This is a genomic window from Alkaliphilus flagellatus (genome assembly GCF_018919215.1).
GTDB classification, from domain to species: Bacteria; Bacillota; Clostridia; order Peptostreptococcales; family Natronincolaceae; genus Alkaliphilus_B; species Alkaliphilus_B flagellatus.
Genome location: NZ_JAHLQK010000002.1, coordinates 519,045 through 576,715 on the forward strand (window position 1 = coordinate 519,045; position 57,671 = coordinate 576,715).

Consider the following 57,671-nt stretch of genomic DNA (forward strand, 5'->3'; position numbering starts at 1 on the left):
ATGCAGTTCTAGGATTACATGTAACTCCAGAGATACCAGCAGGAGAAATTGGAATAAAATATGGTCAAATGAATGCCTCATCAGATTCTATTAAGATTATTCTTCATGGGAAAAGTAGTCATGGAGCCTACCCCCAAGATGGGGTCGATACTATAATGATGGCTGGTCAAGTACTTACATCTCTACAAACTATTGTGAGTAGAAATGTGGACCCTAGAAGCTCTGCCGTAGTAACCATAGGTACTATTAATGGAGGAACACAAGGTAATATAATAGCTGACAAGGTAGAGCTAGTTGGTACAGTAAGAACCTTAGATTCTGATACTAGGTCTCTAGTAATAAGTAGGATAGAGGAAATTGTAACCAAGGTCGCTGAAGCTATGGGCGGCAGTGCACAATTTATTCGAGAAGAAGGTTACACAGCACTAATTAATACAGATAAAATTGTAGATATTGTAAAGGCAAATGCAGAAAAAGTTCTAGGATTAGATAAGGTGCATGTGCTTAAACAAGCAAGTTTAGGTGTGGAAGATTTCGCATACTTTGCTAAAGAATCTCCCTCAGCTTTCTATAGGCTGGGGTGTAGGAACTATAAAAAAGGAATTATACATGATGCCCATTATTGTCTCTTCGATATAGATGAAGACTGTCTAGTGATAGGTGCGGCGTTACAGGTACAAAATGTCTTATCGCTTTTGGAGGAAGAGCAATGGAGTTATTAAAGAAAAAAATTTTGAAATTTATAGAAAAAATAGAGGGTAAAGTAGCAGTTTATATTAAGGATATGAACACTGGAGAAAGCATATGTATTCAAGAGAAAGAAAGGTTTCATGCAGCTAGTATGATTAAAATACCAATACTTTTAGAGGCATTAAGACAGGTAGAAGAGGGTGCCTTAAAGTTAACTAATAAGTTTCAAGTAGATGATACGGATAAGGTAGGAGGGTGCGGGGTATTGTCTATATTACACCAAGGCATTGAATTAACCCTAGACGATCTTCTACATCTTATGATTGATATTAGTGATAATACAGCAACTAATATGCTCATTGATATTTTAGGAAAAGATAAGGTAAATGATACTTTAACAAAACTAGGAGTAGAAAACACTTATCTAGCCCGGAAGTTAATGATAACTATGCCTAGTATCTATAGCTATACTACTGCTGAAGACATGGGAATACTATTTGAAAAGCTAGTTAAATTTGAAGGGTTAGGCAAGTCTTCTATTGATAAAGCAATAGAGATTTTATTGGCTCAGCAGTTGAACGATAGACTTTCACAAAAATTAGATTGCTGTGGGAGCTGCGGTTATAGAGTTGGATATGAAAATATATGTTCAGAATGTGGTGCTGCTATGAGTGATGTAGATGCAGTACCGGTAAAATTTGCACATAAAACTGGGGAGATTATTGGAGTTGTACATGATGGAGGTATTTTATATATAGGAGATACTACTGTTGTAATAGTAGTACTCACAAAAGATCTAAAAAGAAATTCAGATGGATATGATCTTTTATCTAATATTGGATTAGAAGTTTATCAATATTACACACAATCAAAGTAGGAAGGGGGTGTCTAGATAGATGCCTCCTTTAGTTGTTAGCTTATAAATCATTATTATGTATAATAAGCAATTGTTATTATCAGTATAAGCTAATACTATATTATAATCAGTTGGAAAGATAGGATACGTATTTGATTTTTATACATGCGAATGTTAAAATATTATCAATCAATATGTAAATTTGTCTAGGCCGAGTTAAGTAAATTTACGCGGATTTATAACCATATGAAAAGATTCTTGATTTCATTATGAAGGAGTAGAGTAAATGAAGAAAAAACTAACCTTAAAAATTTCGGGAATGCATTGTCAAAACTGTAGTGAAAGAATCAAAAATGTTGTTAGTGGCATGTCAACTGAAGAACTAGAAGTTTCATACGAAAAAGAACAATTAGTATGTCTAACAGATGATGCAGATGAAATAATAGCAGCTATCAACAAAATGGGCTATGCTGCCGAAGTAGTAGAGGCTGGTAAGAATGGTAGCAAAAGGTATAAGGGTGTATTGGTTGCTTTGTTAATCCTTCTTGGCTTCTATGTAATTATAAGAAATACCGTTGGTTTTAATAATATTCCACAGCTTCAAGAACGGGTTAGTTATCCAATACTATTTATAATGGGTGTAATAACCTCACTGCATTGTCTTTCTATGTGTGGAGGTATTGTACTTTCTCAAAGTATGGCTTTTAAGGATCCTATCAAATCTACTTTTTTATATAATATTGGAAGAGTCGTTGCCTACACAACTGTAGGAGGAATTGTAGGGGGTATAGGATCTGTAGTTAGTTTTTCACCTATGTTAAGAGGCTATATTACTATTTTTGCTGGTGGTTTTATGATTCTTATGGGCTTAAGTATGTTGCAACCATTTTCATTTCTTAGAAGATATGTTAAGCTTCCTAGCATTTGTAATACATCAAAATTTCGTCAAAATAGTAATACACCACTATTTATTGGATTAGCTACTGGACTTATGCCATGTGGGCCATTACAAACAATGCAGCTATATGCTCTTGGAACAGGAAGTGTGCTAAAGGGAGCATTAGCGATGTTTGTTTTCAGTATAGGAACAGTTCCATTAATGCTTGGCTTAGGCACTATCAGTGGTTATATAAGCAATGGGCTTAACAGGAGATTATTGAAGCTAAGTGCAGTGTTGGTCATGGTTTTGGGTCTTATAATTATTAATAGAGGATTGGCATTACAAGGGAAAAGAACATTAGCTAGCATTATTGTCCCAAAGCAAACTGTATCTGAGGTTATGCTTCCTGAAATAATTAACGAATTTCAGGTAATAACAACATATGCCAATAATAATGGTTATGAACCGAACTTTTTTATACTTGAGAAAGGCAAACCTGTAAACTGGGTTGTTAGAGGAGATTCTATAAATGGATGTAACAATGAAATTGTTATTCCTGAATTAAACATTAAGCAAGGAATTAAGGAAGGTTATAATGTTATTAAATTTACCCCAGAATCGGAGGGAGAAATAGCATTTAGTTGCTGGATGGGTATGCTAGATGGCAGTTTTATAATTGTAGATGATATTAACAATATTCCTAATAATATTAATGCTGTACCACCAACACCTGTTAAGTGTTGTACAGACTGATTCACATATTTGTAAAAAATGCGATCCGTTGGATCGCATTTTTTATATTTGGGCTTAAAACTTACTGTTATTTATTCTTTTCAATAACAAGATTATCATCATAGCTAACCCAATCACTATAGCCACCTACATACAGCTTTGGATTCAGTCCAACTTCCTCCATAAACAGAATATTAACTGTTCCAGTTATACCCGAACCACAATGTACAATTACTTCTTCAAATTTTTTCAGAGGTTCAAAATAATTTATTAAATCTTCTATACACATTATTTTTCCATCAGATACTAAATTCATCCAAGGATAGTTTAATGCATTAGGAATGTGTCCTGCTACCCTATCAATTGGTTCAACCTCACCAGAATATCTTTCTGATGCTCGTGAGTCAATTATAGCTGTACTATTAGAATCAATAGCTGCTTTTACATATCTCATATCTACTTGCATAGAATGATCTACATTTAAACTTAAAGAATTAGATGGCTCAGGCTTTACTACTTCGCTGGTTACTTCAAGATTGTTATCAAGCCACTTCTTCATACCGCCTTCTAGAATAAATACATCACTTTTTCCGATATATTTTAAAAGCCACCATAGTCTTCCAGCTATTGCTAGGTCACCATTATCATATATTACTATTATAGAATCATCATTTACACCTAACATTTTCATATCTTCTATGAATTTTTCCATATTTGGAAGTGGGTGCCTACCGCCATGGATACCTAATTCACCTGTCATAGTTTCTTCAAGATTAACAAATTGAGCTCCTCTAATATGACTTTTTTTATATTCCCTAAAACCAAGATCAGGCTCATTTAGATCTCCTCGAACATCTAATATAATCAAACCTTCTTTTGATAAATTGTCTATTAACCATTGTTGAGATACAATATTTTTCATGTTTGCCTCCATAATATTTATTGTTTTTTTAAGCTAAATAGCTATTATGATTAGATTATACCCTCTTACTGTATTGTCTAACTTCAAAAAATTAAAGAAGAAATATTTACTTTGTTCCATTAAAATATATTACATAATTTTCACAAAATTTCGTGTTGAAATGTGATAATATTATAGTTGAAAAATTTAAGGGAGTGATCTATTTGGTAAAAATAAATGCTGCTCGTTTAGTTAAGTCTGAGGACTTAAATCATCATGGAACATTGTTTGCAGGTAGAATGGCAGAATGGTTTGTTGAAAATTGCTTTATTTGTGGTGCTAAAGAAACAGAAAAACCGGAAAACATAGTATGTATAAAGATTCATGGACTATCCTTTAATTCTCCTGTTAGAAAGGGAGATATTATAAATATGGAAAGCTATATTGCTAAGGCGGGAAGAACAAGTTTTACGGTCTATGGAAAAGTAACTAAAAATAATTCAGGTGAGTTAATATCTGATGGTTTTATAACTTTTGTGTTTATAGATAATAATGGTAAGTCCATCCCTCATAATATAGTACTTGATGAAAATGTAGATATGGAAGAGATAAAAGTAAGAGAGAGAGCTTTAAAGCTGTAATTAAATAAATTAGTCTAACTAAGAATCAATTGGATATTTAAGTTTTAAAAATAAAATGAGAAAAAACTAAGTAAAGGTTCTTTCTCATTTTATTTTTAGGAATAGTATTTATATAAATAACTGCATATCAGATTCTAATGCATCACTTAAATAAGTCTTTGCATCAATTACTTCTAATTCTGGGATTAGTTCTTCCTCCTTAAAGCCCATAATATCCATTGATAACTTACAACCACAGAAACGAACTCCTTTCTTTCTAGCTCCATTTAAGAAGTCTATTAAACGAGGTGCTTCATTATCATTTATCATGTCTAACATCATCTCTTTCCCTATACCACTAAAATTCATTTTAGATAGAGGTAATTGTTCGGCTCCTTTAGGTGTCATCGCACTAAACATTTTTTCATACATTGTTTTATTATCCATTGTAACTTTTTCAGGTTCTCTCAATAAACATAGTCCCCAAAATGCAAAGAACATAGTTACCTCTACATCCATTTCCTTTGCAGAGTTGGCTAATATTAATGCAGCCATTGCTTTGTCATATTCTCCACTAAACATAAGTATATTTATCTTTTTATTTTCCAAGCGTATGCCTCCTTCAAATAATCCATAGCAGTAGTTATTTTGTTTTAGTATCTTTAACTCTTATTCTAATCAAAGTTCAGGATTTTATTTATAAGGCATAGAAAAATATAAAATTTCTTAATATATACTTTTGTATAATATGTTTTAACAGAGGTTTTATTAGTTTAAAAAGCTTGAATAGAGATCTTTTTTATATCTTTCAAAATAAAATTTTCTGTTTAAGGAAATGTGGTAAAGAGCTTTTACCAAGGTGTTTATCTCTTCTATGGTGTTATAGATCCCGAAGCTAATTCTTACCATTCCAGGAATGGGTAGGTTACTATTTCCTATATATTTTTTCGTGTCCTCTGGGGATATGTTTAGTAATCTTTGTATATAAGGCTGTGCGCAGAAACATCCATTTCTTACTGCAATACCAAACTCATGGGAAAGAATATTTGCAACTATTGAATGGTGTAGCCCTTTAATATTAAATGGAATAATACTCACACTTTCTCCTCTCTTTATTGGATTATGATATAACTCAACATAAGGTATGTTTTGGAGACTGTCTATTGCATGATCTGTTAACATTCTCTCATAATTTTCTATATTATGCATACCTAGTTCATTTAAAAGTTTAATAGCCCCTGTTATAGCTAAAACCCCCATAATATTAGGTGTTCCAGCCTCTTCTCTTTCCGGTGGGTCAAGCCATTCTATATGGTCATGTGTAACTATTTTTACGGTTCCTCCTCCAGGATAATCAGGAGGACTTTTCATAAAAGTTGCTTTAGGTCCAATTAAAACACCTGTACCAAAGGGGGCATACATCTTATGACCAGAGAAAACAAGATAATCTATGTGCTCTGGGCTATCAAAAGATTTCATATCTACGGGGGCATGAGGTACTAGTTGAGCACCGTCTACTAATATTTTAGATCCATGACTATGGGCTAATTCTGCAATTTTATGAATAGGGTTAATATATCCAGTTACATTGGAAGCACCAGTAACGGTAACTAACCTTACTTTGCCATCATATTTTACTAGTTTAGATTTTAGATCTTCCATAGATAGCTGTCCATATTTATCTATAGATATGTAGTCCATTTTATATTTCCCTCTCCAGGGCAAATCATTTGAATGATGTTCCATACAAGTAGATAGAACTACTCCGTCTTTATATAGAGGAAGTAATTTATTAGATAGTTTATTGATAGCTTCTGTTGCGTTTTTTACAAATATTATTGAATGATGGTCTATATTTGCTCCTACAAACTCAGCTATTACATTTCGTGCATCATCGTAGAGTTTGGAAGAAACTTGAGACTTATATCCTGCACCACGATGTATAGAAGAATACCATGGAGAAAATTTAACAATCTCGTTCATTACATGGTTAAAAGGTGGTGTAGTTGCAGCATTATCAAAATTTATAGCAGTTGTATATGTTTGATCAGTCAGAGGTATATTTGTATCTACACCTACAACCAAATCTCTAAAGTGATAAAAAGAATTTATATATTCCATTTAACATCACCGCCTAAAAAATATTTACTGTTTTATTTTATGCTAGAGATGAGAATAAGTGATTGAAGAAAAGAAAATTAAAAACCCTCTGCTATTGTACTAACACATAGCGAGGGCAGTGTAATTTTGATGGACTATTAAGATAAAAATAGTGGAGGCACTTTACAAGACTTTACTTCTATTTCTTTCCATACATCTCCCTTAACATATGGTTCAATCTTTAACCATTCATCAAGTTCTTCTCTCGTTGGAAAATCTACAATTAGAATAGAACCAATCATCTTTTCATTATCATCTAATATGGCAGCAGCATATAAAAACTTTTTTTCTTTTTTCATATAATCCATAAGTTTAATGTGTTCGTCACGAGCTGCAAGACGTCTTTCTAGTGCTGCTTCATCTGTTCCATCATAACCGGTAACTATAAATTGCAAAAAACCTCACATCCTTTTTTCTGTAGTTTAAGTACTAATTCAGCATATTATTAGCTGTATCAATTATATTCTATATTAATCTATTCTTTCCTTTTATTTTTAAGATATAAATTAATCTGTTGTGCTAGTTAAATCTTAAATATATCAAAAATACTATGATGATTTTCTCACTATTAAAAATTGAGTAGCTTAAAGTAAGTAATTTCAATATGAAAAATTAACTAGCACAACAAGTTAAATTATACCTAATTTATTTGATATATTTTATCGAAAGTCAAATCGAATGTAAATATGGACTTTTAATTTTTATAGGAGTATAATATAGTTGTCATGACAACTAAGGTGGTGATATAGATGGAATTTAATTTAGATGATTCATTGGGTTTTATTCTAAATAGGTTAAATGCAAAACTTAAAAATGAATTGTTTCAACGGTTAAAGGAATATGACGTTACACCAGAGCAATGGTCTATACTTAACTGTTTATGGGTAGAAGAAGGTGTTACTCCTAAAGAGTTGGCAGATATCATCTTTAAAGATAAGCCAAACACTAATCGTATTCTTGAAAAATTGCAAATGAAAGAATTGATTGTTAGAAATCCTCATCCAGTAGATAAAAGAGCCTTTCAAATCTTTTTGACTGAACGTGGCTGGGCATTAAAGGATAAATTAATTCCTATAGTTACGCAATTGTTGGAGGAAGCAACGATAGGAATAGAAAAAAGTAAACTCCTAGATATGAAAAAGCTATTAAATCAAATATATTATAATCTTAAGTAATTTTTTTATCATCTTAGTTGTCATGACAACTAAGATGATAAATCTGCATATATAACATTATATTTAAAAGAGAGTGAGGAAAATAATGTGGAAAGTTCTTTAGTTAAAAGTTTAGGTTTGAATTATGAACCAGTAGCTGTTTTGCTTAGCAATGAAAAGCCAGAAGGAGCACTTCAGGGGAAAGAAGGGCAGAGAAGTTGCACAATTCCATTATTTATTGCAGCTGCAAAAGGAAAAACATCAGTTTTTGAGCGTAAAACTGTAGTATGTCCTGGTGGTAAAGCAGGATTAGGGTTTGGACAATTTCCTAATTACCCAGGTGGAATTGAATACTTTTTGACAGTTGGTAAAGAAGGTAAATTTGGGGGGGAAGGATATATGAGAAATCCAGAACTAGGAGATGACTTTGTTAAGTGTCTACCAATAACTGATATTCCATATCAGTATGTCATCTTTAAACCGTTATCACAAATTGATATTGCTAAAGAAAATCCTGAAATAATTATATTTTACGTTAATCCTAATCAGTTATCAGCTCTTACGGTACTTGCAAATTATTATAGACCTGGATATGAAAATGTGATGATACCATTTTCATCAGGATGTCAGTCTCTTTTTCTTCTTCCTTATGCTGAATCTAAGAAGGAAAACTCGAGAGCAGTAGTGGGATTGATTGATATTACAGTACGTCCTATGATCGAAGCTGATATGATATCATTTTCTGTTCCTTACAAGATGTTTCTGGACATGGAGGAAAGTGTAGAGGGAAGTTTCTTGGAGAAACACTTATGGCACAGAGTAATGGCGAGAATGAAAAAGGTAAACAAAATATAATTAATCTGTTGTGCTAGTTAAATCTTAAATATATCAAAAATACTATGATGATTTTCTCACTATTAAAAATTGAGTAGCTTAAAGTAAGTAATTTCAATATGAAAAATTAACTGGCACAACAAGTTAAATTAGTAAATCTTTAGTTTTTTATTCCTCAGTTCTTGGTTTTATAGGATCACATTTTGGGCTTTCTATCTCTGTAACTTGAGCTAATTTTGTTACAGCGTAGCATTCTTCACGGGCCATATGGTCTAACATTAAAGCAGATAGAGTACCTAAGACCTTATGATCTAATTCTAATGCTTCTAGTTCTCGTAAGAATTTTTTAAATACAAGGAGCTCTTCTTCTACTTGATGATTAAATCTTGTAAAGGCTGGAAATTTATCGGTACCTGTTCTCATATATCCTGCCATTTCTACGGCCTTAATATAAAGCTGTTCAAATCGTGTAGTAAACTTTTGACTTTTTTTGCTCAGTTCCTTTTCAACCATATCAAGATCTCCAGCCACTCCTGCAGAATGTCCTGCGGCATCTAATAGCCATATCATATGATAATCAATAGGTCTTGTAATGGGCACCTGCTTCATTGTAAGAAAACATAGAATTCTTATATACTCTTCAACTTCGTTAACCATATGATTAATAAATGTTGGAGGTAAACTAATTTTTATATTTTCTAGTAAATGTCTTTTAATAATATGTAACTTAAAAATACGAATTTCTTGAGCATATTGATAAGCCTGATCTGTAAGATGGCTTAAGGCAGAGCCTTGTGGCAATTTTCTCGCTTCCTCTAATAGTTGGTCAAATATACAAATGAAGTATTGTGCTCTCTGAATTTCCTGTAATTCTTGGGGAGATAATGCATCAAAAATAAACCGTGCATGGTCACCTAAAACCTGTAACCAAAATTGATGCTCAAATAATGCAATATTTTCATAATGTATAACAGATTCCTTATCCAAATCTTAAACCTCCTTCATTTTATACTCTTTTAATATATGAATTCTAAATACTCATTAGAATGGGAAATAAATTACTATGACAACAAATTACTCAATTACCTTAAAGTAATAAGAGTTGGGTGAGTAAGAGATTATTCAGAGGCTTGGACTATAAAAAATACCCTTATAGTGTATACACCATAAGGGTTGATTTTAGATTACAACGATATTTATATATAGTTTTTATTTTACTTCAACAATCCATCCTTCTGGAGCTTCAACATCACCAAATTGAATACCACAAAGAGTTTCGTATAATTTTTTAGTAACAGGGCCTACTTCAGTTTCGCTATGGAATACGTGAAGATTTCCTTTATACTCTATTCCACCAATTGGAGTAATAACTGCAGCTGTACCACATGCTCCAGCTTCTTTAAATTCATCAAGTTTGTCAACCAATACATCTCTTTCTTCTACTTCTAAACCTAAATATTCCTTAGCTACGTGCATTAGAGAGTATTTAGTAATACTAGGTAATATAGATGGTGATTTTGGTGTTACAAACTTATTATCTTTAGTTATACCGAAAAAGTTAGCTGCACCTACCTCTTCGATTTTTGTATGGGTTGCAGGATCTAGGTAAATACAATCTGCAAAGCCTTTATCAACTGCCATTTTATGAGGCATAAGACTACCTGCATAGTTACCACCTACTTTAGCGGCACCTGTGCCGTATGGAGCAGCCCTATCATAATCTGATATAGTAAAGTTTACTGGAGCCATACCACCTTTAAAATAAGGGCCTACTGGTGAGCAGAAAATACAGAATATGAACTCTGGAGCTGGTCTTACACCTAGGTTATCTCCAACACCTATAACGAATGGACGTAGATATAGAGTCGCACCAGTTCCATAAGGTGGAACATAGGCTTCATTAGCCTTAACTAGTTGAATACAAGCATCAATGAATTTTTCCTCAGGTATTTCTGGCATTAGAATACGTCTACAACTTTCGTTCATTCTTTTAGAGTTACGATCAGGTCTAAAAAGTTGAATTTTACCATCTTTTGTTCTGTAAGCTTTCATTCCTTCAAAACATTGTTGGCCGTAGTGAAGAGCTGTAGAAGCTTCACTAATAGTTAATGTGTTGTCTTCTACTAGTTTACCTTCATCCCATTTACCATCTGACCATTTGGATACATATCTTAAATCAGTTTTTATGTATGCAAATCCTAGTTTACTCCAATCGATATCCATAATTTTACTCATTAGTGTTCCTCCCTATAATAAATTAATCTAGACTTTCTAATTATATTATAAAAGGTTTATTAGTAATTTACAAATTAAATTTATATTATCTACAAAAGGTTTATTAGTAATTCACAAATTTGATTCATATTATCTACTTTTATAAAATGATATATATGATGATTCATTTATACTTAAACCAATAGTAATTAATAATGATATAAACACACTTTCAAGAAAAATTCTGGAATGATATACTATAGTTAGAACAAAATAAACAAATTATGGGAAAATGTGATGTGAAAGGGGATAGATTTTAGATGTTGTGGTGGAGAGAAAATTTAGCAACAGGTATAAAGAGGATAGATGATCAGCATAAGGGTATTTTTGAAAAGACCGAAAAAGTTCTTTCTTTAGATTCATCATCAGATAAAAAAGCTGTTAACGATACTTTTATTTTCCTAATGAATTATTGTGTTAATCATTTTAGCGAAGAGGAACAAGCTATGTTAGAGTATGGATATAAAGGCTTCAAACATCATAGAGAGCAGCATAATTATTTTATTGAGGAACTTTATAAAATTCATACAGATGTTAAAACCAATGGTATAAACGAAGATGCATTGGACTCATTGAAGGTATTGGTAATAGATTGGTTAGCAAATCATATTAGCGAGGAAGATAAAAAATTCGCTGATTCTATAAATTAGTTTTAAAATAGCTTATTTAAAACCAAGGGATATATAACAATTGCCCTTGGTTTTAATAAACACTAGATAAGTTTAACAATATCAAACATACTACTAAGCACAGGCCAATTTTGTGGTGCTGATAACCCTAAAGCCCAGTAGCTGACACCTCTTAGATTGTATTCATTAACTAAGTTGTATTTAGCTTGGAAGCTTCTAGCATCGTCATACCAAACAACGTGTTGGCGTCCTGATGTATCAACATAGTTGAAAAATGGGGCTTGAAACAGGGTATCATATTGTATAGTGGCACCGTACCGTGCAGCCAATTGTAATGCCTCTCTGTAATCCACTAGATTAGCTCTGTCACCTGATACAAATGGTAGGGTCCAGTCAAAGCCATAAAAAGGAATTCCCATCAATATTTTTTCTCTTGGAATAACCGTAACTGCATAGTCTAAAACCTTTCTTATTTCATTAACAGGTGCTACTGCCATAGGTGGACAAGCTACACATCCCCAATCATAGGTCATAATTATTACAAAATCTAATATTTCACCTTGAGCTTTATAATCATGTCCGCCCCACCATTCTCCTGTGGTGATATCATAGGTTTTAGGCACGAGGGCACTAGATACGGGATAGTTATACTGATGAAAGAAATTAACAGCATTTCTTAAAAAATCATTATATAACTGTCTATCTTCAGGAAATAATCTTTCAAAGTTAATATTTAGTCCATAATATCCCTTAGTTATCATAATATTAAGTACATTATTAAAAAGTATATTTTGTAATTCCTGACTAATGAAAATTGCATGGGCCAAAGCTGGATCGAAATTAGCCTCTCCCTCGTTACTAATACTAAGCAAAGGTGCAACGCCATAGTTTTTAGATGTGGTTACAATTGCATCATCATTTAGAGGCTTTAAGCTACCATCTCTATTTACTACATAGCTTGATGGAGTAATATAGGTTAAATAAGTACCTACTTCATTAACTACACTTGTATCAGCTTCTGGTGTATTTGGTACAATATAACCATTTACTTCTATTGATCTACGGCGAATACTTATTGGCGGAATGACTAATATCATACCTGGATAAATTAAATCTGAGCTATTTAGGTTGTTAAAGCTGGCAATAGCTGCAGGGGGTATACCAAACTTTCTGCCAATGCTGAAAAGGGTATCCCCAGGCTGAACTGAATATAATACTTGATCTGCGATAATTACTAGAGACTGACCGATTATTAGATTAGGAAGGTTTTCTAACCCATTGTCTTTTATAAGTTGCTCTATACTTATTCCATATAAATTTGCTACAGACCATATGGTATCCCCCGGTTGTACTATATGAATATACATACATCCACTCTCCTTTTTGATATATTAATCAGTATATTCAATAGCATAGCAAGATGCCTTCATATATGCACAAGAAAATATAAAGTTTATAACCTCTGCTGGTTTTTATTTTTTTATATATTATAAAAAGGAATTATACTGAAAAAATAGAAAGAATAATTATATGACGTAGTATTAATAGTGAGAGCTATAATACGAAAATTCTATACTATAAGGAGAAAGTGCTATGGCGAAGAAAAAGCAACAATCGGAAACTGTTGGATTTATTGAGCTTTATAAAAAAGGGAAGCTTAACTACATTATAAGATATGGAGTTTTAAGCTGGGGAGTAAGTGTTACAATTATTGTTAGAATATTAATAGGCTTTGTCAATTATAAGTTAGACTTGCAAAAGGTATTTTCAAGTCTATTTTCTGTAGATACAGTTTATACATTAATAACATTCTCTATATTCGGCGCCATTTGGGGTAGAATAATGTGGGGATGGTTAGAGAAGGAAGTACAAAGACTTGAGAGCAAAACAGGTAAAAAAAATAGTAACAAAACTATGGATAGTAAAAATCATAAAAAATAATATAATTTAAAATCGTTGACCAAAAATTTTCCTAATAGTATAATTAGTAGTTAAAAACTTGAGAATAAACTACATAGGAAAAATAGATAGGAGAGATAAAATGGGAAAGGTTCAATTAATTGCCACGGCAACATTTGGATTAGAGGCTGTAGTAGCTAGGGAAGTAAAAAACTTAGGATATGAAGATGTGACCGTAGAAAATGGAAAGGTGATTTTTACAGCAGATGAGTCTGCTATTTGTAGAGCAAACCTTTGGCTTAGGTCGGCAGATCGTGTCTTATTAAAGGTAGGGGAGTTTAAGGCATTAACCTTCGATGAGTTATTTGAAAAAACAAAGGCACTTCCATGGGGAGATATAATACCTGAGAATGCTATATTCCCTGTTAATGGAAAGTCTATTAACTCTAAGCTTTCCAGTGTACCAGATTGCCAAGCTATTGTTAAAAAGGCAGTGGTAGAAAAAATGAAGCAAAAATACAAGAAAGAATGGTTTGAAGAAAGTGGAGCTACATACTCTATTGAAGTAGCACTATTAAAGGATGTGGCTACTTTAACTATCGATACTACTGGAACGGGATTACATAAAAGAGGATATAGAACCCTATCAAATAAAGCTCCATTAAAGGAAACTTTGGCGGCGGCTCTTATTATGCTAAGTTACTGGAATCCTGACAGAGTACTTATAGATCCATTCTGTGGTTCCGGTACAATTCCAATAGAGGCAGCTTTAATTGGAAAAAATATTGCTCCAGGTATGAATAGAAACTTTGCTTCTGAGGAATGGGGAATGGTTTCTAAAGAGTTATGGAGAAATGCGAGAAAAGAAACCCACGACTTAGCTCAGTATGACCGTCCTTTAAGAATATACGGATCGGATGTTGACGGCGAGGTATTAAGTATAGCTAGATACCATGCTAGAGAAGCTGGTGTAGATGAAGATGTTCATTTCCAAAAACTAGGTGTAGCTGATTTAAGATCTAGATTTGATTATGGATGTATAATAACTAACCCACCTTACGGAGAGCGTATAGGTGAGAGAGAAGAGGTAGAAGAGCTATATAAAACTATGGGTAAGGTTTTTGGTCAGATGGATACATGGTCTAAATATGTAATTACTTCTCACGATGGATTTGAACAATTATTTGGTAAAAAGGCAGATAGAAGAAGAAAACTTTATAACGGAAGACTTGAGTGCCAATATTATCAATATCAAGGACCGAGACCACCTAGAAGAGAAGAGTAATACTTACTTTTAGATTATTTAATTTGTTAGATTATTAAAAAAATCTTGATTTCTTGACTATGATGATATACAATGGTCTAAACAGAATATTCTAACTATTGAACTACTGCTTGTTTATCTTGATGTCACAAAACATTGCCGTAAACAAAGCTCAGTAAATGAAATTTATCATTTATTGGGCTTTGTTTGTTTTTTTGGCGATGATGATTTTCTTATAAGAAAGGGGGTCATAGTAATCAATATAGTGGTGAAAATAAATGAATATATTAAGGGGGATTAATTGTATGATTACTAGTGGGTTTACTTATTTGTCATTTATTATATTTTTTGCAGGATTAGTAGTGTGGACTGAGAAAAAGTCAGACAATAAAATTTTTAAATATGTACCTGCAGTTGTAATGATTTATTTTATTGCTATGTTGCTTTCTACTTTTGGTCTATGGCAAAAAACAGATGATGTAAATATGTATTATTCAGCGGCTAAGAATAACTTATTACCGGCTATGATATTTCTAATGTTGTTAAGATGTGATTTACGAAAAATTATAAAACTAGGACCTAAAATGCTATTAGGATTTTTTTCAGCATCAATTAGTATTGGAATAGGATTTATAGTTACTTATATTATTTTTAAAGGAATGTACGAGGCAGATACTTGGAAAGCCTTTGCAGCATTAGCTGGCAGTTGGATGGGTGGTACTGGAAATATGGTTGCTGTTCAAGGGGCTTTAAATTTACCAGACTCTTCCCTTGGATATACTCTTTTAATGGATTCTATTAACTACGCAGTATGGGTAATGATGTTATTAGCATGTGTACCTTATTCTAAGAAATTTAATAAATGGACTAAGTCAAGTTCAGCTATTCTTGATGAGGTAGCAGAAGAATTAGCTAGTACAGATGAAAATACTAGAAAGAATATAGAGTTTGCGGATATGATTTTACTCTTAGGAACTAGTTTATTTGTCTCTGCAATAGCAATGTTTGTATCAAACAAATTACCAAGTGGAGATTTTCTATCACCTTCAACATGGACAGTTATTATAGTTACTGTACTGGGCATTTTATTTGCGATGACTCCCTTATCTAAAGTACCTGGTTCCTCTCAGATTTCTAATGTAATGCTATATATAATAGTAGGCCTTATTGCTTCTAGAGCTAACTTTGCAGAATTAACCCAAGCGCCTTTATATATTATTTCTGGATTTCTTATTTTAGCAGTACATGCAATTGTATTAGCTTTAGCTGCTAAATTATTTAAACTAGATTTATTTACTTGTGGAGTTGCAAGTTTAGCTAATATTGGTGGTGTGGCATCAGCACCAATTCTGGCTGCATCCTATAGTGAGGCACTTATTCCAATTGGGGTTCTAATGGCCATGATGGGTTATATTATAGGTACCGGTGGAGGTTTGATTGTAGGAAGAATTTTATCGATTTTATAGTTAAGCTAAAAGGAAAATCTACAATATATATAGAAATAGATAGCTATCAAAGATAAATAATAATTTCTAGAGAGGCTATAATCCAAATAGTACTTAAGAATTATTATATATCAATCATATATTAAGTTAAGGAAGTGATTTTATGTATGATAGAAATACAGTATATATTGTAGGAAATGCAAGGACCACCAATGATAATGCTATAACTCAAAATTTTAATTCTTTTTTTATTGGATTCGTAGTAGATAGAACTACTGGAAAAATAGTAGATGTAAGTTGTTCTGCAACTATTAGTACTACTGAAAAATTCATTGCTAGCCTATTTTTAGGGAAGACCCTTAAATATTTTGATGAAAATTTGGAAGAAGAAATAAAGGATAGATATTTTGGATCTTCCCAGAAAGCTATTATTGTTGCATATAAAGATGGAATAAAGAAATATAATGAGGCAATATGTAAAAAATCTTAAAAATATTACTAGTTGAATTTTTCAGGGGATAAAGCTCATTAAAATGAGTCAATAGATATATTAGGAAATGGGGGACACAAAATGAAAATAGTAGATATTAAATTAGGCCACATATCAATTCCCTTGAAAAAGCCTTTTAAAACTGCATTAAGAACTGTAAATAGTGTAGAGGATGTTGTAGTTAAAATAATTACAGATACTGGTCATGTAGGATATGGAGAAGCACCACCTACTGGAGTTATTACTGGAGATACTACGGGAGCTATTAAAGGAGCAATAGAAGATCATATTAAAAAGCATATAGTGGGTTTAGACATAGCTAACCTTGAAGAAATCATGATTAGGCTAGAAAAATCCTTAGTTAAAAACTCTAGTGCTAAGGCAGCTGTGGATATCGCACTATACGACCTGTTTGGACAGCTACATAACGCACCTTTGTATAAGCTTTTAGGTGGATATAGAAAAGAAATTATAACTGATATTACAATTAGTGTAAATGATCCAGAAGAGATGGCAAAAGATAGCTTAGAAGCAGTAAATTTGGGTTACAAAACATTGAAGATAAAGGTTGGAAAGGATGCAAATCTTGATATTAAGAGGATGGAAGCTATACGAAAAGCTGTAGGCTATAATATAGACCTGCGAATAGATGCTAACCAAGGTTGGAGGCCTAAGGAGGCTATTTATACTCTAAGGAAGATGGAGGATGCAGGACTTAATATTGAGTTTGTAGAGCAGCCTGTATTAGCCCATGACTTTGAGGGACTTAAGATGGTAACAGACAACGTATTTATACCCGTATTAGCTGATGAAAGTGTTTTTTCTCCAAGGGATGCTATTAAAATAATGGAGATGAGGGCTGCAGATCTTGTTAATATTAAATTAATGAAGGCTGGGGGAATACACAATGCCCTCAAAATATGCGCAGCAGCAGAAACCTATGGAGTAGAGTGTATGATCGGCTGTATGCTAGAAAGTAAAATAAGTGTAACAGCAGCAGTTCACTTAGCGGCAGCAAAGAGTATAATTACTAAAATCGATTTAGATGGGCCAGTACTATGTAGCGAAGATCCTGTAGAAGGTGGAGCAATATTTGATGAATATAAAATAACTTTAACCGATGATCCAGGACTTGGATTTAAGGATGTTCGAGGGGTTAAATATTAATAGAAGATAGAATGAAGGGGCTGTCTCAAAATGATTAAAAATCATTTTGAGACAGCCCCTTCATATATGTACCTTTTATGTCACTTTATGTCACTTTGTCGTGCCTGTATAAGTCTCAATCATCTAATATACCGCTATTAATATGATCCGTTCCCCAATGACTCATTGCATCCAAGATTGGCTTCAATGTTTGACCAAGTTCTGTAAGAGAGTATTCAACTCTTGGTGGAACCTCAGGATAAACTTTTCTTCGAATAAGTCGATCGGTCTCCATTTGTCGCAGCTGTTGTGTAAGCATCTTCTGACTTATTCCTTTAATTCCCTTGTTAAGTTCGCTAAATCTTTGAGTACCGCTATTCATTAGATTTCTAAGAATAAGCACCTTCCATTTGTGCCCAATCAAGTTGACTGTATGCTCAATAGGGCATGATTTATCACATGACATTTTACTATCTCCTTTACTTATTATATAATACTTACTTTATAGTTAGTATAGCACTAAATAGTGCCTACTTGCAATAAGAAAGTAAGGGCCTTACAATATAATTAAGTTGTAATAGTCTAGTTATATTAAATATTGACTACGATTTTTACACAAGATATTTATGAAAGGAGAAATAATTATATGAATAAAATCAACATAGGGGACATACTTGATTTTGCATCTGAAAGGAGTGCGCGCAAAGCTATTTTTAAAGAAGGGCAGCTTGACGTGGGACTTCTGCTTTACGGGCCTAGCCAAACGACACCAGATCATAAGCATACGGATATTGATGAGGTTTTCTATGTTATTTCTGGTGAAGGAACTATAACAATAAATAACGAAGATTTCATAATAAGTGAAAAAGATATTATTTTATCTCCCAAGGGAGAAACTCATGGATTTAATAACACCAGCTCATCGAATTGGGTTGTACTCCAAATTAAGATAACCAGTTAATTCAATATTAACCGTGTAATTCAAAAAACTTGGAAGTAATTACTTCTAGTATGGAGGTAGATTAAATGTTTAAACGTATAGACCATGTTGCATTTGCTGTAAAGGACAGACAAAAATCAATTGATTTTTATGAGAAATATTTCGGCTTTAGGAAATATTTTGAACATGATGTTCCAGGCATGCCAGAAATTGAAAAAGTAGTTTATCTTCAATTGGGAGATACTGTTTTAGAATTTGAGCACTGGACAAAAGAAAAGAAAAATAGTGGATTTCATTTTTGTCTTGTTAGCAATGACTTTGATGCTGATTATCAAAGACTTAAGAATGCAGGTGTTCCGGTTGTGACCGAACCTCATATTCCCACTCCAAGAGTACCGCAAGAAATTGGTTGGAAAAGAGTAATTTTTAAAGGACCTGATGGTGAACTTATCGAATTTAGAGGTTAATTTGTTAGGTATGCATTAGAAAAAGCTAGACTGAAAAATAAGTGGTCCATGGTTTTCATTCCTTTTATTTCAATCGGAATCTAATTAATTATTTAAATAAAAGGGGCTATGTCACAATAAAAAGTGAGATAGTCCCTTATTTTATTTCCATAATAGATTCAATCTTAGTTTTTATATTGGTTAATGATTAATATAAAACCATTTATATTAATAATATTATTATTTTTCAGTACGTATTTCATATGTTATAGGTGAAGCTTTCTCTAGCATAGCAGTTACTCCGCAGTATTTTTCTTGGGATAAAGATACGGCTTTTTTTAACTTGTCCATAGGAAGGTCTTTCCCCTTAAAAGTAAATACCAAATGAATTGATTTATAAATTTTTGGATGTTCCTCAGTTTGATCTGCTTCAGCTGTAATTATTACATCGTCTAATTCTACTCTCATTTTCTTTAATATGGACATAATATCAATTCCTGTACAACCAATTAATCCTGCTAATAGAAGTGCTTTTGGCCGTGGGCCTAAATCATTTCCACCTATTTCCGGAGATGCATCCGTAATAAGGGTATGACCATTTAGTTGCATTTCAAATGCCATATTTTCTTTTAAATTAGCTGTTAATTTTGTTTTACTCATTAAATTAGCTCCCTTCAATAATCTATATATCCCTTTTACCCAATAATTATAAAAATATTTATTATAATTTAAAATTATGTAAATAATAAAATATTTAATTTAGTCAATACCTAAAATATGATATAGTATATACAAATACATATGCTGGAAATTAGGCACTTTATGCTGAAAAAAGGGCGGTGAGAATTTGAATACTTTATTTTCTAAATTGCAGTTTGAAAAAATATTAGATCATGTTGGCGAAGGAGTACAAGTGATTGATATTAGCGGGGAAATAGTATTTTGCAATACCTTTGCAGCTCAGCTAGATAATGTGTGTCGTGAAGAGGCAATAGGAAAGTATATTTTAGATATTTATCCTTCTTTAACGGAAGAAACAAGTACAATATTACAAGTTATTAAAACAAAAGAGCCTATTTTGAATATGCAACAGACCTTTCTTAACTATAAGGGCCATAAAATTACTACAGTTAATTCATCTATACCTATACTAGATGGCGAAGAAATATTAGGAGTGCTTGAGGTTTCAAGAGATATTACTGAGGTTAAGGCATTATCAGAAAAGCTGGTGGACTTACAGGAAAGGTTATATTCTAATACTGGTACTAGTAAAAAAACTAGGGAAAAGGGTATGGCTAAATATACTACGAAGGATTTAATAGGAAATAGCGAAGTAATGCTAAAGTTAAAGCATAGGATTTTAAAGGCAGGGGAAACTCAGTCCCCCGTAATAGTTTTTGGAGAAACTGGAACGGGTAAGGAGCTTGTAGTGCAGTCTATACATAATGCTAGCCAAAAAAAGGATAAGCCATTTGTCGCGCAAAACTGTGCTGCTCTTCCGGCTAGTTTATTAGAAAGTATTTTATTTGGTACAGTCAAAGGAAGCTTTACTGGTGCAGAGGATAGGGCAGGTTTATTTGAACTTGCTAATGGGGGGACTTTGTTTTTAGATGAAGTTAATTCTATGCCTGTAGAGCTTCAAGCAAAGCTTTTGCGGGTTCTACAGGAGGGATATATTCGAAGAGTAGGGGATATTCGCACTAGAGATGTAGATGTTAGGGTAATTGCAGCTATGAATATAGATCCTATGGAAGCTGTTGAAAAAGGTAATTTGAGAAAAGACCTATTTTATCGTTTAAATGTTGTTTCTATCAGAGTACCGCATTTAGCCGAAAGAAAAGAAGATATACAACACCTAGTTAAATTTTTTATCCAAAGATTTAATTACAGATTACATAAGCAGGTATTAGGGATTACGGATGAGATTATGGATATTTTTATGAACTACGATTGGCCAGGGAATGTTAGAGAGTTAGAGCATATTATAGAAGGTGCAATGAATGTTATGGATGGAAGATTTATAGAAAAGGATGATCTGTCCTACCATTTGTCAATAAATCAATATGACTATCAAATCAAGAATCTAAAAGAAGATTTAGATTTGAAGGAAAGACTAGAGAAGGTGGAAAAGCAATATATACAAGACGCTTTAACTAACTCTAATGGTAATATTACAAGTGCTGCAAAGAAGCTTGGAATACCTAGACAAACACTTCAATATAAAAAATTGAAATATAATCTATAATGAAAATTATACTGAAGATGTAATGGTACAAAAATACTAACTACTTTAAAATACCGCCTGATTTTGGGCGGTTATTATTATGTAAACTATTATGGAGATTAATTACTAATTATTTATTGTATTGTAATTCATTGAATTTACAGGATTACAGAAAAAAATACTCGGTAATTTAGTATATATTTGAAATTTACAGAATTGGCATAAAAATTGCATTTTTATAATAAGGTGGTAGTAAAATCTTAATGAATATAGGGGGATTGATGATTATGAAAAAGGGATGTCCTTACGGCACCCATAGGGTAATTGAACCTAAAGGAGTTTTGCCGCAGCCAGCAATTAAGATTTCTAATGATATGGAAATTTACGATAACGAAATATTAATTGATGTACAAACATTAAATATAGACTCTGCAAGCTTTACTCAAATAAAAGAAGAAGCTGGAGGAGACTTAGAAAAGATAAAGGAAATTATGTTAAATATAGTAGAAACAAAGGGAAAACATCAAAATCCTGTTACTGGTTCTGGCGGGATGCTAATAGGATCAGTGGAAAAAATCGGACCGGCACTTGAAGGAAAAACTAATTTAAAAGTAGGGGATAAGATAGCAACCTTAGTATCTCTATCACTTACGCCACTTAGAATTGATAACATAAATGAAATTCGTAAAGACATAGATCAGGTAGATATTGATGGGAAAGCCATCTTATTTGAAAGTGGCATTTATGCAGTTATTCCAGAGGATCTTCCAGAAAATCTAGTTCTTTCTGTATTAGATGTGGCCGGTGCTCCTGCTCAAACAGCAAAGCTAGTAAAACCAGGTAACAATGTTGTAATTATCGGTGGTACTGGAAAGTCTGGTATGCTCTGCTTATACGAAGCAAAAAAACGTGCTGGAGTTACTGGAAAGGTAGTTTGTGTAGATTATAGCGCAAAATCAATTGAAAGAGCGAAAAATGCTAACTTAGCCGATTTCTATGTTGAAGCGGATGCAACAGATGCAGTTGGATTAATGGAAAAAATAAAGGAAGTAACCAATGGAGAAATGGCTGATATCGTTATTAATTGCGTTAATATTCCTAATACAGAAATGGGAAGTATTTTATCTGCAAAAAATGATGGTATAGTTTATTTCTTTAGCATGGCAACTAGCTTTACAAAGGCTGCATTAGGTGCAGAAGGAGTAGGACAGGATACTACTATGATAATGGGTAATGGATATACAAAAGGACATGGGGAAATAGCTCTTCAAATTATGAGGGAAAGTGAAGTTTTAAGTAAAATTTATCAGGAGTTATATGCTTAGAATGTTAAGTTTTCAGCAAACACTATTTATAAGGGGAGAGTGTATTATGTCTAATTATAAGAATATAAAGATGTGGGAAGATGTACCAGAAGACCAATGGAATGATTGGCAATGGCAGGTTAGAAATAGAATCACAACTGTAGAAGATCTAAAGAAAGTAATAAATCTTACGCAAGAAGAAGAAAAGGGTATAAATGAATGTCTTAAAACGCTTAGAATGGGCATTACACCATACTATGCTTCTTTAATGGATAAGGAGGATCCTAACTGTCCTATTAGAAAGCAAGCAGTACCTATTATGACAGAACTTCATAAAAGTGATGCAGATATGGATGACCCACTTCATGAAGATGCAGACTCTCCAGTTCCAGGTCTTACTCACAGATATCCAGATAGAGTCTTATTACTTATTACAGATATGTGCTCTATGTACTGTAGACACTGTACTAGAAGAAGATTTGCAGGACAAAATGATACAGCTATGCCAATACATAGAATAGATGCTGCTATCGAATATATTGCAAAAACACCTCAAGTAAGAGATGTACTTTTATCTGGTGGAGATTGCCTATTAGTTTCTGATGAAAAGCTTGAATATATTATTAGTAAACTAAGACAAATAGAGCATGTTGAGATTATCCGTTTAGGTAGTAGGACTCCTGTAGTTATGCCACAAAGAATTACACCAAACCTTGTAAATATGCTTAAAAAATATCATCCAATTTGGTTAAATACCCACTTCAATCATCCTAAGGAGCTAACTGAAGAAGCTAAAAAAGCATTAGCTTTACTTGCAGATTCGGGTATACCACTTGGAAATCAATCTGTGCTTTTAAGAGGGGTTAACGATTGTGTTCATGTAATGAAGGATTTGGTACACGGATTAGTTAAAGAAAGAGTTAGACCTTACTATATTTATCAATGTGACCTATCTATGGGCATTGAGCACTTTAGAACTTCAGTAGCTAAGGGAATCGAAATTATAGAAGGGCTAAGAGGACATACATCTGGCTATGCAGTACCTACATTTGTAGTAGACGCACCTGGTGGCGGTGGAAAGATACCAGTAATGCCGAATTATGTTATATCTCAATCTCACAATAAGGTTGTACTTCGTAACTACGAAGGAGTTATTACAACATATACAGAGCCAGATAAATATAATGATAAATGTAGCTGCCCTGTATGTTCAGGAGAAAAAGAAGTTAAGCTACATGGAGTGGCAGGACTTGTACAAGGTAATGGAATATCCTTAGAGCCTGCACAGCTTGAAAGACATAATCGTAGTAATCACTAGAAAAAACGGAGGACTTAGGTCCTCCTCAATTTAAGTACTTGAAATTTTTAACAAATGTTAAAAATTGAGTGCGCCATAGAGTGGTGCGGTAGCAACAACGAAATTTTAAGATTGGGTGAGTTTGTATGAAATTATTCGATTTAATATATCCCCACTATAAAACAGTATCTTTAATAGGAATGGCAAAAAATGCAGGTAAAACTATGGTTCTCAATCATATAATAGAGGAAGCTATTGAAAATAATGTTAAAATAGGACTTACCTCTACTGGGAGAGATGGAGAAAGAGAAGACATAGTTACTAAGACTGAAAAACCAACTATTTATGTTGAAAGAGGAACAATAATAGCTACTGCAAAAGATCTTTTATTAAAATGTGAAGCTAAGGTAGAAATTTTAGAAGTTACACCCTACACCACTTCTTTAGGAGAAGTTATAATAGGAAAAGTACGTTCCTGTGGACTAATCCAGTTGGCAGGGCCAGACGTAAATGCATATATGAAGGATGTAGCTAATAAAATGTTAAGCTATGGTGCGGCTATTGTTCTAATAGATGGTGCTATAGACAGAAAAAGTGTAGCTTCTCCTTGGATAGCAGATGCGGCTATTTTATCCACTGGAGCAGTAATTAGTCGAAATGTTGAAGTGGTTAAAAATGAAACCATTCATCAAGTAGAGCTTTTTCAATTGGAAGAAGTTAAGTGTGAGAACCTTAAAAAGGTAGCGGCTGAAATATATGAAAGAAAAGGTTACGCTATAGTAGATAAAAACGGAAGTGTAGAGGAATTATCAATAAAAACCGCATTAAATAGTGGTACTATTATTGGAAGTGCAATAAATGGAGATAGTAAATTTGTTATATTAAGTGGATCTTTAGTAGAGAGAGTAATTACACATATTATGGATGTATGTCCCTATTATAAGAATGTAACCTTTATAGTACAAGATTCCACTAAGATTTTTATAGATAGGAGAAGCTGGAGGGCTTTCAAAGGTAGAGGAATTAAAGTTAAAGTTTTACATCCGATTAAAATTTTAGCAGTTACTACAAATCCCTATGCCCCAGAAGGGTATTTTTTCGAGCCTCAAGGCTTTCTGCAACATATGAGGCAAGCACTGTCTCCTATATCTGTTATTGATGTGAAGCTGGAGGAATAAAAATGTCTAATGATTGGATTAACCCACAAATAAAGAAAGAAATTGGACTGGTGGAGGTACTAGATAAACTAGTTGTAATATCCCAATATGGTATGTCTAAAAAGCTAGGTTTAAAGCCATTTCTACAGGAAAAAATACAATGTCTAATACAGGAGTTGGATGATGTATCTATTGTAAAAAGCTTCATGGAAAATAGTCCTCAGATTTGTAATAACATCATTAGGCTATTAAAGGAAATAAAAGATATAAGAGGATCTTTAGAAAGAGCTTTAAGGAATGAGATATTAAATGAGGTAGAGTTTTTTGAAATTAAAAACCAACTAATGCTAATGGCAGAGCTTAGAAGACTTTTGTTAAGAGAAGAAGAATTAAGTATAGAAAAAATTAAGCTCATAAATATAGATGACATAATAAAGCTTCTAGATCCTGAAGAAACAGGTATGAGAACCTTTTATATTTATGACAAATATTCCACACTATTAACGGAACTTAGGGATAATATAGCCCGTATAGAAAAGCAAATGTGGATAGAAAAAAAGAAAAGTAAGAGAAGTAAGAGAAGTCTACAAAGCTGCTTAGATGAATCTTCGAATAATGCACAGAATGAAAGCTTAGAAGTACTGATGATGGAGCTAGAAAATCTTAAAATAAAAGAAGAAGAAGAGGAGCTACGAATTAGGGAGTGGCTATCTTTAGATATAAAAAACAACAACAAGGTTATTTTGCAAAATATAAATGCCATAGGTGAGCTAGATTTTATGTTAGCAAAGGCAAGGCTAGCGATTGAAACTAGGTCGGTAAAGCCTAATATAGTTAATAAAGGACAAGTAACTTTTGTAGATGGAAGGCATATTCCATTAGAAAACTATTTGAAGGAAAAAGGGACTGCCTATACCCCAATTTATATTGAACTAGATGAAGGTGTTACGGTAATTACTGGTGCTAATATGGGAGGTAAGACCGTTTCACTAAAGTTGGTTGGGCTTATAGTAGCTATGGCTCAACTAGGTTTTTATGTACCAGCTAAGAAAGCTACTGTTGGATTATTTGATTTTATTTATTTTTCCTCAGGAGATCAGCAATCTATTCAGTCTGGGCTTTCTACATTTGGCGGAGAAATACACGGGTTAAGTAAAGTATTAAATAGAAATGGTGAAAAAGGATTGGTATTAATAGATGAATTAGCAAGAGGAACAAATCCAATAGAGGGTTATGGTATTTCCAAGGGTATAATAACCTATTTAAAAAAGTCCACCTTTGTTTCCCTAATAACTACCCACTTTGACGGACTTAGCAACATAGAAGGGATTAAGCATCTTCAAGTAGTTGGACTAAAAAATATAGATATAAACAGTCTTAAAGCACATATTCAAAAGCAGGATTGTAGAAATCAAATATTAGAAAAATATATGGACTATAGACTTGAAGAAATAAAAGAAGGAACTAAAGTACCTAAGGATGCTATTTTGGTAGCTGGGCTTATGGGACTTAATGAAGAGATTTTAGATATTGCTAAAAGGGCAGTGGAAGAAGTCGATAGATAGGGGGAGTACAGTTGAGTAAATTGAATTTAGATAAAGGTCTAATAGAAAAGGCAAGAAGAGCAGCTTATAATATTACAAATGATGTACAAAGTTTTATAGATACTCACACTACTATTACAGTAGAAAGAACTATTGCAAGATTACTTGGTGTAGATGGTGTAGATGAAATGGAAACACCTCTACCTAACGTTGTAGTTAATCATATACTAAAAGGTGGAGGACTTTCTGAGGGCATAGCATATTGGATAGGAAATGCTATGGTCTATACTGGAAAAACTCCACAAGAAATAGCTGAATCTGTAAGCAAAGGAGAGTTAGATTTAATTAAAACACCTGCACAATCAGATGAGGCTATAGCTGCTGCAATAAATAATATCGCCCTAAAAACAGTCGATAGAATAAAGGATAATCGAAAAAAGAGAGAAGATTATATAAACAATTTAGGCGAAGGACCAAAACCTTACCTGTATGTTATAGTTGCAACTGGAAATATTTACGAAGATGTGGTGCAAGCACAGGCTGCCGTAAGACAAGGAGCAGATGTTGTTGCAGTTATTAGGAGTACAGCACAAAGTTTACTAGATTACGTTCCATATGGTGCTACTACAGAAGGCTTTGGTGGTACATTTGCAACACAAGAGAACTTTAAAATAATGAGAAAAGCACTAGACGAAGTAGGGGAAGAGGTAGGTCGTTATATTAGGCTCTGTAACTATTGCTCTGGGCTTTGTATGCCTGAAATAGCAGCAATGGGAGCTATGGAAAGACTAGATATGATGCTAAATGATGCTCTATATGGTATTTTATTTAGAGATATTAATATGCAAAGAACATTGGTAGATCAATATTTCTCTAGAGCAATAAACGGATTTGCAGGAATAATTATTAATACCGGTGAGGATAACTATTTAACTACAGCAGATGCAGTAGAAGAAGCCCATACAGTACTTGCATCCCAGTTTATTAACGAACAGTTTGCTATTAAAGCTGGTATACCAGAGGAGCAAATGGGACTTGGACACGCATTCGAAATGAATCCAGATGTTACAAATGGTTTCCTTTGGGAGCTAGCACAGGCACAAATGGCGAGAGAAATATTCCCTAAAGCACCACTTAAATATATGCCGCCTACTAAGTTTATGACTGGAGATATTTTTAAAGGACATGTACAAAATGCATTATTTAACCTTGTGTCTATTTGGACTAATCAAGGTATTCAGCTATTAGGAATGCTTACAGAAGCCATACATACACCACATATGCATGATAGAGCTTTATCTATTGAAAATGCTAAATATATATTTAATAACTGTAGAGATTTAGGGGAAGAAATTGAATTTAAAAAAGATGGACAGATCCAAAAAAGAGCTCAAGAGGTTCTGGAGGACGCTACTGCATTACTAGAGCAAATAGAAAGAGACGGACTATTCTCTACTATAGAAGAAGGTAAGTTTGGTGGAGTAAAAAGATCAAGAACAGGCGGCAAGGGCTTAAATGGAGTAGTTAGAAAGACAGAAAGCTATTTCAATCCTTTCATAGATTTATTTTTAGGAGGGGATAAATAATGTTAGTTGAAAAAGTAGATTTAACAAAGGTAAAACCTTATGGAGATACTTTAAATGATGGAATGGTACAGCTTAGCTTTACACTTCCTGTACCTTTTGGAGAGGAAGGTAAGGAGGCTGCAAAACAACTTGTAGTAAAAATGGGATTAGATGAACCAAGTGTAGTAAGTTATCAGGACTTAGGAGGAGGGTTTACCTATTTTATAATGTACGGCAAATGTCAGCATACTGTAGATTTTACTTCTATAGAGGTACCAAAAGTTGATGTAGATATTATGTCTAAAGAAGAAGTAGAAGAGTATATAGAACGAAACATTGGCAGAGATGTTGTCATTATTGGAGCATGTACAGGGACTGATGCCCATACAGTAGGAATAGATGCTATTATGAATATGAAGGGCTATAACGGACACTATGGACTAGAAAGATATAAGGGAGTTGAGGCTCATAACTTAGGTAGTCAGGTTCCAAATGAAGAGCTTATAGCAAAAGCTATTGAGCTAAAAGCTGATGCCATATTGGTTTCCCAAGTAGTTACACAAAAGGATGTTCATATTTCTAATATGACAAACCTAGTAGAACTATTAGAGGCAGAAGGTCTTAGGGATAAAATAATAGTAGTTGGTGGTGGGCCAAGAATTTCCCACGAATTAGCTAAGGAATTAGGCTATGATGCAGGCTTTGGAACAGGAAGCTATGCAGAGGATGTGGCATCATTTGTTGTGAATCAGATAGTGGAGAGAAAGTTGATATAGGCATATATGAGCGGGTTTTCATGCTCACCCGGTTGTCAAAAGGTGCTACTGTAAAGGTGGCACCTTTTATTTATTAATTCTTTATTTTGTATTTATTGTATTAATTTTCTAGATAGTATTAGAATAAAGAAGGAAAAATGGTTAAATATGCCGAATTTCTAATTAATGATTAAAAATAGATTAGCATAAAGGGGGTACGGTAATGATACTAAATATTGGTATTTGTGATGATGACTCTGTTCATGTAGACTTGATTAAAAGCTATATTCACTGTATTGATATGCCCTATAAAGTTAACTATATTTTAGCCTATAGTGGGGAAGAGTTATTAGAAAAAATAAAAGGATATGTAATTGATGTTGTTTTTTTAGATATAGAAATGAAGGATTTAGATGGAATTCAAACTGGTAGAAAGATTAGGGAAAAGGATAAGGATGCAGTTATTGTTTATTTAACCGGATATAGGAAGTATGCCTTAGAAGCTTTTGAAATTGAGTCCTTTAATTATTTAATTAAGCCTATTATTAAAGAAAAATTTATAAGAGTAATGGAGAAAATATTACTTCGACTTGAAGAAAGGCAAGCTTTGCAGGAAAAGAAAAAGACATTTCCTATTCAAACGAAGGACAAGTTGATACAACTACAATATGATGACATATATTACTTTGAAAAACATTTTAGAAAAATAAAGATTTACACATTAAATGAAACTATAGAATTCTATGGATCTATGAAGGATTTATTAGAAAAAATAGATTTCAAATATTTTGTTAGATGTCATCAAAGTTATATAGTTAATAAGAGAAAAATTAGAGAAATAAGAGAAAATACAATTGTCTTAAAGGAAAAAGATGAATGGAATATTCCAATTAGTAGAACATACAAGAAAGAAACTATAGATTCATTTTGCGAAATATTATTTAGGTATTAATAGATATTGCGTATGTAAAAAAAGATTGTTAGGGGTGTTTTATAACATATTGGGGGGATTACATATGACAAGTTTAGCTATAATGAATGTTTTTACTAATACACTGGATATTTATGCTTTGTACTATTTTCTTAAAAAATTGTTAGGAAAGCCAGAAAAGAATGATTTAATGATAACTGCATTATTAGGCATAGCAGTTATTTGTAACACTTTGCTTAATGCTACATTAGGATTAGTAAATATAACAGGTTTAATTATAATGGTATTTTCATCAACAATAGTATTTAATTTTATATTTGGTAAAAATAATTTGTTAAAGATTTTTATTCTATTCATTATTGGATTAACACTAATGTTTATAGTGGAACTGATCGTAGTAAATGGTATAAGCATACTTTTTAGAATTTCACCTAAGACATTACTGCACATTAATTACTATAAATTAATAGCAGTAATATTGACTAAAGCTACATTTGTTGTAGCAGTAAACTTAGGAAAAAATTTTTTTAGAGAAATGTTTAATTGGGTTAAACAGTTAAGTATTTATCCAATTTTAATATTAATAATTGTTAACTTACTTGCTGTTTTTATGGCATTCATTTTTTATAGCTATGCAGATACAAATAATAAAGGAGAAATTGCCTATATTATAGGAATGGGTATAGCTGCTATTGTAGTTAGTTGTATTATTATCTGGATTATTAAAAAGATGATAGAGCAGCAAAAAAGGGAATTTTTATGGCAAATGAGAGAAAAAGAATATGAAAATCAGCACATATATATAGAGCATATTCAGGATGTTATTCAAACCTTAAGAGCTCAAAGACATGACTTTAACAATTACGTTAGTACTATTTATGGACTAATTCATCTGGGAAAGCTAGAGGAGGCCAAAAAATATATTTTAAACCTGTCTAAGGATGTAGTAGATTTGAATGAAATAGTTAATGTGTATCATCCCGTAGTGGGAGCTGTACTAAATATGAAGAAAGAAAAGGCAGCAAGAAGTAAAATTGATTTTAATGTTGATGTAGATATACCTACTAAACTACCATTTGATTTCGTAGATTTATCCACTATATTAGGAAATTTACTTGATAACGCAATTGAGGCCTGTGAAAAAATCCCCCATCTTTCGCCTAAGGTTGATATAAAAATTTATATGAAAGATATACATATGATTATTAAGATAGAAAATAGCAAAAGTGATAAAGTTATTTACGGCAATGATAAATTAAGAAGATTTGTAACAACAAAAGTCGATAAAGAAAATCATGGTTTAGGTCTTATGAATGTAAGAAAAGCAGTTAATAAATATAATGGAGTTATAAAAATACAAGATAAAGGTACAGAATTTTTAGTAGATATAGCTTTACCTGTTAAAGAAAATGCTGTTTTTTAATTCCATCTTTAATTTTTTATGCTAATTATTACATTTAAACTACCAGTTATGCAATGTATATTGCATAAAATTTGGACAGGTGGTATTTTAATTATAGGACAGAATATTTTGAAATTATATAAAGTAATTTCATGAAGGGTGGGTGAAGATAATTAATTTTGTAGCTGAAAGTTTAGTTAATAGATTAATAAATAGTGAAGTTATTAACAATGATGATAGGGATATTTATCAATATGGACTAGAGGTGTTCCTTTCATTATTAACTAAAATAGTATTACTTGCTACTATTGCTTATATTTTTAATATAATGATAGAGATGACTATCTTCGCATCTACATTTTTTATATTGCGAATTAATGCGGGCGGATATCATGCAAAAACATTTTTAGGATGTTTTATTGCAACTGCAATATTTATCTTTCTCACAGTAGGAATCCTTAAAATTATATCAATTCCATTTTACTTAACATTAATTTTATTATCTATATCTAATACATTAATATTTTTATATGCTCCAGTAGATACTGAAAATAAAAGATTAACACCAAAGGAATATTCAATATATAGAAGAAGAAGTTTGAAATTTGCTGCTTTATTTACTTTAGGAGTTATAATAATCTACTTAGCAAGAGTCACAACGCTTTACTACTGCAATATTGGGGTTTTTGCATTTTTATCAGAATCTATTACATTAACCCCATTGATCAATAAAAAAATATAATAAAACTAAAGAAGGGGGATTTTACCATGAAAAAGAAAAACATTTTATTAAGTTTGTTAGCAGTAGTTGCAGCTGAATCAGCTAGTTTAGGTGCAGACATCAACTGTATGGGATTTTTATATCAGCCTAAATGTCCAAACAGACTAAGAAAAAACTAATAATACCAGGGTAGAGAGATTAAGCTTTAAAACATGTAAGCATCCGTGGGAAAGGATGACTTAGAAGAAACAAACAGAGACAATGTTAATTGCTAATTAGTAATTAACATTGTCATTTTTATTAATATTACTATAATAAGTTGAGGGAATAATAATTCAAAAATATTGTTGTATACAATTAATTAGTCACTAAAATGAAGCTATAGATGAAGCTGTGTTAGCCCCTAAAGCATTTGAAATAAAACATTTTGTTAAATCAGTTTTAATAAATAATAAAAGGACTTTAATAGACATCTTCAAGGAAAAATAATATTATTCAAGTTGGATTCTAATATAGTAGGGGGATAATCTATGATAAATTATAAAAGGGGTCTATATCTATCTATATGTGGTCTAGCTATAGGGATGCTAATATCTATCCAATATACAACCGTTAAAGCGCTGACTGATAAATCTTTGTTAACTTCTCAAAAAGCTCAACAATTATTAAAAGAGTTAGAGGATTTAAAGGAAGAAAAAAAGGAACTACATGATATAGTAATCAAGTTAGATAACGAGATTAGCAAATACGAAGAAATAGAATTAGCTGATAGTGCTATGATGAAGATGCTTCAAGAAGATTTAAGTAAATTTCGTATTATATCGGGGCAGAAGAGTGTAGAAGGTTTGGGAGTATCAATTACAATTTTTGAACCTGATAAAGAAGATAGATATACTATAAAAGAACATGGCGAAGAGATAATAGCTATGCTCTTGTTTTTAATAAATACATTAAATATCTCAGGTGCAGAAGCTATATCTATTAATGGTCAAAGATATACAGCTTTAACTGAAATTAACTATAGGGAAGGTGGCTTATTTGTCAATTCATCCCTAATAATATCACCCATAGAGATTTTAGCAGTTGGAGATTCTGATATCTTGAAAAATGCGCTAACTTTACCATTTGGATTTATGTGGGAAATTGAAAAGGAAGGATATTTTAAAGCTGATATAAAAAAGCAGAACAAGCTTGTAGTTCCTAGATATAATAAATCTATTAATTATAAATATGCGAAACCTATTTTGTGATAAATTAGTACATTTAAACAATTATTATACAACAATTTGGTTAGATATTCAAATTTTTACCAATATATTAGTTGTCTTTGTATAAGTCTCTTGTGTTTTGGAAACAATTCCTAAAAAACTAAAGGAGGGAATTGTAACATGGAAAGAGATGTAACTATTAAGCAAATTATTCTTGTAACTGATGGACAGTCCAATGTAGGGGGAGACCCTATAGAGGCAGCTGAAAGAGCATACCGAAATGGAATTATTGTTAATACTATAGGAATTGTGGATCAAAAAGGTTCTGATGAAGATGCATTAAATGAAATTGTACATATAGCGAAGGCAGGAGGAGGTAGTTATGAATATAGCTACATTGATGAACTGTTTCAAACAATGCAAAGCTTAACATATAAAACTGTAAACCAAACTCTTCAAGAGGTTGTGAGTAAGCAATTAAAAGAAATGATAGGTCAAGATATTAATAGTATGGAACCTGCATCTAGAAGTAAAATATTAAATTATATTGATAGTTTTTCTGATGATGTAGGTGTACAGTGTTGCATTCTTTTGGATAGTAGCGGCAGTATGGCAAATAAAATCCATGTGGCAAGACATAGCATTTTAGATTTAATACATTCCTTTAAAGGTAGGAGAGGCAAAATAGATGTAGCAGTTATAGCTTTTCCGGGAGAGGATACTCATATCTGTAAGGTGCTACATAATTTTGATGATGCTCCTGATAGGCTAGAAAGAAGTCTTTATGATGTAGAGCCAAAGGGAGGAACCCCTACAGCTTTAGCGATTGAAGAAGGTATAAAATTAATAAATAAATCTAATATAGTTAGATTTAAAGATAGTGAAGTAATCGAAGTAAATGAGTATATTATTTAAATATAAGTTAATTATTTAGGTAGGGTAAAAAACCCTGCCTATTTTTGTTGTTTAAATCCAGGGGGTGTTATAATGGAATTACCTATATTATTTCCTAATAATATTATAAAAGGTAAATGGAATAACAATTCATATAGAGTAATTAAAAAGCTAGGTGAAGGTGGCATAGGCGCAGTTTATCAAGTTATAGACATGACTAGCAATAAAAAGTATGCACTAAAGCTTAGTGAAGATAATCTTTCTCTCAATAGGGAGTACGGGCTTTTAAAGGAGCTAGAAGGAATAGATATTGTTGTAAAAGGTTATGAAATAGATGATATAGACATTGGTAATAAAACCTACTATTTTATAGTTGTAGAATATATTCCTGGTGTTACGTTACATAGCTATAGCAAAAATAAAAAAACAACTATAGTCGATGCATTAGGCACAGTAATAATTTTACTAAAATTTATGGGAGAACTTCACGAAAAAGGGTATATCTTAGGAGATACAAAGTTAGATAATATTATGGTTAATAATGATGGAAATGTTATTAGGCTTATTGATCTAGGAGGGGTAGTAAAGATAGGCTCTACAATTAAAGAGTTTACACCCGCTTATGATAGAGCTAGTTGGAAATGTGGGGATCGTATTTCTGAGGATTCCTACGACTTATTTAGTGCCACAATGATTCTAATTCAGCTAATATTAGGAATAGACCTTAATCCACGAATTCAATCTATAATTAAAATAAAAGAAAAATTAAATTATAAAGCCATAGATAATGATTTAAAAGGGAATATTATAGGAGTATTAGATGGAAAAAAATATAATATCAAAGCTTTTGCAAATACTTTACTAACACTATATAATAAAGAGAGGAAAAAGGAACATATTATAAAAAAGAAGAATATAAATTATAGAATAAATTTATTTTTTGTAGGGAGCATATCTTTATTAATTTCTACTCTATGGTTAATTTTTGTTAAATAAAAAATTAAATAGTACTTATTATATAAAACAAGCAGGAATATTATTACTAATACCGAAATAATTTAGGTAAAAGGACGAAAGATGAAGGATGAATATAATATGCTAGATAAAATGAGAAAAATAATTGAAGATAACAATCTTATAGAACAAGGCGATAGAATTATTGTAGCTATATCTGGGGGACCAGACTCTGTGTGTTTGCTACATGCACTTTATCAGATAAGAGAGGAGTATAATTTAGAGTTATACGGTGCACATTTAAACCATAACTTTAGAGGTATAGAAGCACAAATAGATGCTCAATATGTATCTAATCTTTGTGACGATTTAAATATCTTATGTTTTATTAAAAGTATGGATGTGCCCCAATATGCAAAGGAAAATGGATTATCTCCAGAAGAAGCAGGAAGGATACTTAGATATGACTTTTTCGAAGAGGTTGCAGAGAGAGTTGGTGCAACTAAAATTGCTGTAGCTCACAATGAAAACGATCAGGCAGAAACAGTGCTTATGAGACTTTTAAGAGGCACAGGTCTTCAAGGGCTAACGGCAATACATATTAATCGGGGGAAAATTATTAGACCACTATTGAATATTGATAGGAATAGTATAGAAGAATATTGCGAAATACATAAACTTTCCCCAAGGATTGATAAAACTAATTTAGAGTCTATATATAAAAGAAATAAAATTAGACTAGAGTTAATTCCATATCTAGAGGAAAACTATAATCCAAACATTAAGGATAACCTAGTTAAAACTGCAGAAATATTAAAGGATGATTTTGACTTTATAGAGGAAAAGGCAAGGGAAGTTTATAAAGAACTAGTAAATTTACAAAGGGACGACAGCTTAATACTACCACTACAAAGTATAAAAGAGTTGCATCCAGCCCTTCAATCTAGAGTCATTCGACTATCAGCAGAACAATTATTAGGTAGGCAGGAGGTTTTAGAATATAAACATGTACAAAATGTATTAGAGTTAATTGAAAGAGGAGCTACTGGTAAAAAAATAGTTCTACCATTAGGATTAGTTGCTAAAATAAGCTATGAAAATCTTTGTTTTAGTACTGGAGAAGAGGACAACAAGTTATTTCATTATGAATTGCCATTAGAAGACACCTTTTATATGGAAGAGTTGAAAGGAAGCTTCACGGTTAGGGTTGTAGACCGTGGAGAAGTTAAGGAAATTTCTAGAGATAAATATCATAAATGTTTTGACTACGACCAAGTTAAAAGTATATTAAATGTTAGAAATCGTCGAGAAGGAGATCGTTTTTATCCTTTAGGCTTAACTGGCAGTAAAAAACTAAAGGATTTTTTTATTGATTATAAAATCGACCGAAATGAAAGAGATAGAATACCTTTAGTATGTGACGGGGATGAAATTATGTGGATAGTAGGACTTAGAATTAGTGAAAAATATAAAATAACAGATAAGACTACCCGTATACTAGAAATAATATTTCGTAATGATTAAAGAGCATGTGCTAATTAATGGTAGCATTTCGGTTGTTTTTAAATATATACTATGGTAAAATATTAAAATGTAGTAATTTGAGCATCAGAGACGAGAGGAGGACTTTGCTTGAGGAAATTTTTTCGAGGGGCCAGTTTTTATATTTTGCTGTTCATTATTTTGCTAATTATAGTTCAACAATTTGGAAGCCAGCCCCCGCAAACAGTAGATATTGAATTCTCTAGCCTATATAAAGCGCTTTTAGAGGAAAATGTAAAAGAGATGTATTTGGTTGATCGCTCTATTGAAGGAGTTATGATACAAAACAATGAAAAGGTTAAATTTAAATCTTTTGTGCCAGAGGTATTTAATGAAAGGGAATTTGGTCAGGTAATAGATGAACAAATGAGAGCAAAGAAGCTAAAATTTGAAGCATCACCACCTCCAACCACCCCTTGGTTTATTAACTTACTACCTTCAGCTCTTATGATCTTAATATTTGTGGTGTTTTGGTTTGTATTTATGCAACAATCACAGGGTGGCGGCAACCGTGTAATGTCTTTTGGTAAAAGCCGTGCAAAACTTCACAAAGATGATGAGAAGAAAAAGGTAACTTTTAAAGATGTTGCAGGATTAGATGAAGAAAAAGAAGAACTACAAGAAGTTGTAGATTTTTTAAGAAACCCTAAAAAATATATGGACCTAGGTGCTAGAATACCAAAGGGTATTTTAATGGTAGGTCCTCCGGGGACAGGTAAAACCTATTTAACAAAGGCTGTTGCTGGTGAGGCAGGAGTACCCTTCTTTAGTATTAGTGGTTCTGACTTTGTGGAAATGTTCGTAGGTGTTGGTGCATCTCGTGTACGTGATCTTTTCGAACAAGCAAAGAAAAGTGCACCATGTATAATATTTATTGACGAGATTGATGCAGTTGGTAGAAGAAGAGGTGCGGGACTTGGTGGAGGTCATGACGAAAGAGAACAAACCTTAAACCAATTGCTTGTTGAGATGGATGGTTTTGGTGTAAATGAAGGTATCATTATTGTAGCTGCAACTAATAGACCTGATATTTTAGACCCTGCACTATTAAGACCTGGTAGATTCGACCGTCAAGTAATGGTAGGAGCACCCGATGTTAAAGGTAGAGAAGAAATATTAAAGGTTCATTCAAAAGGCAAGCCTTTAGCAGAAGATGTAGATTTAAAGGTACTTGCAAGAAGAACCCCTGGTTTTACCCCGGCTGATATTGAAAATCTTATGAATGAAGCCGCACTTCTTACTGCAAGAAAAAATGGTAAAACTATAGAAATGGCTACTGTGGAAGAAGCTATTACTAAAGTAATTGCTGGTGTAGAGAAGAAGAGTCGTGTAATAAGTGAAAAGGAAAGAAAATTAACTGCTTATCACGAAGCAGGTCATGCTGTAGTTGCTAGGTTACTTCCTAATTATGACCCTGTGCACCACGTAACTATTATTCCGAGAGGTAGAGCTGGTGGGTTCACTATGACTTTACCTACAGAAGACAAATATTATGCTACTAAAACAGAAATGGAAGACGATATTGTTGATCTTTTAGGAGGACGTATGGCAGAAAAACTTGTACTACATGATATAAGTACAGGGGCACAAAATGACCTTCAAAGAGTAACTTCGATTGCAAAAGCTATGGTAACTAAATATGGTATGAGTGAGAAACTAGGATCTATGGCATTTAGTGATGATGAAGAAGTATTTATTGGTAGAGACTACCACTCCACAAGAAATTACTCAGAGGCAGTGGCAGCTGAAATCGATAATGAAATTAGACGAATTGTTGATGAAGCATATGAAAGAACAGAAAAATTATTAACTGCAAATATCGATAAGCTTCATACTGTAGCTCAAGCACTTCTAAAAATTGAAACATTAGATGCAGATCAATTTGAAATGATTTTTAGCGGTGAAGTAATAATTGAAGAAAAAGACACATTAGAAGATGTTGAGGCAAAAATTGATGAAGCTAAGAAGAATAGAAAAAACAATGAAGTAGCTTTAGAAAAAGATAATGGAGATAATAACGATAAAAATAATGATGATACAACAAAATAAAAATAGAAGGGCTGTCTCGAAATAGGTAGTATTATCTAGGGCTGAGACGCCCTTTTATTTTGCAAAGGAAAGATAAGCTCTGAAAAAATCTGTCTTTGTGTATTATATAATATGAAAAATATGAAAATTTTGAAAAGATAAAAGAATTTTTTAGAATATATAGAAAATATATAGAATAAGAATATATCAAATAAGTATTAGTTTATTTTGAAACTGGATATTCATATAAAAATGTCGTATAGCTGGACTTTTATTGGGAAACTCCTATTTCTCTATCATAAAAGCCAAAAAGCCATAGAAATATTTCTGTGGCTTTTTTTATTTAGGTTTAATCTTAAAAAATTTGACTTATTTAGAAGAGTACTTTTATTACCATCGAATTATAGTCGAAGAAGTAAATGTTAACTTGAATCTAAATATAAGGAGTAGAGGGGGAATAACCGTAGATTGAAATTATATTACAGGTGATTGTTAAAAAAACAACAAAATAAAGGGGGAGAAAAGTGGCAGATTTAATAAGGTTTGATTTGGTTACATGGATAACGAGTCCTTATATTCTAATGTTTGTAGCAGTATTTACAGGGGTTTTGCTAGGGAATATTAAAATCGGAAAATTTAATTTTGGAGCATCGGGATGTTTGTTCACTGGATTATTTATAGGGTGGGCGGTATATGGATATGGGATTAATATTCAAGAAGGACAAAGTGGAGTTGAAGCAGCTCGGAGCATGCTTTCAGTGGGAGTTGTCCCATCTACATTCTTTAACTTATTTCTGGTTTTCTTTGTGGTAGCTGTTGGCTTACTTGCTGCTAAAGACCTAGGGGCTGTTATAAAAAAATATGGGTCTAAATTTGTAGTATTAGGCTTTGTAATTACTCTTTCGGGGGCAATAGCAACTTATGGTATGGTTTTACTTAGTCCGATTGATAACCCTTATGAGGTATCAGGTATTTATACAGGAGCATTAACCAGTTCGCCTGGCCTTGCAGCTGCTATTGAGACAGCAAGAGAGCACGCAACTGTAAGGGTAAATGGATTTGCAGATGCTGATACACAAGAAAGAGAAAAATTTATGAAAGTATTAGATCCTTCAGGAGAAGTATATCAGGCATCCTTGGATTCTTTAACAAATGATCAAGAAAGTCAATTTATTAAAAATGCAGAGTCTGGAATTGGACTAGGGTATGCGGTAGGATATCCTTTTGGTGTAATTATAGTTATTATAGCTATAAATTTTATACCAAAAATTTTCAAAATGAATTTAGATGAAGAAAAGGAACGATTCCATCAAGAAATGCAGGAAGCACGTTCTATGGTTAAAGGGGGTAGAGAAGTTGTAGAAACTAAATTTGATATCATTGCATTTGCATTTGCCTGTTTCTTTGGGTATAGTATAGGCATTATAGAAATATATTTAGGTTCTGTGATAGGCTACTTTAGCCTAGGAGCTACAGGAGGAGCATTAATAGGATCTCTTATACTGGGCTATATAGGGAAAATTGGTCCGATGAGTTTTAGAATGGATACAAAGGTATTAGGGATTGTTAGAGAGTTATCTTTATGCTTTTTCTTAGCTGTTGTAGGATTACGATATGGATATCAGGTTTTTGATGCTATATTAGGTACAGGAGCATCCTTAGCGATAATATCATTATTTGTAGGGACAGTAGCAATTCTTGTAGGTTTCTTAATAGGAAGATATGTATTTAAATTAAACTGGATAATGCTAGCGGGATCTATATGTGGTGGAATGACTTCTACGCCAGGCTTAGGGGTTGCTATTGATGCTTTAGATAGTGACGATCCGGCGGCTGGCTATGGTGCAGTATACCCATTTGCACTATTAGGAATGGTATTATTTACAATAATATTACACAAGTTACCTATGTAATATAAATAAAATTGTCATTTCAACTTATATATTTTGATAGAATATATAATGTATAGAAATCTAGATAGGAGTGATGATTACATGGAACCTTTTGAAATATTTATAAGTGGTTATGCAAAATTACCTATGGGCACAACAGCAGAGGAATTATATAAAGTTATAGCTGTAGGAATTTTGGTAGATAAAAATACTGGAGATATTCTTGATGCAGATTGTACTCTGGTGACGGAAGTAGCAAAAAAGCTTGTAAATAAATTGTTGGTGGGGAAAAATATTTTAAATTTTGAGGAAATAGAGAAAGCAATTAATGAAAGATACTTTGGAACTGTCAGGAAAGCCTTAATATCCTCTACAAAGAAGTGTCACGATAAGTTTAAAATAATTTTGGAAGAAGATACTATACAAACTTAATAAATAGAGAAAATTTAATTTAAATAATAATTTAACTCTATTATCTATGAAAGCAAAATCCCTTTTGCTTTATTAGTAGATATCTAATAGTTAGATACGCTGATTTACTATAAGTCGGTGTATCTATTTTTTGTGGAATCAATAGTGTTGATTTTTATTTAAGAAATCATTAACTAGGAGGTTTTAATATGAAAGAAAGAATTAGAAGAGATGATCTTAAAGGAAAAATTATGTCGGCAGAATCCGCAGCTATGCTAATAAAAAATGGAATGACAGTAGCTACCAGTGGATTTACTCCTTCTGGCTATCCAAAGGCTGTTCCTCTAGCGTTGGAAAAAAGGGCTAATGAAGGAGAAGATATAGGTATAACAGTATTATGCGGTGCTTCTGTAGGGGACGAGTTAGATGGAGCATTGACTAGGTGTGGAGTAATGAAGAGAAGATATCCTTATCAAACTAATGATAATTTAAGAAATGCTATAAATGCTTCACAGGTCAATTATCAAGATATGCATTTAAGCCATGTTACCCAGTTTATTGATTATGGTTTTTTCGGGAAAATAGATGTGGCTTTAGTCGAAGCACTAGCAATAACCGAAGAAGGTGGAATTATACCTACTACATCCATTGGGCTGATGCCCCAAGCAATAAAGAATTCTGATATTGTAATTGTTGAAATCAATACTAGTCAACCAATTGAATTGGAGGGTATACATGACATTTATATGACTGAAAAGCCTCCTTACAGAAAAGCGATTCCTATAGAGCAAGCTGGAGATCGAGTAGGTACTAGTTATATTCCATGTCCTCCAGAAAAAATAGCAGCTATTGTTTTTACTGATATACCAGATAAGGTAAGACCACTAGGACCTATAGATGAACCTTCGAAATTGATTTCAGGACATATTATTGATTTTTTAAAATATGAAGTAAAGAATGGTAGATTACCAAAAAATTTATTGCCATTACAATCAGGGGTAGGATCTGTAGCTAATGCGGTACTAGGGGGCTTAGTTGACTCTGACTTTAAAGATTTAACCTGCTATACTGAGGTGATACAAGATTCCATGCTTGATTTAATTGATGCTGGCAAGGTTACTATAGCTTCCGGCACTGCATTGACACCATCGGTAGAAGGACTTAAAAGATTGCATGATAATATTGAACATTATGCTAAGCATTGCATATTACGACCTATGGAGATTAGTAACAATCCGGAAATTATAAGGCGATTAGGTATAATAGCAATGAATACAGCTATAGAAGTAGATATATACGGGCATGTAAATTCAACCAATATTATGGGCTCAAGAATGATGAATGGTATTGGAGGATCAGGAGATTTTACTAGAAATGCATACCTTTCGATATTTACTACTGTTTCTACTGCGAAAAATGGAAATATTTCTTCCATTGTACCAAAGGCATCTCATATAGACCATACAGAACATGATGTTTCAGTGGTGGTTACAGAACAAGGTTTAGCGGATCTAAGAGGAACATCACCTCGAGAAAGGGCAAGGAAGATTATACAGAATTGTGCTCATCCGGACTACAAGGATATGCTTATAGATTATTTAGAGAGAGCAGAAAAGACTAAATTTAAGTATCAACCTCATCTATTAGAGGAAGCACTTTCTTGGCATGTCAGATTTCTAAAGACTGGAAGCATGAAATTCCATACTGATGGAGTTAGAAGTATAGGAGAAGTTGCTTATTCAAATGAGTAAAACAGGGTATGAATTTAAAAAAACTCATAAAAATATTGAAATATATAAAAGTAGGTTGAGTGTTTTATAACTTAAGGAATCTTTGAATGACCACGTTTTATGGAAAGTATATATTAATAATAGATATAATTTGTTGCGAGTTATAGAATAGTTACAAAATTTGTGTAATTTTTATAAAATAAGTTGCAACTGTGAGGAAAAAGCTGTAGAATAACATGTAGTAGTGCAATATATATTTCAGTGTGTGCAAGTGATGAATTAAAACTTGCAAATAACAAAATATATAAAAATTTTTTAATTTACAAAGGCGTTGTTCTACTGCAATCATAGTGATTAAGGTATAATAAGTGATATAATAGCTCTACTTGAAAATTGAAAGAATATATTTTTGGACTTCAATTTGAAAAATGAGGGAGGAAAAGAAATGTTTGAGAAGGAAAGTATTGAGCAATTGAAGCAAAAACAAAATGATTGGAACAAAAATAAGGTTGGTAAAGCTTTATCTAAGTTTCCAGAAAGAAAAGAGCAGTTTGTAACAGGATCTAACCAAGAAGTAGAAAGACTTTATACAGCGGCAGACATTGAAGGATTTAATTACGAAGATGATCTAGGATTCCCAGGACAGTATCCATTTACTAGAGGTGTTCAACCTACTATGTATCGCGGACGTTTTTGGACTATGAGGCAGTATGCTGGATTTGCTACAGCAGAAGAGTCCAACCAACGTTATAAATATTTATTAGAACAGGGGCAAACTGGACTATCAGTTGCTTTTGACCTTCCAACACAAATTGGATACGACTCAAACCACCCATTAGCAGAAGGTGAAGTAGGTAAGGTTGGAGTTGCTATCGACTCATTAAAAGATATGGAAATTTTATTTGATGGTATTCCATTAGATAAAGTGAGTACATCTATGACTATTAATGCTCCTGCTTCTGTACTACTTGCAATGTATATTGTGGTGGCAGAAAAGCAAGGAGTATCCTCAGATAAGCTTAGAGGAACCATTCAAAATGACATATTAAAAGAATATATTGCAAGAGGTACATATATTTTCCCACCAGAGCCTTCAATGAGATTAATAACTGATATTTTTGAGTACTGCTCAAAGGAAGTACCACAATGGAATACAATAAGTATTTCTGGTTATCACATCCGTGAGGCAGGTTCTACGGCAGTACAAGAGGTTGCATTTACATTAGCAGACGGTATCGCTTATGTTGAGGCAGCTATTAAGGCAGGTCTTGATGTAGATACATTTGCCCCAAGATTATCATTTTTCTTTAATGCTCACAACGATCTTTTAGAAGAAGTTGCAAAGTTTAGAGCTGCAAGAAGATTATGGGCAAAAATTATGAAAGATTACTTTAGAGCAAAAGATCCAAAGTCTATGCAACTTAAGTTCCATACACAAACAGGGGGTTGTACATTAACTGCGCAACAACCTGATAATAATATTGTACGTGTAGCTATACAAACATTGGCGGCAGTACTTGGAGGTACTCAATCTTTACACACTAACTCTAAGGATGAGGCCCTTGCGCTTCCGACAGAGGAGTCTGTAAGAATAGCTCTAAGAACACAACAAATAGTTGCTCATGAAAGTGGTGTAGCTGAGACCATAGATCCACTTGCTGGTTCTTATTATGTAGAGAGCTTAACAAATAAAATTGAAAATGAAGCTATGGACTATATTAATAAAATTAAAGAATTAGGTGGAGCACCTAAGGCTATAGAAAAAGGATTTATACAAAAAGAAATTATGGATAGTTCTTATGAATATCAAAAACAGATTGAAAGTGGAGATCGAGTTGTAGTTGGTATGAATAAGTTCCAAATTAAAGAGGATTCTCCAAAGGGACTTTTAAGAGTAGACCCAGCTGTAGGCGAGCTTCAAAAGCAAAAGATTAGAAGTCTTGAAGAGGAAAGAAATAATAATGAAGTACAAGAAAAGCTAGAAGCTTTAAGAAAAGCAGCAGAAGGAGATTCAAACTTAATGCCGTTTATTTTAAATGCAGTAAGGGTATATGCAACTCTAGGAGAAATTTGTGGTGTGCTTAGGGAAGTATTTGGCGAATATCAACAAAGTGTTATTCTATAATATAGTATAAAGGAGGCTCATATTCATGGAAAGACCTATTAGAGTATTGGTGGCAAAACCAGGATTAGATGGACATGATCGCGGTGCAAAGGTTATTGCGAGAGCTTTAAGGGATGCGGGTATGGAAGTAATTTATACAGGCTTAAGACAAACACCTGAGCAAATAGTGGCAGCAGCTGTACAAGAAGACGTTGAAGTAGTGGCATTAAGTATTTTATCCGGCGCTCATAATCATTTATTACCAAAGGTAGTAGAACTTTTAAAGGCGGAAAGTGCTTATGATGAAACATTAGTTATTGGTGGTGGAGTAATTCCAGATGAAGATATTCCTTTTTTAAAGGAAAAAGGAGTTGCAGAAGTTTTCACTCCAGGAACACCTACACAGGTTACTATAGATTTTATTAAGAATAATTTAAAGAGATAACAATATATATAGTATGGCATTAAAGACAAATTAGGTGGTGTCATTATGAATTTAGCCGAAAGACTTTTAAATGGTGATAAGAGAGCGGCAGCCAGACTTATTACTATGTTTGAAAACAACGATCAAGAGGCTATTGATCTATTAACAGCACTTTATAAAAATACTGGTAGGGCTCAAGTAATTGGTATTACAGGGCCTCCAGGAGCTGGAAAAAGCACTCTTACTGATAAATTAGCTAAAGCCTTAAGAAAAGAAGGTAAAACTGTTGGAATTATTGCTATAGATCCTACTAGCCCATTTACGGGAGGCTCTATTTTAGGGGATAGGGTAAGGATGTCCGATCTTTATACTGATCCAGGTATTTTTATTAGAAGTATGGGTACAAGGGGACATCTTGGAGGACTTTCTAAATCTACTCTGGGGGCAGTAAAGGTTCTTGATATTTATGGATGCGACTATATATTTGTTGAGACAGTAGGGGTTGGACAGTCAGAAGTTGATATTGTAAAGGCGGCAGATACAATACTTATGGTAATGGTGCCTGGCTTGGGAGATGATATTCAGGCTATTAAGGCAGGGATAATGGAAATTGGTGATGTGTTTGCTATTAATAAAGCAGATCGTGATGGTGCTCCAAAAACTAAGGTAGAAATAGAAATGGCCTTAGATTTTAATCATAGTGAGTGGCGACCTCCTGTTTGCGAAGTGGTGGCCCTTTACAATAAAGGTATTGATGAATTAGTAGAAGAACTAAAAAAGCATAGAGCCTACTTAGAAGATTCTAGGCAGCTAATAGAAAGAAGGACTAAAAATAGCGAATTAGAAATATTAGATTTAACTCAACAAAGATTAATGAAAAGAATACTTGGAGATGCAAAGAGCCAAGAGGATATTCATATTTTATCTAAGCAGGTTGCAAATAGAGACTTAGATCCATATAGTGCCAGCAGGCAAATAATAAATAAAATAATGAAGTTTTCTAACGTATAGGAGAGTATAAAATATCATAATATACGCTTTTCGTAACATACGTTCAATAAAGGCTTATTTAATTTAAAAAGCTTACATATAAGCCTTTGTTTAAATAAAATTAAAGAAAGGTAGGACTTACACATGAATGTTAAAAAAGTGGATCACATTGGAATAGCTGTGAAAAATTTAGATGAAACATTGAAGTTTTACCAAGATATTTTAGGTCTTGAGTGTGCAGGTACAGAGGTTGTAGAAGAACAAAAAGTAAAGGTTGCATTTTTACCAGTAGGTGATACAGAGGTAGAGCTCCTAGAGTCTACAGAAGATGATGGACCAATTGCAAAATTCATCGAGAAAAAAGGTGAAGGTATCCAGCACATTGCTTTTAGAGTAGATAACATAGAGGAAGCCATTGAAGAGATGAAGACAAAGGGAGTAAGAATGATTGACGAGAAGCCAAGATATGGAGCAGGAGGAGCGAAAATAGCCTTTTGTCATCCTAAAAGTACAGGTGGAGTTCTTGTGGAGTTAAGTGAGAGGGAGGGATAAAAATGTCCATAAACAAATTAGAAGACCTTCGTAACCGCAAAGCAAAGATTGAACTTGGCGGTGGCGAAAAAAGAATTGCCAGCCAACATGAAAAAGGTAAGTTGACAGCTAGAGAAAGAATTAACCTCTTATTTGATGAAGGAAGTTTTGTAGAATTAGATGCCTTTATCAAACATAGATGTGTTAACTTCGGCATGGAAAAGGTAGATTCTCCAGGTGAAGGTGTTGTAACAGGCTATGGTTTAGTTGATGGTAGATTGGTATATGCCTATGCACAAGACTTTACTGTTGTAGGTGGATCATTAGGGGAAATGCATGCAAAGAAAATTTGCAAAGTACAAGATTTAGCATTAAAAATGGGAGCGCCAATAGTTGGTATGAATGACTCTGGCGGGGCTAGAATCCAAGAGGGAGTAGATGCTCTATCTGGATATGGAGATATCTTCTACAGAAATACTATTGCTTCTGGGGTAGTACCACAGATTTCTGCGATTATGGGACCTTGTGCAGGTGGAGCAGTATACTCTCCAGCATTAACAGACTTTATTTTTATGGTAGATAAAACAAGTCAAATGTTTATTACAGGTCCACAAGTTATTAAAACTGTAACTGGTGAAGAGGTAAGTGCAGAGGCCCTTGGCGGAGCAATGACACACAATAAAACTAGTGGGGTAGCACACTTTGTAACAGCAAATGATGAGGCTTGTATAGGAGAAATTAGAAGATTACTTAGCTTTTTACCTTCTAATAATATGGAAACTGCTCCTGTTTTCTATACAGAAGATGATATAAATAAAATTATTCCAGAGTTAGATGAAATTGTGCCAGAAAATCCAAATAAGCCATACGATATGAAGGCAATAATTACAGCTATTGCAGATGATTCGGATTTCTTTGAAGTACAACCTTATTATGCACAGAATATGATTACAGGTTTTGTTCGTATTAATGGACAGTCTGTAGGTATTATTGCAAACCAACCTAAAGTATTGGCAGGTTGTTTAGATATTAACGCTTCTGATAAAGCAGGAAGATTTATTAGAACATGCGACTGCTTTAATATTCCAATATTAACTCTTGTAGATGTACCAGGATTTTTACCTGGAACAAGTCAAGAATATGGTGGAATTATTCGTCATGGTGCTAAAATGCTTTATGCCTATAGTGAAGCTACAGTACCACTTATAACATTAATTGTTAGAAAAGCATACGGTGGAGCATATCTAGCTATGTCTAGTAAACATTTAGGTGCTGATATGGTACTTGCTTGGCCAACTGCTGAAATTGCGGTAATGGGACCAGAAGGGGCGGCTAACATTATATTCAAAAATGAAATTGCAGATTCTGAGGACCCACAATCTACAAGAAATCAAAAAATTGACGAATATAAAGGGGAGTTCGCTACACCTTATAAAGCTGCAGAAAGAGGTTTCGTTGATGACGTTATAGAGCCATCGGCTACTAGACCAAGAATAGTAGATGCTCTTAATATGCTAGCAAGTAAGAGAGAGAGTAGACCAGCTAAAAAACACGGTAACTTACCAGTATAGATCCTTCAATAGAAAAAAGAGGTGATTAATATATGAACTTACTGGAAAGAATGAAAGTTTCCATTGATACTATGACAATGGGAGAGAAGTTTTTAGGCAGTATGATAGTAACACTTGTGGGAATTGGTATAGTATTTGCAGGATTAGCTATATTATACTTTGCTATTATTATTATGCAAAAAGTAGTAGGTAAATCTCAACCTAAAAAAATAGTCGATTCAAAACCTTCTCCTACTATTGAGGATGAAGTTGTAGAAGAAGAGACTGTAGACAGTACAGAGCTTGTAGCGGTTATTACAGCTGCAGTAGCTGCTAGCTTAAATACTTCTACTCATAATATTATTGTTAGAAATATTACTCGTATATCGGATCAAACACCTTCTTGGGCTAAAATAGGAAGGGTAGACCAAATTAGTAATAAGCTTTAATTTAAGGGATTACATATTAAGACAATGCATTATAATCCAAACTACTATTAAGGAGGAATTGTACGATGAGAAAGTTTAATATAACTGTAAATGGTGTTTCCTATGATGTAGAAGTAGAAGAAATTAAGGATGGTATAGCATCACCTGCACCAAGAGCCGCAGCTCCAGTAGCACCAGTGGCAAAACCAGTGGCTTCAAAACCAGCTCCAGCGGCGAAACCAGCGCCATCGGTAGCTCCAGCAGGTTCTACAACTATTGAAGCACCAATGCCAGGAAACATTTGGAAGATAGAAGTTAAAGAAGGTCAACAAGTAAAATCTGGTGATGTACTTCTAATTTTAGAAGCTATGAAGATGGAAAATGAAATTATGGCTCCAGCTGATGGAGTTGTTGCATCTATTCATGTTGCTGAAGGTGCTGCAGTAAATGGTGGAGATATTCTAGTATCTCTTAAATAATAAAAGCACCTAAAACAATTGAAAGGAGATGCACAGATGGTTGATATAGTTGTGGAATTTTTAGGGACCACAGGTTTTGCAAACATGACAGGTGGTCAACTACTTATGATAGTTGTTTCATGTGTTTTACTATATCTAGCAATCGCAAAAGGCTTCGAACCTTTACTGCTTATTCCTATAGCCTTTGGTATGTTACTTGTTAATCTACCTCTATCTGGAATAATGGATGCTGGAGCAAATTTATTAAAATTAGGTTCACCTACAGCTGAAATGATAGAAAAAGGAATACCTGCGAGTATGTATGTAGATTCTCCAGGAGGATTATTGCATTATATTTATAATTCGGGAATCAAACTAGGAATTTTTCCGCCTTTAATCTTCTTAGGTGTTGGAGCAATGACTGATTTCGGTCCACTTATTGCTAACCCAAAAAGCTTATTTTTAGGGGCAGCAGCACAGGCTGGAATATTCTTTACATTCATTGGAGCGACAATGCTTGGCTTTACAGCTCAAGAAGCTTCTTCTATTGGAATTATAGGTGGAGCAGATGGACCTACAGCAATATTTTTAACTTCTAAGTTAGCGCCTCACCTTCTAGGACCAATAGCGGTTGCAGCCTACTCTTATATGGCACTAGTTCCAATTATTCAGCCTCCTATTATGAAGGCGCTTACTACAAAAGAAGAGCGAATGATTAAGATGGAGCAATTAAGAACAGTATCAAAGGTTGAGAGAGTAGTTTTCCCTATAATGGTAACTATTATAGTTTCATTAATAGTGCCAAGTGCAACAGCTTTAGTTGGTATGCTTATGCTTGGAAACCTATTTAGAGAGTCTGGAGTGACAGATCGACTTTCTAAAACAGCACAAAATGAGCTAATTAACATTGTAACTATTTTGTTAGGGATAAGTGTTGGAGCAACAGCTAATGCAGAAACATTTCTAAAATTAGAAACACTTAAAATAATTGCACTGGGTGTAGTTGCTTTTGGTGTAGGTACAGCAGCCGGAGTATTACTTGGAAAAGTAATGAATAAGCTATCTGGTGGTAAAGTAAATCCACTTATAGGATCAGCTGGAGTTTCGGCAGTACCTATGGCAGCTAGAGTTTCTCAAGTTGTTGGACAAAAAGAAAATCCAAGTAATTTCCTATTAATGCATGCTATGGGACCTAACGTTGCAGGGGTAATTGGATCTGCTGTTGCAGCAGGTGTGTTATTAACATTGTTTGGTTAATGGAAAATGTTATATTCAGTTAAGAGATACGGTGCATAGCCGTATCTTTTTCTGCTGGTGAGGAGTGAAAAAATGAGGAGCAAAATATTAGAAGAGTTGTATATTAATAAGGGAAACTATATATCTGGAGAAGTGTTAAGAACTAAGCTAGGCGTTTCTCGTACTGCTATATGGAAGCATATTAATGCATTAAAGGAAGAAGGATATAATATCGAAACTATTCCTAGAAAGGGGTATATGCTTCTTGAAATGAAAGATAAACTTTTGCCTAAGGAAATAGAAGCACTTATTTCTAACAATGCTATAGGCCAGCAAATTGTTTATTTCGATAGTATTGATTCTACTAATAGCTATGCTAAAAAAGAGGCCAACAAACTAAAAGATGGGACTGTTATTTTAAGTGAAGAACAGCTACTGGGTAGAGGAAGAAGAGGGAGAAACTGGTCTTCGCCTAAAGGTACGGGAATTTGGATGTCTTTAGTTTTAAAACCTAATATACCGCCTACTGAAGGGGTCAAGATGACACAAATAGCAGCAGCGGCTGTATGTAAGTCTATCCGAGAATTAACAGGGCTAAATGCCTTAATTAAATGGCCAAACGATATTGTTATTAACGGCAAAAAGATTTGTGGTATTTTAACTGAGATGGCTGGAGAATTAAACGAAGTTAACTATATTATTGTAGGTATAGGTATAAATGTAAATACCGATGGATTTTCATGTGAATTGAAGGAAAAAGCTACCTCCCTATTTATTGAAGGGGGTAAAAAAATAGATCGCAGGGAACTAGTAGTTAATATTTTGAAAAACTTTGAGGCATTATACAATATCTATATTAAAGATTTAAACTTAGATGAAACTTTAGTTATAGTTAAAAACTATTCTGCTATATTAGGAAAAGAGATTAAAATTATTCAAGGAAATTTAGAAAAAAAAGCTAGAGCTATAGATATTAACAACGAAGGATTATTATTAGTACAAATGGATGATGGTAGCAAAGAATTAATTTCATCAGGAGAGGTTTCAATTAGAGGTGAAAATGGGTATATATAAAACACACTCATTGTTAATAATGAAATTATAGCTAAACTGTGATTTTTTTCGTTAATTTTATCATAATTATTGCAATATAAATTTCAACCTGTTAAAATAATATGGTGAAATAGCTGGCATCAAATTTTGAGCTAGACTAGATCTCAATGTTTTAAAAAATTTAAATTGTCCGGCATCTGTAAAGAGCTGGAACGGAGGTGGCGAAATGATTCAAAGTACAAAAATGTCAACAAAAAAAGTAACAATCGCTGGTATGTTAGGTGCATTTTCAGTAGTATTAAGTATGACTCCAATAGGGTATATACCTATACCGATACTTGGGGTTAATGCAACCACTATGCACATCCCTGTTATTATTGGTGCAATTTTAGGTGGACCATTGGTAGGGACTATAGTAGGATTAATGTTTGGAGTTAGTAGCTTTTTAAGAGTGGGATCACCTTTTTTTGCAGATCCTTTAGTTTCTATATTGCCAAGACTCTTTATAGGAGTTATGAGCTACTATACCTACAAGGCATTTAAACATTCTATCCCTGCAGCTATAGTAGGTACACTAACTAACACTCTTGGAGTACTGTCTATGGTATATTTAAGGGGATATCTACCGTTAAATGCAGTTATTGGTGTTGCCACACTAAATGGAATTACCGAAGCTATTGTTTCTTCTGTTATAGTGTATATAGTAATGAAAGGTTTGAAAAACTATAAAATATAATAGATAAAATAGACTAGTTGAGAAGGTGAACAAATGATCGTAGTTTTTGATGTAGGTAATACTAATATTGTATTAGGTGTTTACCGTGGAAAAGAGTTAATAGACTATTGGAGAATCGCAACGGATAAAGAAAAGACATCTGATGAATATAGTATGGTTATTCATCAATTCTTTCAATATAATGGTTTAGACATTAATGATGTTGAAGATATTATTATTTCTTCAGTAGTACCAAACATTATGTATTCTTTAGAACATGCATCAAGAAAACTTTTTAATAAAGAGCCTTTAATAGTAGGACCTGGTATTAAGACAGGTATGAATATAAAATACGATAATCCTAAACAGGTTGGAGCAGATAGAATTGTTAATGCTATTGCTGCCTATGAAAAATACGGTGGGCCATTAATAATTGTAGACTTTGGAACAGCAACAACCTTCTGCGCTATTTCGGAAACGGGAGAATACTTAGGTGGTACCATTTCACCGGGAATTAAGATTTCAAGTGATGCACTATTTGAAAAAGCTGCAAAGCTTCCAAGAGTAGAACTTGTAAAGCCGGGAAAGGTAATTTGCAAAAATACTGTTAACAGTATGCAAGCTGGCATAATATATGGTTATGTTGGTTTAGTTGAGTATATTGTAAATAAGATGAAAAAAGAGATTAGGTGCAGCTCTTGTAGGGTAATTGCTACAGGTGGACTATCAACTTTAATAGCTAGTGAAACAGAAAGTATAGACATAGTAGATAAGTTTTTATCCCTAGAAGGCTTAAATATTATTTATGAACGTAACAAGGAAGACCGAATTGCATTAAACAATAAGAGCCGGGTGTAAACCTGGCTTTTATTGTTTATATTATATATAACTGATTTTAGTGTATTTCTATTTATATATGTAACGTGGCGGAATAAAAACTGCCGCACTTAGTAATTGGAGGTAAAAAATATGAAAATAGATAATGTGACTTTAGATAATCCTGTTTTCTTAGCTCCTATGGCAGGTGTAACAGACCTTTCTTTTAGACTAATTTGTAAAGAGATGGGATGCGGAATGGTATATATGGAGATGGTAAGCTCCAAGGGGTTATATTATGAAGATAAGAAAACTGAAGGATTACTAAAGATTCATCCAAAAGAAAAACCTGTTGCCCTACAAATATTCGGTTCAGACCCTAATATTATGTCGAAGGCTGCTTATATGCTCAATAATCGCGAAAATGCTATATTAGATATTAACATGGGATGCCCTACACCTAAGATAGTAAAGAATGGAGACGGTAGTGCACTTATGAAGGATGTTAAGTTGGCCGGGGAAGTTGTTAAAGCAGTAGTTAAGGAATCTGTAAAGCCTGTTACGGTTAAAATACGTAAGGGCTGGGATGAAAACAGTGTTAATGCAGTAGAATTAGCAAAGATTATTGAAGAAAATGGGGCAAAGGCTATAGCTGTCCATGGTAGAACGAGAGAACAATTCTACTCAGGTAAAGCTGACTGGGATATTATTAGAAGAGTAAAGGCAGCTGTAACTATTCCTGTAATCGGAAATGGGGACGTATTTACCGTAGAAGACGGAATTAATCTATTAAAAGCAACTAAATGTGATGGGATTATGATTGGTAGGGGAAGTCAAGGAAATCCTTGGTTATTTAAAAGATTAGTACAATATATGAAAACCGGTGAACTTACTCCTGAGCCTACTGCTAGGGATCGGATTTTTATGGCACTAAAACATATGGATCTAGTAATTACACATAAAAGTGAATATATTGGAATTAAAGAAATGAGAAAGCATATTGCATGGTACTTAAAAGGTTTAAAGGGAACAGCAAGCCTAAGAAATAAGATTAATACAATTGGAACTAAAATTGAAATGGAAAATGTTTTAATAGAATATTTGAATAGTGAAGGAATAGAGGTTTAGAATCGAATAACCTTCTGACAAAGGGCAATAATAGAAATATATTTTTTCTTGTCCAGGAGGCATTAAAATGAAGAGAGTAGTTAGTATAAGCATTGGAAGCTCTAAAAGGGATCATTATGTGGAAACTGAAATAATGGGAGAAAAGTTTATTATTGAACGTATTGGTACTGATGGTAGTATAGAAAAGGCAGTTGATTTAATAAAAAGCATAGATGGTAAAGTTGATGCTATAGGAATGGGTGGTATTGATTTATATTTATGGGCAGGTAGGCGTTCGTATATTATCAAAGGAGCGCTACCACTTAAAAGAGCAGCTAAGATTACTCCAATAGTTGATGGATCAGGATTAAAAAACACATTAGAAAAAAATGTTATTCATTATTTGCAGCAAAATAAATATATTAATTTTAAAGAGAAAAGAGTACTAATCACTAGTGCAATGGATCGTTTTGGCATGGCCGATAGTCTAGAATGTTGTGGGTGTAATTTAACCATAGGAGATTTAATATTTGGCCTTGGTATAAATATTCCGGTACATTCATTAAAAAGCCTACATAGAATAGCAGCAATAGTAGCGCCAATTGCTTGTCGACTTCCATTTCATATTTTATATCCAACAGGTGATAAGCAAAATAAAAATATTTCAAATAAGTTTACTACATATTTTGATAGAGCTGAAATCATAGCAGGAGATTTTCATTATATTAAAAGATTTATGCCTATTAGTATGAATGATAAAGTAATAATTACGAACACAGTTACAAAAGAAGATGTAGGGATTTTAAAAGATAGAGGAGCAAAACTGCTTATTACTACTACACCAGAATTTGAAGGTAGATCTTTTGGTACTAATGTAATAGAAGGAGTAATAGTTGCTATGCTTAAAGCACAAGGGAGAGAAGGCACATTAAACGAATATGAGGAACTTTTGAGTAAACTTGACTTAAAACCTAGAATAGAATATTTAAATAAGAGTCAAGGGGTTATATAGCATTATGAAGGGCTTGTTTTCCCTTGACATTTGATAGTGACTATTCTATAATATGTACAATATATTTATCAGAATAATTAGCCCATAAAAAAAGGGCTAAACTATTTTTTAAGATATTAGATGAATATTAATTAAATTTTTCATCAAAAAAGGATAAAATTACTACATATATAAAAGTATAAAATGGTTATAAGAACATATATTATGAACTAATATCATAAGAATAAATATTAAATATATATTTTAAAATCTAGATCAATTAAGGATGAGGAGAGAGAGATTATGATGGCAGATAGAGAAGTTGTTTTAACGGCTCAGGGGTTAAAAAAGTTAGAGGACGAACTAGAACTACTTAAAACTGTAAGAAGAAAAGAAATAGCTGAAAGAATAAAGCAAGCAATTGCTTTCGGAGATATAAGTGAAAACTCTGAATATGATGAAGCTAAAAATGAACAAGCACAAGTAGAGGATAGAATAAATAGACTTGAAACTATGCTTCGTAAGGCTACTATAATAGATGAAGAAGATATTAATACAGATGTTGTTAGTATAGGTGCAACTGTACAAGTAAAGGACTTAGAATTTGACGAAGTAGTTGAATATATGATAGTTGGGTCGACTGAAGCAGATCCGTATGAACTTAAAATATCTAATGAATCCCCTGTAGGTAAGACTTTATTAGGATCTAAAGTTGGGGATGTTGTGGAGGTGCAAATTCCAGACGGAATTACCAAGTACGAGATATTAAAAATTACAAGATAGTTGGGGGAATTACTAGTGATGAATGAAGAACAAAATTTAAATGAGCTTTTGAAAATACGTATAGATAAGTTAAAGCATTTACAAGAAATAGGAAAAGATCCCTTCAAAATCGAAAAAGTTTATGTTACTCATTATAGTGAACAAATAAAAGAAGAGTTTGAACAACTTGAAGGTCAAAATGTAACAATTGCTGGTCGTATAATGACCAAACGTGGTCATGGTAAAGCTAGCTTTGTTAATATTCAGGACAAAGATGGTCAAATACAGGCATACATTAGAGAAGATAGAATTGGAGAAGAAGATTATAATCTGTTTGTTACCTATGATTTAGGAGATATTATAGAGGTAAATGGTGAAGTTTTCAGAACCAATAAAGGTGAAATTTCTGTAAAGGCTAGTCAAATTCGTCTATTAACGAAATCTATCCAAATATTACCAGAAAAGTGGCATGGATTAAAGGATCACGACTTAAGATATAGACAAAGGTATGTAGACCTAATAGTTAATCCAGAAGTAAAGAAAACTTTTATTACTCGCTCCAAAGCAATTAAGGCAATAAGAGAGTTTTTAGATAATAGAGGATATTTAGAGGTGGAAACCCCTATATTAGGTACTATAGCTGGGGGAGCTAGCGCTAGACCTTTTATTACCCATCATAATACATTGGATATAGATATGTATCTTAGAATAGCTACTGAATTACATCTAAAGAGATTAATCGTTGGTGGTATTGACCGTGTGTACGAAATTGGTAGGCTATTTAGAAATGAAGGAATGTCTATTAAGCACAATCCTGAATTTACAACAATTGAGCTTTATGAAGCTTATGCAGATTATAATGATATGATGGATATTACTGAAAACATTGTAGCTTATGCTGCTGAAAAAGCTTTAGGTACTACTAAGATTACTTACCAGGGACAAGAAATAGACCTTACCCCTCCTTGGAATAGAATGACCATGGTAGAAGCATGTAAACAATATGCTAATGTAGATTTCGATGAAATAAAGACTGATGAAGAAGCAATTGAAGTAGCTAAAAAGCTGGGAATTGAAATTAGACCTGGAATGAAAAAGGGACATATTATTAGTGAAGTATTTGAAGAGTATGGTGAAAAACATTTAATACAACCTACTTTCATAACTCAGCATCCAGTGGAAATATCACCTTTAGCAAAGCGTAATCCTGATAATCCTGAATTAACAAACCGTTTTGAAGCTTTTGTTAACACTTGGGAAATTGCAAATGCTTTTTCAGAGCTTAATGATCCTATTGATCAACGTCAAAGATTTATGGATCAGTTAGTACAACGTGAATTTGGTGATGATGAAGCTCATATGTTAGATGAAGACTTTTTAAATGCTATAGAAGTAGGTATGCCTCCAACTGGTGGATTAGGAATAGGGATAGATCGTTTGATGATGTTATTAACAGATTCAGCATCTATTCGTGATGTATTATTATTCCCTACAATGAAACCAATAGAGTCTAATAGAGACTAACTATATAATAAGAATATAGCATAATCCTACTGATGTTCTCTTATTCAGTAGGATTATATTATT

Annotated in this window: 57 protein-coding genes (1 of these 57 only partly in view); 48 read left to right on the forward strand and 9 right to left on the reverse strand. The window is 33.0% G+C overall.

Annotated features, from left to right (window positions below):
- The 3 genes from KQI88_RS07345 to KQI88_RS07355 all read left to right on the forward strand — a co-directional run.
- A protein-coding gene (locus KQI88_RS07345) for a M20 metallopeptidase family protein (protein ID WP_216415784.1) crosses the window boundary here: on the forward strand, positions 1-722 show its 3' portion. Its footprint begins 481 nt before the window's first position; only the last 722 of its 1,203 coding nucleotides appear in the window; the start codon falls outside the window, past its left edge; the stop codon is at positions 720-722.
- Positions 710-1,567 carry a serine hydrolase gene (locus KQI88_RS07350; RefSeq protein ID WP_216415786.1) on the forward strand — a complete coding sequence of 286 codons (858 nt, stop codon included), beginning with the start codon at positions 710-712 and terminating at the stop codon, positions 1,565-1,567. The genes KQI88_RS07345 and KQI88_RS07350 overlap by 13 nt, the downstream gene beginning before the upstream one ends.
- Positions 1,568-1,832: 265 nt before the next feature.
- A complete protein-coding gene (locus KQI88_RS07355) occupies positions 1,833-3,179 on the forward strand; it encodes an urease accessory protein UreH domain-containing protein (protein ID WP_216415788.1) in 1,347 nt (448 codons plus the stop codon).
- 67 nt (positions 3,180-3,246) lie between these two features.
- Here the strand turns inward: KQI88_RS07355 and KQI88_RS07360 are convergent, their stop codons facing one another.
- Positions 3,247-4,080 (reverse strand): sulfurtransferase, encoded by an 834-nt coding sequence (locus KQI88_RS07360; RefSeq protein WP_216415790.1) that lies wholly within the window; start codon positions 4,078-4,080, stop codon positions 3,247-3,249.
- 194 nt (positions 4,081-4,274) lie between these two features.
- Between KQI88_RS07360 and KQI88_RS07365 the strand changes: the two genes are divergently transcribed.
- Entirely contained in the window at positions 4,275-4,700 is a 426-nt protein-coding gene (locus tag KQI88_RS07365; RefSeq protein WP_334300599.1) for an acyl-CoA thioesterase, read from the forward strand.
- A 108-nt stretch (positions 4,701-4,808) separates the two neighbouring features.
- On the opposite strand, the gene KQI88_RS07370 is transcribed toward KQI88_RS07365, so the two are convergent.
- From KQI88_RS07370 to KQI88_RS07380, 3 genes are all read right to left on the reverse strand, one after another.
- Positions 4,809-5,288 (reverse strand): DsrE/DsrF/DrsH-like family protein, encoded by a 480-nt coding sequence (locus tag KQI88_RS07370; RefSeq protein WP_216415794.1) that lies wholly within the window; start codon positions 5,286-5,288, stop codon positions 4,809-4,811.
- A 159-nt stretch (positions 5,289-5,447) separates the two neighbouring features.
- Complete coding sequence (locus KQI88_RS07375; protein WP_216415796.1) at positions 5,448-6,800, reverse strand: aminotransferase class V-fold PLP-dependent enzyme; 1,353 nt, start codon at positions 6,798-6,800, stop codon at positions 5,448-5,450.
- Between the two features lie 137 nt (positions 6,801-6,937).
- Positions 6,938-7,234 (reverse strand): YciI family protein, encoded by a 297-nt coding sequence (locus KQI88_RS07380; protein ID WP_216415797.1) that lies wholly within the window; start codon positions 7,232-7,234, stop codon positions 6,938-6,940.
- Positions 7,235-7,588: 354 nt separating this feature from the next.
- Between KQI88_RS07380 and KQI88_RS07385 the strand changes: the two genes are divergently transcribed.
- Complete coding sequence (locus KQI88_RS07385; RefSeq protein WP_216415798.1) at positions 7,589-8,014, forward strand: MarR family winged helix-turn-helix transcriptional regulator; 426 nt, start codon at positions 7,589-7,591, stop codon at positions 8,012-8,014.
- Positions 8,015-8,101: 87 nt separating this feature from the next.
- Entirely contained in the window at positions 8,102-8,848 is a 747-nt protein-coding gene (locus KQI88_RS07390; protein WP_216415801.1) for a DUF169 domain-containing protein, read from the forward strand.
- A 147-nt stretch (positions 8,849-8,995) separates the two neighbouring features.
- On the opposite strand, the gene KQI88_RS07395 is transcribed toward KQI88_RS07390, so the two are convergent.
- Both KQI88_RS07395 and KQI88_RS07400 read right to left on the reverse strand, forming a co-directional pair.
- Positions 8,996-9,814 carry a DUF2935 domain-containing protein gene (locus KQI88_RS07395; RefSeq protein ID WP_216415803.1) on the reverse strand — a complete coding sequence of 273 codons (819 nt, stop codon included), beginning with the start codon at positions 9,812-9,814 and terminating at the stop codon, positions 8,996-8,998.
- Positions 9,815-10,036: 222 nt separating this feature from the next.
- Positions 10,037-11,062 carry a branched-chain amino acid aminotransferase gene (locus tag KQI88_RS07400; RefSeq protein WP_216415805.1) on the reverse strand — a complete coding sequence of 342 codons (1,026 nt, stop codon included), beginning with the start codon at positions 11,060-11,062 and terminating at the stop codon, positions 10,037-10,039.
- A 299-nt stretch (positions 11,063-11,361) separates the two neighbouring features.
- Here KQI88_RS07400 and KQI88_RS07405 point away from each other — a divergent pair, with 299 nt between their 5' ends.
- Positions 11,362-11,751 carry a bacteriohemerythrin gene (locus KQI88_RS07405; RefSeq protein ID WP_216415807.1) on the forward strand — a complete coding sequence of 130 codons (390 nt, stop codon included), beginning with the start codon at positions 11,362-11,364 and terminating at the stop codon, positions 11,749-11,751.
- Positions 11,752-11,813: 62 nt separating this feature from the next.
- Here KQI88_RS07405 and KQI88_RS07410 read toward each other — a convergent pair whose 3' ends face one another.
- Positions 11,814-13,097: a LysM peptidoglycan-binding domain-containing protein gene (locus KQI88_RS07410; protein WP_216415809.1), complete on the reverse strand. Its 1,284-nt coding sequence runs from the start codon at positions 13,095-13,097 to the stop codon at positions 11,814-11,816.
- A gap of 226 nt (positions 13,098-13,323) precedes the next feature.
- Between KQI88_RS07410 and KQI88_RS07415 the strand changes: the two genes are divergently transcribed.
- The 5 genes from KQI88_RS07415 to KQI88_RS07435 all read left to right on the forward strand — a co-directional run bounded on the left by KQI88_RS07415 (position 13,324) and on the right by KQI88_RS07435 (position 17,995).
- The gene (locus KQI88_RS07415) at positions 13,324-13,671 is read left to right on the forward strand and encodes a hypothetical protein (RefSeq protein ID WP_216415811.1); all 348 of its coding nucleotides are present in this window, start codon (positions 13,324-13,326) and stop codon (positions 13,669-13,671) included.
- 100 nt (positions 13,672-13,771) lie between these two features.
- Positions 13,772-14,914 carry a THUMP domain-containing class I SAM-dependent RNA methyltransferase gene (locus KQI88_RS07420; protein WP_216415813.1) on the forward strand — a complete coding sequence of 381 codons (1,143 nt, stop codon included), beginning with the start codon at positions 13,772-13,774 and terminating at the stop codon, positions 14,912-14,914.
- 284 nt (positions 14,915-15,198) lie between these two features.
- Positions 15,199-16,359 carry a DUF819 family protein gene (locus KQI88_RS07425; RefSeq protein WP_216415814.1) on the forward strand — a complete coding sequence of 387 codons (1,161 nt, stop codon included), beginning with the start codon at positions 15,199-15,201 and terminating at the stop codon, positions 16,357-16,359.
- Positions 16,360-16,501: 142 nt separating this feature from the next.
- The gene (locus KQI88_RS07430; protein ID WP_216415816.1) at positions 16,502-16,828 is read left to right on the forward strand and encodes a DUF3870 domain-containing protein; all 327 of its coding nucleotides are present in this window, start codon (positions 16,502-16,504) and stop codon (positions 16,826-16,828) included.
- Positions 16,829-16,909: 81 nt separating this feature from the next.
- Positions 16,910-17,995 (forward strand): dipeptide epimerase, encoded by a 1,086-nt coding sequence (locus tag KQI88_RS07435; RefSeq protein ID WP_216415818.1) that lies wholly within the window; start codon positions 16,910-16,912, stop codon positions 17,993-17,995.
- Between the two features lie 115 nt (positions 17,996-18,110).
- On the opposite strand, the gene KQI88_RS07440 is transcribed toward KQI88_RS07435, so the two are convergent.
- Positions 18,111-18,440 carry a winged helix-turn-helix transcriptional regulator gene (locus KQI88_RS07440; protein ID WP_216415819.1) on the reverse strand — a complete coding sequence of 110 codons (330 nt, stop codon included), beginning with the start codon at positions 18,438-18,440 and terminating at the stop codon, positions 18,111-18,113.
- A 180-nt stretch (positions 18,441-18,620) separates the two neighbouring features.
- On the opposite strand from KQI88_RS07440, the gene KQI88_RS07445 reads away from it, so the two are divergent.
- Both KQI88_RS07445 and KQI88_RS07450 read left to right on the forward strand, forming a co-directional pair.
- A complete protein-coding gene (locus tag KQI88_RS07445; RefSeq protein WP_216415821.1) occupies positions 18,621-18,935 on the forward strand; it encodes a cupin domain-containing protein in 315 nt (104 codons plus the stop codon).
- A gap of 65 nt (positions 18,936-19,000) precedes the next feature.
- The gene (locus KQI88_RS07450) at positions 19,001-19,381 is read left to right on the forward strand and encodes a VOC family protein (protein ID WP_216415823.1); all 381 of its coding nucleotides are present in this window, start codon (positions 19,001-19,003) and stop codon (positions 19,379-19,381) included.
- A gap of 219 nt (positions 19,382-19,600) precedes the next feature.
- Here the strand turns inward: KQI88_RS07450 and KQI88_RS07455 are convergent, their stop codons facing one another.
- Positions 19,601-20,020, reverse strand: coding sequence for an OsmC family protein (locus KQI88_RS07455; RefSeq protein WP_216415825.1), 420 nt, complete (start codon positions 20,018-20,020; stop codon positions 19,601-19,603).
- Positions 20,021-20,207: 187 nt separating this feature from the next.
- On the opposite strand from KQI88_RS07455, the gene KQI88_RS07460 reads away from it, so the two are divergent.
- The 34 genes from KQI88_RS07460 (at position 20,208) to lysS (ending at position 57,608) form a co-directional block, all read left to right on the forward strand.
- Positions 20,208-21,605, forward strand: a complete 1,398-nt coding sequence (locus KQI88_RS07460) for a sigma-54 interaction domain-containing protein (protein ID WP_216415827.1) — start codon at positions 20,208-20,210, stop codon at positions 21,603-21,605.
- Positions 21,606-21,871: 266 nt separating this feature from the next.
- The gene (kdd, locus tag KQI88_RS07465; RefSeq protein WP_216415829.1) at positions 21,872-22,909 is read left to right on the forward strand and encodes an L-erythro-3,5-diaminohexanoate dehydrogenase; all 1,038 of its coding nucleotides are present in this window, start codon (positions 21,872-21,874) and stop codon (positions 22,907-22,909) included.
- A 46-nt stretch (positions 22,910-22,955) separates the two neighbouring features.
- Positions 22,956-24,206, forward strand: coding sequence for a lysine 2,3-aminomutase (gene kamA, locus KQI88_RS07470; RefSeq protein ID WP_216415831.1), 1,251 nt, complete (start codon positions 22,956-22,958; stop codon positions 24,204-24,206).
- Between the two features lie 125 nt (positions 24,207-24,331).
- Complete coding sequence (gene kamB, locus KQI88_RS07475; protein ID WP_216415833.1) at positions 24,332-25,363, forward strand: lysine 5,6-aminomutase reactivase subunit KamB; 1,032 nt, start codon at positions 24,332-24,334, stop codon at positions 25,361-25,363.
- Positions 25,364-25,365: 2 nt separating this feature from the next.
- Positions 25,366-26,907 (forward strand): lysine 5,6-aminomutase reactivase ATPase KamC, encoded by a 1,542-nt coding sequence (kamC, locus tag KQI88_RS07480; protein WP_216415835.1) that lies wholly within the window; start codon positions 25,366-25,368, stop codon positions 26,905-26,907.
- A gap of 11 nt (positions 26,908-26,918) precedes the next feature.
- Complete coding sequence (kamD, locus tag KQI88_RS07485) at positions 26,919-28,472, forward strand: lysine 5,6-aminomutase subunit alpha (protein ID WP_216415837.1); 1,554 nt, start codon at positions 26,919-26,921, stop codon at positions 28,470-28,472.
- Positions 28,472-29,227, forward strand: coding sequence for a lysine 5,6-aminomutase subunit beta (kamE, locus tag KQI88_RS07490; protein WP_216415840.1), 756 nt, complete (start codon positions 28,472-28,474; stop codon positions 29,225-29,227). Before kamD ends, kamE begins: the two co-directional genes overlap by 1 nt.
- A 202-nt stretch (positions 29,228-29,429) precedes the next feature.
- On the forward strand, positions 29,430-30,158 hold the full coding sequence (locus tag KQI88_RS07495; RefSeq protein ID WP_216415842.1) for a LytR/AlgR family response regulator transcription factor: 729 nt from the start codon (positions 29,430-29,432) through the stop codon (positions 30,156-30,158).
- A gap of 64 nt (positions 30,159-30,222) precedes the next feature.
- Positions 30,223-31,560: a sensor histidine kinase gene (locus KQI88_RS07500; RefSeq protein WP_216415844.1), complete on the forward strand. Its 1,338-nt coding sequence runs from the start codon at positions 30,223-30,225 to the stop codon at positions 31,558-31,560.
- 142 nt (positions 31,561-31,702) lie between these two features.
- Positions 31,703-32,281 carry an accessory gene regulator ArgB-like protein gene (locus KQI88_RS07505; protein WP_216415846.1) on the forward strand — a complete coding sequence of 193 codons (579 nt, stop codon included), beginning with the start codon at positions 31,703-31,705 and terminating at the stop codon, positions 32,279-32,281.
- A gap of 26 nt (positions 32,282-32,307) precedes the next feature.
- Positions 32,308-32,439: a cyclic lactone autoinducer peptide gene (locus KQI88_RS07510; protein ID WP_216415848.1), complete on the forward strand. Its 132-nt coding sequence runs from the start codon at positions 32,308-32,310 to the stop codon at positions 32,437-32,439.
- A 351-nt stretch (positions 32,440-32,790) separates the two neighbouring features.
- The gene (locus tag KQI88_RS07515; RefSeq protein ID WP_216415850.1) at positions 32,791-33,510 is read left to right on the forward strand and encodes a DUF881 domain-containing protein; all 720 of its coding nucleotides are present in this window, start codon (positions 32,791-32,793) and stop codon (positions 33,508-33,510) included.
- Positions 33,511-33,648: 138 nt separating this feature from the next.
- Positions 33,649-34,383, forward strand: coding sequence for a vWA domain-containing protein (locus tag KQI88_RS07520; RefSeq protein ID WP_216415852.1), 735 nt, complete (start codon positions 33,649-33,651; stop codon positions 34,381-34,383).
- A gap of 72 nt (positions 34,384-34,455) precedes the next feature.
- Complete coding sequence (locus KQI88_RS07525; protein ID WP_216415854.1) at positions 34,456-35,358, forward strand: protein kinase domain-containing protein; 903 nt, start codon at positions 34,456-34,458, stop codon at positions 35,356-35,358.
- A 99-nt stretch (positions 35,359-35,457) separates the two neighbouring features.
- Positions 35,458-36,840: a tRNA lysidine(34) synthetase TilS gene (gene tilS, locus KQI88_RS07530; protein WP_216415856.1), complete on the forward strand. Its 1,383-nt coding sequence runs from the start codon at positions 35,458-35,460 to the stop codon at positions 36,838-36,840.
- A 108-nt stretch (positions 36,841-36,948) separates the two neighbouring features.
- Positions 36,949-38,907: an ATP-dependent zinc metalloprotease FtsH gene (gene ftsH / locus KQI88_RS07535; protein WP_216415858.1), complete on the forward strand. Its 1,959-nt coding sequence runs from the start codon at positions 36,949-36,951 to the stop codon at positions 38,905-38,907.
- A 503-nt stretch (positions 38,908-39,410) separates the two neighbouring features.
- Positions 39,411-40,799, forward strand: a complete 1,389-nt coding sequence (locus KQI88_RS07540; RefSeq protein ID WP_216415860.1) for an aspartate-alanine antiporter-like transporter — start codon at positions 39,411-39,413, stop codon at positions 40,797-40,799.
- 81 nt (positions 40,800-40,880) lie between these two features.
- Positions 40,881-41,210 (forward strand): DUF3870 domain-containing protein, encoded by a 330-nt coding sequence (locus KQI88_RS07545; RefSeq protein ID WP_216415862.1) that lies wholly within the window; start codon positions 40,881-40,883, stop codon positions 41,208-41,210.
- Positions 41,211-41,398: 188 nt separating this feature from the next.
- On the forward strand, positions 41,399-42,940 hold the full coding sequence (locus KQI88_RS07550) for an acetyl-CoA hydrolase/transferase family protein (protein ID WP_216415863.1): 1,542 nt from the start codon (positions 41,399-41,401) through the stop codon (positions 42,938-42,940).
- Positions 42,941-43,364: 424 nt separating this feature from the next.
- Positions 43,365-45,044, forward strand: a complete 1,680-nt coding sequence (locus tag KQI88_RS07555) for an acyl-CoA mutase large subunit family protein (RefSeq protein WP_216415865.1) — start codon at positions 43,365-43,367, stop codon at positions 45,042-45,044.
- Positions 45,045-45,069: 25 nt separating this feature from the next.
- Positions 45,070-45,468: a cobalamin B12-binding domain-containing protein gene (locus KQI88_RS07560; protein ID WP_216415867.1), complete on the forward strand. Its 399-nt coding sequence runs from the start codon at positions 45,070-45,072 to the stop codon at positions 45,466-45,468.
- Positions 45,469-45,513: 45 nt separating this feature from the next.
- Complete coding sequence (gene meaB / locus KQI88_RS07565) at positions 45,514-46,458, forward strand: methylmalonyl Co-A mutase-associated GTPase MeaB (RefSeq protein ID WP_216415869.1); 945 nt, start codon at positions 45,514-45,516, stop codon at positions 46,456-46,458.
- A gap of 123 nt (positions 46,459-46,581) precedes the next feature.
- On the forward strand, positions 46,582-46,989 hold the full coding sequence (gene mce / locus KQI88_RS07570) for a methylmalonyl-CoA epimerase (RefSeq protein WP_216415872.1): 408 nt from the start codon (positions 46,582-46,584) through the stop codon (positions 46,987-46,989).
- A 2-nt stretch (positions 46,990-46,991) separates the two neighbouring features.
- Positions 46,992-48,539: a methylmalonyl-CoA decarboxylase subunit alpha gene (gene mmdA, locus KQI88_RS07575; RefSeq protein ID WP_216415874.1), complete on the forward strand. Its 1,548-nt coding sequence runs from the start codon at positions 46,992-46,994 to the stop codon at positions 48,537-48,539.
- A gap of 32 nt (positions 48,540-48,571) precedes the next feature.
- Positions 48,572-48,967 (forward strand): OadG family protein, encoded by a 396-nt coding sequence (locus KQI88_RS07580; protein WP_216415876.1) that lies wholly within the window; start codon positions 48,572-48,574, stop codon positions 48,965-48,967.
- 65 nt (positions 48,968-49,032) lie between these two features.
- The gene (locus KQI88_RS07585) at positions 49,033-49,425 is read left to right on the forward strand and encodes a biotin/lipoyl-containing protein (RefSeq protein WP_216415879.1); all 393 of its coding nucleotides are present in this window, start codon (positions 49,033-49,035) and stop codon (positions 49,423-49,425) included.
- Between the two features lie 36 nt (positions 49,426-49,461).
- A complete protein-coding gene (locus KQI88_RS07590; protein ID WP_216415880.1) occupies positions 49,462-50,661 on the forward strand; it encodes a sodium ion-translocating decarboxylase subunit beta in 1,200 nt (399 codons plus the stop codon).
- 72 nt (positions 50,662-50,733) lie between these two features.
- Entirely contained in the window at positions 50,734-51,714 is a 981-nt protein-coding gene (locus KQI88_RS07595; protein WP_216415882.1) for a biotin--[acetyl-CoA-carboxylase] ligase, read from the forward strand.
- Between the two features lie 205 nt (positions 51,715-51,919).
- Positions 51,920-52,429, forward strand: coding sequence for an ECF transporter S component (locus KQI88_RS07600; RefSeq protein WP_212382123.1), 510 nt, complete (start codon positions 51,920-51,922; stop codon positions 52,427-52,429).
- 33 nt (positions 52,430-52,462) lie between these two features.
- Positions 52,463-53,266: a type III pantothenate kinase gene (locus KQI88_RS07605; RefSeq protein ID WP_216415884.1), complete on the forward strand. Its 804-nt coding sequence runs from the start codon at positions 52,463-52,465 to the stop codon at positions 53,264-53,266.
- A gap of 111 nt (positions 53,267-53,377) precedes the next feature.
- Positions 53,378-54,352, forward strand: a complete 975-nt coding sequence (gene dusB, locus KQI88_RS07610; RefSeq protein WP_216415885.1) for a tRNA dihydrouridine synthase DusB — start codon at positions 53,378-53,380, stop codon at positions 54,350-54,352.
- A gap of 67 nt (positions 54,353-54,419) precedes the next feature.
- Positions 54,420-55,343: a quinate 5-dehydrogenase gene (locus KQI88_RS07615; RefSeq protein WP_216415887.1), complete on the forward strand. Its 924-nt coding sequence runs from the start codon at positions 54,420-54,422 to the stop codon at positions 55,341-55,343.
- A gap of 282 nt (positions 55,344-55,625) precedes the next feature.
- Positions 55,626-56,105, forward strand: coding sequence for a transcription elongation factor GreA (gene greA, locus KQI88_RS07620; RefSeq protein WP_216415889.1), 480 nt, complete (start codon positions 55,626-55,628; stop codon positions 56,103-56,105).
- Between the two features lie 18 nt (positions 56,106-56,123).
- Entirely contained in the window at positions 56,124-57,608 is a 1,485-nt protein-coding gene (lysS, locus tag KQI88_RS07625; RefSeq protein ID WP_216415942.1) for a lysine--tRNA ligase, read from the forward strand.
- The last annotated feature ends 63 nt before the right edge of the window (positions 57,609-57,671 follow it).

Bases quoted from the DNA above. Each gene is read 5' to 3' on its own strand.
- KQI88_RS07350 (WP_216415786.1), top strand. From the start codon at position 710: ATGGAGTTATTAAAGAAAAAAATTTTGAAATTTATAGAAAAAATAGAG.
- KQI88_RS07355 (WP_216415788.1), top strand. From the start codon at position 1,833: ATGAAGAAAAAACTAACCTTAAAAATTTCGGGAATGCATTGTCAAAAC.
- KQI88_RS07360 (WP_216415790.1), bottom strand. From the start codon at position 4,080: ATGAAAAATATTGTATCTCAACAATGGTTAATAGACAATTTATCAAAA.
- KQI88_RS07375 (WP_216415796.1), bottom strand. From the start codon at position 6,800: ATGGAATATATAAATTCTTTTTATCACTTTAGAGATTTGGTTGTAGGT.
- KQI88_RS07385 (WP_216415798.1), top strand. From the start codon at position 7,589: ATGGAATTTAATTTAGATGATTCATTGGGTTTTATTCTAAATAGGTTA.
- KQI88_RS07400 (WP_216415805.1), bottom strand. From the start codon at position 11,062: ATGAGTAAAATTATGGATATCGATTGGAGTAAACTAGGATTTGCATAC.
- KQI88_RS07405 (WP_216415807.1), top strand. From the start codon at position 11,362: ATGTTGTGGTGGAGAGAAAATTTAGCAACAGGTATAAAGAGGATAGAT.
- KQI88_RS07410 (WP_216415809.1), bottom strand. From the start codon at position 13,097: ATGTATATTCATATAGTACAACCGGGGGATACCATATGGTCTGTAGCA.
- KQI88_RS07415 (WP_216415811.1), top strand. From the start codon at position 13,324: ATGGCGAAGAAAAAGCAACAATCGGAAACTGTTGGATTTATTGAGCTT.
- KQI88_RS07420 (WP_216415813.1), top strand. From the start codon at position 13,772: ATGGGAAAGGTTCAATTAATTGCCACGGCAACATTTGGATTAGAGGCT.
- KQI88_RS07425 (WP_216415814.1), top strand. From the start codon at position 15,199: ATGATTACTAGTGGGTTTACTTATTTGTCATTTATTATATTTTTTGCA.
- KQI88_RS07430 (WP_216415816.1), top strand. From the start codon at position 16,502: ATGTATGATAGAAATACAGTATATATTGTAGGAAATGCAAGGACCACC.
- KQI88_RS07435 (WP_216415818.1), top strand. From the start codon at position 16,910: ATGAAAATAGTAGATATTAAATTAGGCCACATATCAATTCCCTTGAAA.
- KQI88_RS07440 (WP_216415819.1), bottom strand. From the start codon at position 18,440: ATGTCATGTGATAAATCATGCCCTATTGAGCATACAGTCAACTTGATT.
- KQI88_RS07445 (WP_216415821.1), top strand. From the start codon at position 18,621: ATGAATAAAATCAACATAGGGGACATACTTGATTTTGCATCTGAAAGG.
- KQI88_RS07450 (WP_216415823.1), top strand. From the start codon at position 19,001: ATGTTTAAACGTATAGACCATGTTGCATTTGCTGTAAAGGACAGACAA.
- KQI88_RS07455 (WP_216415825.1), bottom strand. From the start codon at position 20,020: ATGAGTAAAACAAAATTAACAGCTAATTTAAAAGAAAATATGGCATTT.
- kdd (WP_216415829.1), top strand. From the start codon at position 21,872: ATGAAAAAGGGATGTCCTTACGGCACCCATAGGGTAATTGAACCTAAA.
- kamA (WP_216415831.1), top strand. From the start codon at position 22,956: ATGTCTAATTATAAGAATATAAAGATGTGGGAAGATGTACCAGAAGAC.
- kamB (WP_216415833.1), top strand. From the start codon at position 24,332: ATGAAATTATTCGATTTAATATATCCCCACTATAAAACAGTATCTTTA.
- kamC (WP_216415835.1), top strand. From the start codon at position 25,366: ATGTCTAATGATTGGATTAACCCACAAATAAAGAAAGAAATTGGACTG.
- kamE (WP_216415840.1), top strand. From the start codon at position 28,472: ATGTTAGTTGAAAAAGTAGATTTAACAAAGGTAAAACCTTATGGAGAT.
- KQI88_RS07495 (WP_216415842.1), top strand. From the start codon at position 29,430: ATGATACTAAATATTGGTATTTGTGATGATGACTCTGTTCATGTAGAC.
- KQI88_RS07500 (WP_216415844.1), top strand. From the start codon at position 30,223: ATGACAAGTTTAGCTATAATGAATGTTTTTACTAATACACTGGATATT.
- KQI88_RS07510 (WP_216415848.1), top strand. From the start codon at position 32,308: ATGAAAAAGAAAAACATTTTATTAAGTTTGTTAGCAGTAGTTGCAGCT.
- KQI88_RS07515 (WP_216415850.1), top strand. From the start codon at position 32,791: ATGATAAATTATAAAAGGGGTCTATATCTATCTATATGTGGTCTAGCT.
- KQI88_RS07520 (WP_216415852.1), top strand. From the start codon at position 33,649: ATGGAAAGAGATGTAACTATTAAGCAAATTATTCTTGTAACTGATGGA.
- KQI88_RS07525 (WP_216415854.1), top strand. From the start codon at position 34,456: ATGGAATTACCTATATTATTTCCTAATAATATTATAAAAGGTAAATGG.
- tilS (WP_216415856.1), top strand. From the start codon at position 35,458: ATGCTAGATAAAATGAGAAAAATAATTGAAGATAACAATCTTATAGAA.
- KQI88_RS07545 (WP_216415862.1), top strand. From the start codon at position 40,881: ATGGAACCTTTTGAAATATTTATAAGTGGTTATGCAAAATTACCTATG.
- KQI88_RS07550 (WP_216415863.1), top strand. From the start codon at position 41,399: ATGAAAGAAAGAATTAGAAGAGATGATCTTAAAGGAAAAATTATGTCG.
- KQI88_RS07555 (WP_216415865.1), top strand. From the start codon at position 43,365: ATGTTTGAGAAGGAAAGTATTGAGCAATTGAAGCAAAAACAAAATGAT.
- KQI88_RS07560 (WP_216415867.1), top strand. From the start codon at position 45,070: ATGGAAAGACCTATTAGAGTATTGGTGGCAAAACCAGGATTAGATGGA.
- meaB (WP_216415869.1), top strand. From the start codon at position 45,514: ATGAATTTAGCCGAAAGACTTTTAAATGGTGATAAGAGAGCGGCAGCC.
- mce (WP_216415872.1), top strand. From the start codon at position 46,582: ATGAATGTTAAAAAAGTGGATCACATTGGAATAGCTGTGAAAAATTTA.
- mmdA (WP_216415874.1), top strand. From the start codon at position 46,992: ATGTCCATAAACAAATTAGAAGACCTTCGTAACCGCAAAGCAAAGATT.
- KQI88_RS07580 (WP_216415876.1), top strand. From the start codon at position 48,572: ATGAACTTACTGGAAAGAATGAAAGTTTCCATTGATACTATGACAATG.
- KQI88_RS07585 (WP_216415879.1), top strand. From the start codon at position 49,033: ATGAGAAAGTTTAATATAACTGTAAATGGTGTTTCCTATGATGTAGAA.
- KQI88_RS07590 (WP_216415880.1), top strand. From the start codon at position 49,462: ATGGTTGATATAGTTGTGGAATTTTTAGGGACCACAGGTTTTGCAAAC.
- KQI88_RS07595 (WP_216415882.1), top strand. From the start codon at position 50,734: ATGAGGAGCAAAATATTAGAAGAGTTGTATATTAATAAGGGAAACTAT.
- KQI88_RS07600 (WP_212382123.1), top strand. From the start codon at position 51,920: ATGATTCAAAGTACAAAAATGTCAACAAAAAAAGTAACAATCGCTGGT.
- KQI88_RS07605 (WP_216415884.1), top strand. From the start codon at position 52,463: ATGATCGTAGTTTTTGATGTAGGTAATACTAATATTGTATTAGGTGTT.
- dusB (WP_216415885.1), top strand. From the start codon at position 53,378: ATGAAAATAGATAATGTGACTTTAGATAATCCTGTTTTCTTAGCTCCT.
- KQI88_RS07615 (WP_216415887.1), top strand. From the start codon at position 54,420: ATGAAGAGAGTAGTTAGTATAAGCATTGGAAGCTCTAAAAGGGATCAT.
- greA (WP_216415889.1), top strand. From the start codon at position 55,626: ATGATGGCAGATAGAGAAGTTGTTTTAACGGCTCAGGGGTTAAAAAAG.
- lysS (WP_216415942.1), top strand. From the start codon at position 56,124: ATGAATGAAGAACAAAATTTAAATGAGCTTTTGAAAATACGTATAGAT.